Origin of the sequence: Dokdonia sp. Asnod3-C12 (assembly GCF_045063975.1) — a bacterium.
Classification (GTDB): Bacteria; Bacteroidota; Bacteroidia; order Flavobacteriales; family Flavobacteriaceae; genus Dokdonia.
In genome coordinates, this window is sequence record NZ_JBEFNY010000003.1 from 3304040 (window position 1) to 3361710 (window position 57671).

Here is a 57671-nt window from a genome sequence, read left to right on the forward strand (position 1 = left end):
ATTAATAAGTTCAAAATATACTCTACAGCATTAAGTAACCTTAATACCTATAAAAATAATCACCAAGCCTTTGAAGCCAAAACCAAGACATATGCTGCGCTTCGTGCCTTAAAGATACCAAAGGGATTAGACCAACAAAGTAAACAGTTTGATTTTACGAATAGTTCTCCTGATGCAGTAATAGAAAAAGTAAACCATCTTTTACCTTTACTTAAAACCTATAGTAGTGTCGATAAAATAGAACAGCAATATCAATCGCAAGTTGCTTCATTAAATACGCTCAAGCAAAAATTACAAGACGACAAGGTAAATACTGAAAAACTAATTGACATTTTGAGTTTAGATAATGACAAGTCGTTTGCTTCTAAAGTCTTAAAAGATAATAAGAGTATTTCTTTAGGGCAGGAAACGGTATTGAGAGAATTTCTTTTAGACACGCATTGGGAGTTTCCAGAAAATGTTTTGGACAGTGTGATGTACACCGAAAATATAAACATACTTGATAACAACAATATTAAAAAAGATGATGGCAATGGCGGATATTGGTTTACAATGGGCGGTATTCACAGATTTATCAAAGCATTATCTTCAGAAAGACTATTCGAAAACTCAGAGGAGCTATCAAAAGCACTTGCATTAAAAAAGGAAACACTTAACACTCAAGTAAATGTCATAAAAGAAACATTGAGGCAAATAACATCTTTAGAACAGGGTAAGACAGAAGCATTAGAGTATCTTGATTTTGACTTTAAATGGGATATGACTATTCCAGACCAGCGCCAAGTCAATGAATACAGAAAAACGTTGGAAATGATTCAAAGTTTAGACACTTTAAAGGAAAGTGTTAAGTCGGAATTGACTGCTGATAAGGATGCTTTAGAAGTCTTAAGCGAAACAATTCCCTTCAACTTTTCTACAAAGAATTTGGCAGATGAATTAGAAAAATGTAACGAAGAACAGGACACTTTAAATCAGGCACAGCTTAAAGCAAATAGCAAACATCAAGAAGCAAAAACGCTAATTAAAACATTGTCAGAGCAATTAGAAGCTATCAATTTTAAACCAGAAGAGGTCGAAGCGGAAAAACACAAACTACAAAGTAATTTAACAAAGGAGAAGAAATTTATCACAGATAAATATCCAGAACTAAAGAATGTTTTAGATAAGTGGAAGACAAATGAAGATAAGGGTTATCAAGAGGTGTACGCACTCGCTAAAATAGCCTATGAACAAAAGTATGATGCCGCTTTAACCATTTACAAAGAGCTTAATGATGATATCGAAATAAAAGATAAAAAACAGCATCAATACGAATTTAAGTTGTTGGAGAAAAAGCTTTTGGGCAATAACATTGGAACTACAAAAAATATAGAAAGTGCATTAAGCAGCTTTTATACCAACCGAAATAAGCTTGCAAAGACTATTATAGACTCGATGCTGAGTATTTTTAGTAAAACACAAGATGAGTACGACAACTATAAAAGAGTAGTTACAAACCTTAATACTTTCTTTAAGGGAGAGCTGATTAGTAAAAAATACTACTTTCAAATTGTGTTTGACCCTAGCAAAATGTTTAACGTAAATTGGATTAACGATTTATCTTCGAAAGCGCAAGCAGCTGGACTTTTTAATTCTGACAACGTAGAAGAATTTGTTGAAGAATCGTTTAAAGAAATCTCAGGCTATTCTGATACTATTAACTTCTCAGACCTGTTAGACCCTAAAACATATTTTACACTAAAAACAGAGTTTAAAGATGATGATGGCAAAGAATATCCTGGAAGCACGGGTGAAAGCTATACTGCAAGAGTCTTACTTGGTATCGGCAGATTGTCCATTACATCCAAAAACATAAGAGAAGGACTTAAATTTTTAATTCTTGAAGAAGTTTCTAATCTTGACGACGATAACTTCAATACATTTCCAGAAATCGCAAAAAAATATGGTTATCAAATTATAACGATGACACCTGAACCATTTGGCTCTAATAGCGATAACGGTTGGTATTTACACCAACTAATCGAAGGAAAAAAGGACAAGAACAGAAACTATCCAATCCCGAATAGCAGTTTTAAAACTAACTATAAAAACGAACAGTTACTGGGATACCTTAAAAGAATGAATCAAAAATGAATTGGATTGAAATAAAGGCATTACATAAACTGTACACCAATGGTGAAGTCAGAATAAATCAGACTTTGGCGAAAAGTCCCATATTAAAAAATCACCAAAACGCTTTAGAAATTGAGCGTGGGAGAAAATTTTACACGAGAAATGATGTATTCCTTGAGGTTTATGAAAGAAGATATTTAGAAGATTACGAAAATTATGTAACTTTCTTACAAGGTGAAGGACTCTTAAAACCACAGTTACGATTTAACAAGAAAGATATTGATTTACTGATACAGTTTAAACAAGGTATCACAAATGGTAGTCTTTTGCAGCGAAGAAATGATTTAGAAGAAGCACAAGAATCTGTTAGAGGTTTCTCACATATGTTTTTTAAAAATGATAAATATCTCGATGGTAAAACACTTTTAATAAATGCTATAAATACCATATTTGGTATTACGCTTGTAGACAATAAAAGTCAACAATATCTTTACGTTTTACAATGTGAAGAACCTAATCTTATCATTTTGTGTGAAAACGGTAATTTTCTCAACAGAGATAAAATACCCAGAGCTAATGGCTATGAGCTTTGGTATGCTGGTGGTCGAAATATTCCTAAATTAGAATACACACATCAAATAAGAAGAGGATTACCTATTTACTATTCCTGCGATTGGGATAAAGACGGACTAGAAATTTTCCAGTTAGCAAAGCAAAAAATCCCAGATTTAAAACTATTACATCCAGATGGTATATCAAGAGGTATTGCTACAACAGAACATAAAAGCCATTGGCTATACCCTGACCAACCAGAATTGTTGTCTGGCTTACAATCAGAGTTATACTTAGCAAAGGATAAAACTATAATAAAGGAATTAATAATTAAAAACCATTGGATAACAGAAGAAGGAAATAATTTAAAAGTGATGATTAACAATTATAGTTCTTAAAATAATGATTGTATTAGATTTTCTAAAATCAGAATTCAAAAGTCATAACTTAGAATTAACTCCAAAATCAAATGGGAGGGAAGGAGTTGATTTTATAATCGGAACTAAAGAAATATACCTGAAATACATTGATTTAGACACTACACAACGTAGCATTAAAGTAACAAAGCAAGATTTAGGAGAACTAAAAGATAACTTGTTTATCGCTTTAATTTTAATAATAGATAAAGAACCAAAGGTTGTTTATTTAATTCCATCAAAAGATTTATTACAAGCTGATAACAACATATTCGTTGAGAATAATGTGTCATTAATGCCCAGTTTGTCTAATTGGGAGATTAAAGTATTTAGCAATACAATTCCAGAATTAACTAAATACTCGTTAGAAAATATGGTTGACAAACTAAATTCTTAGTTTTATAATATTATGTAAAATAGAAGTTGTACGCTTTTACCCAGATGTTGCGTTGGCAAAACGGCCTCAGAAAACTTTGGTAGGACAGTAGGTGAAAGAGCGTTTATATTTTAGAGAGTTAGACTAAGTAATCTCAAGTATGACAAAGTTTAAAGGCTTTATTAAATCTATATTAATACTAACAAAACCTTTCTAAAATGTAGCGATAGAGCACCAACAACGCCACAGCCTCGCTACTCGCTAAAAATGTCTCCCAGACATTTTCTTAACGCTCGTCCGTGTTTCCAAAGTTTCACGCAGTTTTAATTTTTAAATTTCAAGAAAAAAAACCTCACGAGAATCGCTCAAACAAAATCATCCCGCACATTTTCCCATATAAGAGAATTATAACCAAAAGAAGAAACGTAGCATTTTACAGATGTAAGTGTTGATCAATCCAAAAAAGAGCTCAAACATAGTTACTCACAAGGTTTTAGTTATTGGATTTCGTCATAGGATTCCGTGAATCTCCTAAAGTCAACTATAGCAATATGTCCGTAAAAGGGCTGTTACATAAATGCTGACGATATAGACCTAAAGGCGCTATATCTGCATTTATGTAAAATAGAACCGAAAAGGTTCTATTCGCCATTTTACTCATATATCAATTTGTATCATAATTTATATTATGTCAAATAGAATATTTGATTAACTGTTAGTACTCTTTACAATTCCTAAAACAAATAACTAGCTGTACAGTCTCTCTTCGTACTACTTCTAGTTCACAAAGCCAAATTATAAAAGCATATACTCAAAGGTTCTTAAGTTTTTGGAGTAATGGCAATGCTACGTATGTAATCTCTGTGCGTTTATTTGAAATCAAACAGACTAAGTATCATCTGTTCAAATTTTGGCGAAAGCGTTATAAAAACATTATTCTGCATCTAAATCCATAAATCCATCATAGCGAATGCTTGTGCGCTGCACGCTGTTTACAGAAATCTGCACCTTCTTGGTATTAAAAAATTCTATGAACACCTCATAGGTTTCAGCGTCTTGAGATATAGAAAATGTCATTTCTGTGCGATCTGTTTTCTTGTCTTTGGTAATTTCAAAGGATTTAGGAATTCCAGAAAATTCTACACCATTTGAGGAGTTGTAACCACCGCCCATCCTACGCTCGCCATAATACGGTAAATAAGCGCTCACGCTATCATTATGTATTTTGAGAAAGTTACCGTTACCCAGTAAATTGATGCGGCTACCGCTATTACCAGCCCCTAGCCCATTGTTTACTGCTAGTTGGTTGAGCACATTACTTGCCAGCGGGTATGCCCAGGTTGCTGTAATATCAATCTTGCGATTGTCTATTAATTCTTGCACACGGCTTGCTGTTGCCAGCTCTTGCTGCGTCATGGGTTGCTTAGTTTTACACGCGATTGCGAGTATAAGAAACGGGATGATGATGATGTATTTCTTCATAAGATGCAGTTTTATTAAAAAGGTAGCAAAAACTATTCCTTTGTGGTGTGTTAACACGGTGTTAGATTTTACATAAAACGACCATCGCTCGTAAGGCATTCTTGTACTTTTGCCGAATGCAAAAAACGAAAGGATCGCAAATAGAATTTATCGCACTTATGGCGGCTTTAATGTCTGTCACCGCACTATCTATTGATGCCCTACTTCCAGCACTTGATATTATAGGTGTTGCGATACAAACCAAAACTCCCGCCGATAATCAGCTACTTATAAGCATGATTTTCTTAGGTCTAGGCCTGGGACCACTCGTCTTTGGACCACTAGCCGATGCTAAAGGTAGAAAATCTTCTGTTTACTTTGGGTTTACCGTCTTTATAATCGCTTCATTTATATGTATGTACACACGTAGTTTTGAAGTAATGATATTAGGCAGGATATTACAGGGCATCGGACTTTCGGCGCCGCGTACCATCTGTGTTGCTATTATAAGAGACCTTTATGAAGGCGATTATATGGCTCGTATCATGTCTTTTGTCACGGTAGTTTTTTTACTTGTTCCTATAATCGCTCCTGCTATGGGTAAAGTGATTCTGGACATCTGGAACTGGCAAGCGATTTTCTTAGTGCAGGTAATAATAAGCCTCTTTGTAATGCTATGGTTCTGGAGGCGCCAGGAAGAGACACTCAAACCAGCAAACAGAATTCCTTTTTCTCTAGAGCGCATAACGAGGGGTTTCCGCGAGACTATAAAATATAAGCGCACCATGGGATTCACGATTATACAAGGCTTTATTGTAGGTTCGTTTATTGTGTACATAAGTGCTAGTCAGCAAATTTTCCAAAATCAATACGGACTCGTAGATGAGTTTCCTTACATTTTTGCCGGTCTTGCCTCGGCTATAGGTGCTGCTATCTTGCTCAATGCCAACTTTGTCGTGCGTTTTGGGATGGAAAAAATAGTCACCGGTGCCCTCATAGGCTTCTTTATCGTGTCCATATTATATGTGATTTTATTTAATGATGTGCTGCATCCTTCGGTATATGTACTCATAGGGTTCTTTGCAATGCAGTTTTTCTGTATAGGTTTTATGTTTGGTAATCTTAGAGCGCTAGCGATGGAGCCTGTAGGTCACATTGCTGGTATAGGAGCGGCAATTACGGGACTTATTTCTACACTTATGGCAGTTCCCATCAGTACCTTTATAGGTCGTTTTATTGAGGAGACCACGCTCCCACTCTTCATTGGTTTTTCTTCGTGTGCCGCGATATCACTCTGTATTCTGTTCTGGATAAAGAAAAAGGCTCCAAGAACGGTTGTCTTGAAGCCTTAATATCATTGGAGTGGTTGTTAGTACGCTTTCGCGAAAGCGTAACTCCATAATTAATCGTTCCACACCGCAGCTGCCTCTTCTCCAAGAAACTGTTGCATGTTAAATTCTTGATCACGTGCCTCAATATCTCTAGCATAAAACATATCGCTATAGATAAAGCCAGCATCTTTTGCCATGGCAGCAGAAGCTCCATAATAAATATGCTGAAATCGAGCCCATCTCGCTGCGCCTAAACACATCATGCAAGGCACACAACTCGTATACAAATCGCAATCTGAAAGATCTTTTGTACCCAGCGCTTTACAAGCTAGCTGAATACAACGTAACTCTGCATGCAGCGTAGGGTCTTGCGAACCTCCCACGAGATTATGACAAGCTGCAATAACCTGCCCAGAACGAACAATGACGGCGCCAAAAGCGCCGCCACCGTCTGTATCTTTACCTTCTCGAGCTAGCGCAATGGCTTGCTTCATAAAAGATGACTGATAACTCATATTATTCAGTTTCTGCTAGTAAAATAGACTTAGCATTTACAAATTCTTTAATCCCGAATCCTCCGTGCTCTCTACCATATCCAGAGTCTTTTACTCCTCCAAAAGGCATCATAGGCTGTGCAAGTCCGTAAGAATTAATGAATATCATTCCTGTATCAAAGTGCTCTTGTGCTAGCTTTACTGCTGCTTTTTCATCCTTAGAGAAAATTCCTCCTCCTAGTCCAAAACGGCTATCATTTGCTATGCGCATTGCATCTTCATTATCTTTTGCTTTAATTAAAGAAGCTACTGGCCCGAAGAGTTCGTCATCATAAGCTGGTTGTCCAGGCTGTACGTTACTTAGTACTGTAGATGGGTAGTAATATCCGCTACCATCTGGTATTTCTCCTCCAGTTTCAATTTTTGCTCCTTTTTCTACACTTTCTTTTACTTGGTCGCTTAGCAACTCCTGTAAATCTTTACGAGCAATTGGTCCTAGTTGTGTTCCATCTTTATTAGGATCTCCCATGACCACATCTTTCATTCCTTGTACAAAGCCTTCCTTAAATGCATCATACACTTTATCTACTACGATAAAACGTTTTGCAGCAATACAAGTCTCACCATTATTTATGATTCTACCTTGTACACAAGCTTTTACAGCTTCTTCTACATCTGCATCATCAAGTACGATGTATGCATCGTTACTTCCCAGCTCTAACACTGTTTTCTTAATAGATGCTCCTGCAGTTTTTGCTATGATTTTTCCTCCAGCAGAACTTCCTGTAAATGTCACTCCGCGTACTTTATCATTGCTTATCACCTTATCAGACTGTGCGTGATCTATCACAAGTACTTTAAAAAGTCCTTCTGGTACGCCAGCTTTAAGTAAGAGCTCTTCTATTAATAATGCGCTTCCCGTTACATTCTGAGCGTGCTTTAATAAAATCCCGTTACCCGCTAGTAAGTTTGCAATGGCAACTCTAAGTGGTTGGTATGTTGGGAAATTCCACGGCTGGATACTGTAAATAACACCTTCTGGAGAAAAGTTGATAATTCCTTTTCCACCATCTAGTAGTGTTCTTTCTATAGGTTGTAATTCTTTTACTCCGTTTTCGGCAGTATATTGAGTGATGGCAATACAAAGATCAATCTCACTTTTCCCTTGTTCAATGGTTTTACCCATCTCATCGGTCATGAGTTGTACAAGTTGATCTTTATAATTTTTAAGTTGCTCTCCTATATTTTTAATTACAGTGGCTCTATCGTCAAGCGATTGCATTTTCCAGTCATTAAAAGCATCGTGACAGTTGTCTATCGCTTCTGTAACCTGATCATCTGTAAAATATGTATACTCCTTAATTGATTGTTCGGTATGAGGATTTATGGTTCTAAAACCTCCTTTTATTTCTCTTTCCATTGGTAATGTTTTTTTTGTTGTTGTAAAATTACGGGGAGACTACATGCTGAGAATGCACTTTAATAGTATTTAAGAGTTGTCTTTAGAGAAGTTTAACGAGTAAGGTATCATCTCTATAATAGGAAAAAGCCACTACCTTATATGTGGTAGTGGCTCTTTATCAAAGGGTTTATCTTAAAAAAACTTACAAGTATTATATAAGTCTTACTCATTATCTAAAGTAACGTCTCCGTTACCTTTAATCTCAAATTCTTCTTTTGGGATGGTACGATTAAAGTTTGAAGATCTTCTGTGTGCATCTTGAAAGTCTGCGTGCTTTTTGTTTTGTGTAGTATTCATAGCTTTATGTTTTTTTTGATAAAGGTATTTTAAAGCATCATAGCTAGTTGTTAATCAAAATGCTAATTCAGAGTTATTTAACGTTTTGAGCTACCGATGCTACAATGCCGTTCTCTGGTTCTGAAACATAAATAACTACTGTAATATCGTCATCCTTTGCTACCCACGAAGGAATACTTAGAACCACATCTTGCTGATTATAAGATGCTTGCTCCTTTTTAAAATTTGCAACGATGTGCGTATTTTTTAAGGTTTTGTTTTTGTTTTCTCCTCTATTTACAATGGTCGTTTTTTCCTTTACAGTGAGAGCATACATAATTATAGCATTATCTGGAAGCTCTTTAAAATTTGCTTGAATAGTAACACTTTCCGCCACACGCGCTACTGAAGCAATAGTAACTGCTGACTTATCAATACGACTAGTTTCACTAGCTACTGCTCCCCTTAGTTCTCTTTCATTAGATCCTACCACATGATTACGACCATTAATAACTGCTTGAGGAGTATAAACGCTCCTTATATTAAAAGTACGACCATAATCATATTGGTGATTTGTATTACTAGCAGATGCATAAGGATCTTTCCAGCCTATATAATCCCAATAGTCTACATGATAAGAAAGAATAATAACGTCCTCCTTAAGTTCTTCAGATAGACGAGCTATTAATTTATCTGCGGGTGGACAGCTACTACATCCTTGTGATGTAAATAATTCAATCACCGTAGGAGATTGACCGATTGCTGTAAATATTGTACTTAATAATAAGAACGAAGTGAGCAGTATTGATTTCATAGGAGCCATTTTATAATGGGTCGAGAGTAGATAGGTTCCATTACATGGCCATTATTAGAATTAAAACGAAACAATAGCAACGTCGTTGATGTAATCAGCTTTCGCCAATTTAAAAAACTGTTATTCATCAGATTAAGTGTTTTGTAGATTTAAAATTTTCGCGAAAGCGGTACTTCCCCCCTACCAAGCATAATGTACTTTTTAGACTTTGGCACGCTACTTGTAATTACCTAATCGTGAACATCAATCCACACAATTAATTAAAAACGAACATTATGAAACATCTTGCATTATTATTTATAGGACTACTTACCTTCTCGGCAAGTACCTATGCAGCAGAAGAAGATACATCAATACGACGCGGTACCGTATATGACGGTAGCAAGTATATTTTTGTAGAAAACGGTATCGAATTTTCAGTATTTCCAGATGGAGAGTTTGATTTTTACATACCACAGTATGTAGAAGGAGTAAGCCTTTCTGTAAACGCTGGTCCAGTAGGCATAAGCTTTAACACAGGTTTTGACTACGATCCATATGTACAGTATGATGAGTATGGAGCTGTGATTCAAGTAGAAGACACTCCGCTTTATTATGATAATTACGGACGCTTAGCACAAGCAGGTGACGTACGTATCAACTATAGAGACAACAGAATATCTCGTGTAGGAGGACTACAGATTTATTACAACAACCGCGGATTATTTTCTCACTATACAGGCTTCATCAACGTGTATAACAGAAACTATGTATTCCATCCATACCACAACTATTATTACAGACCAGTTTTTAACAGATGTCTAGTATTTAATACACCATATAGAAGATATTACACACCAGTACGTTATAACTATGCATTCCATAGAAACAATTATAGCAGAGGTTACAACCGTGGGTATGCAAATGCTCGCCGTGACTTTAGACGTCCAGATAGAGGTCGTGTAGCTCACAATAATGGTAGACGTGATAATGTAGACCGTAATAACGCTCGCTTTACAAGAGCAAACACAGGACGCGTTGCAAGTCGTGCTAACACTACTACTACAAGAAGAAATAATACTTCTGCACGTAGAACATCTAGCGCAAATACATCAAGTAGAAATGGTCGTGTAGCACAATCTACTAGCCGTAATGGTGCACAGAGAGGTACTGCTACTACAACGTCAAGAAGAAGTACAAATAAGCGTGCTGTAATCTCTAATCGTAATGAAACACAACGAGGAAGACCTACAGTAGCTACTACACCTAGACAACGCCCTACGGCATCTTCTAGATCTGGTAATAGCGTACGTAAAAGTACTCCTAGAACTACAAGACCTACAACGCGTACTACAAACAGAAGTACTAAGTCTGTAGCAACAAATAGAGGATCACGTACACAGTCTAAAGCTGCACCTCGTACCTCACAAAAAAGAGCGGTATCTACTAAGAGTAGAAGCTCAAGTAAAGTAAACACTCAGCGATCTTCATCTCGTAAAGCTGCACCGCAGCGCACGAGCAGAAGCTCAAATAGCAAGTCAAGTAGAAGCACATCTACGAGATCTAGAAGAGGATAAGAATTAGATTTTTGGTTGGTTAGTTTGGTAGACCCTAGTTGCTATAAGCGCTAGGGTCTTCTTTTTTTTATAACTTAGCTACTATTAACCATAAGTGTCTAAATATGAGAATTTTAAACGTATTACTTGTTCTGGTAGTGCTTACTGCCAGTTGTAAAAAGAAAAAGAAATCTAACACCACCACTAGTCCACCCATTACTTCTACGAGCAATAGACCCAGTGATAGCGCTAGAGAAGCTGCCATCTTACAGCTCGTAAATGACTACCGAGACTCTCTTGGCATAAGTACCCTGAGAAGCACTACCCTATCTCAAGCCCAAGCCCTTGATCACACTAATTATATGGTAGACAAGCGGCTTATGAGTCACGATAACTTCTTTAAGCGTAGTGATTACTTAAAGTACAAAGGCGCCACCGCTGTGAGTGAGAACGTAGGTAAAGGTTACCGCACTGCTCAAGGTGTTGTAAACGGCTGGCTCAATAGCCCCAAGCACAAAGCAGCTATAGAAAGTGATGCCACACATACCAGCATTGCGTCCATACAAGATGCAAACGGGATATGGTACGACACGCAGCTTTTTTTAGACTTTTGAGATAATTACGCTTTCGCGAAAATGTGACCACTCAATTTCAGTATCTTAGGAACTTCAAAAACCATAATAACCAATGATTAGATCCCTTACCATTACCGCTTGTATACTAGCGATGTTTTCTTGTCAAGAAACAAAGAAAAAAGAAGTAGCACCACCAAAAGAAATGACGGAGGCCGAAGTACTAGCAAAAGCGAAAGAAATACACAGCAACGTGATGACGCTAGACACGCATTGCGATATAAACGTAGATAACTTTACAGACACCGTAAACTATACACAAAACCTAGCATCACAGGTAAACTTACCTAAAATGCAAGAAGGTGGTCTAGACGTGCCGTGGTTTGTAGTATATACAGGTCAAGGAGAGCTTAACGAAGAAGGTTATAAAGCCGCCTATGAGAATGCAATGTCAAAGTTTGATGCCATTCATAAACTCTGTGAAGAGATTGCTCCAGAGCAAATCCAGCTGGCTACGACTTCTCAAGAAGCAAGAGATATCTGGAAATCTGGTAAAAAAGTAGCAATGATTGGTATAGAAAATGGATATCCAGTAGGAACAGATGTTTCTAATGTAGAGAAGTTCTATAATCTAGGAGGTCGTTATATGTCACTAGCACATAATGGGCATAGCCAGCTAAGTGATAGTAACACCGGTGAAGCCGATGATGTATGGCTGCACAATGGATTGAGTGACTTAGGAAAGGAAGTTATTGCAGAGATGAACCGTGTAGGGATGATGATAGATGTATCACACCCTAGCAAGGAAGCCATGCGCCAGATGATTGAGCTAAGTGAGACACCTATTATAGCTTCTCACTCTTCTGCTAGAGCATTATGTAACCATAGCCGTAATCTTGATGACGAGCAATTGCAATGGATGCAAGATAACGGTGGCGTAGTGCAAACAGTAGCTTTTAAAAGCTACTTAAACACAGAAAAAAATGACGCATACCAAGCTGAAGCAAATCAAGTCATAAAAAACATCGCAGATTCTCTAGGAGTTATATGGCTAGATCGTACTGCAGCAAGAGCATTACCAGAAGCCGAAAGAAAAGCGTATTACAAAACCTATACAGACGTGTTACTTCCTGCACAGCAGAAGAAACTGGCAGAACGCACAGACCTTCCTCCTGCCGTAGACGTGACAGACTTTATAGATCACATCGATTACCTCGTAGAAAAGATAGGAATTGACCACGTAGGTATCTCATCAGACTTTGATGGTGGTGGCGGTGTAGAAGGCTGGAGCGATGCGTCAGAAACTATGAATGTAACTATAGAGCTTGTGCGTCGTGGTTATACACAAGAAGAAATCGAGCAACTATGGAGTGGTAATTTACTACGTGTTCTTGATGAAGTGCAAGCATATGCCGCAGAGCAGAAAAGCTAATTTCTCATTATAGAAATTAATCATCCTCAAAAATAAAAGAGCCCAGAAGTTTATACTTCTGGGCTCTTTTTATAAATATACTATGGTAGTTTCCTGCAGAGATTACATATCTCGTTCTCTACAAATCTGATTAACTCTAAGCTTTAACTTACGCTCGTAATCTTCTTGTAACCAGTCTCTATAGTTTTTAGTATTATTCATAATACTATATGAATATAAACGCACACGGTAAGCGATATCATCCTTTAACTTACGTGCAAGGATTCTAGCATCAAAAACATCTTCACTATTTTCAATCACCATTTCTGCATGTTGCTCGATGGCATTTTCTAATGCTGTTTTTGCTTTAAGTCCTTCTTTAATTACACGTTTGTATTCCTTCTTGATATCAAAATAAACATTCTTAGTATTGGCAAATTCCTTGCGTAAATCAGGAGGCATCACATAGGTGAAGTTGCGCTCTATCTCCTCATCTGCAATTAGGTTTTCAAGATAGAAATCTGGGTATGCAAAAATCTCTTTCCAGTCTATTGGTGCTTCCCAAAGCCCAAAACGTGCTGCATTATTTCCTAAATCAAGCACCTTAAATGTAGTTTTACCTGGAGCAATACGTGATCCACGACCTATCATCTGGAAGTATAAGGTAAGTGACTTTGTTGCTCTGTTTAAGATAATAGTATCTACCGTAGGTTCATCAAAACCAGTAGTAAGAATACTTACAGAAGTAAGTATAGCATCTGGAGTATTTTTAAACCAGTCTAAGATTTCTGTTCGTTCTTTAGCACTATTAGTGTTATCTAGGTGGCGTATGTCATAGCCTGCCATTTTAAACGTCTCATAGACGTAGCGAGAGGTATTTATACCATTATTAAAGATAAGTGTCTTCTTCCCTTTAGATTGATCCTCATAAGCACTCAAAAGCTTTTGCTGCATGATGGTATCTGTGTACAGAATGTCTGAAGACTTTACTGTATAATCACCATTAATACCAAGCTTAAGGGAACTCAACCCTACATTATAGCTTATTGTTTTTGCTTTAGATAAGAACCCTCTTTTTATCAAAGCAGGTATACTCTCCCCTATTAACAATTCGCTATAGTTGTCTTTCATAGGCAACTTAATATTGGAACTTAGTGGAGTTGCAGTTACCCCTAAAATAAAAGCCTTATCAAAGTAGCTGAAGAGTTTTCTAAAGGAGTTATAATGCGCCTCATCAATAATGACAAGACCTACATCGTCCATATTCATTTGCTCCTCTTGCAGTCTGTTAGTAAGCGTTTCTACCATCGCTACATAACACATATAATCATCACCTTCTTCTAAGGTCTTAACGTCACTACTTATGATCATGTTAGGGACCATAAATTCTGTAAGCATTCTTGAGGTTTGATTAGAAAGCTCAATACGGTGCGTGAGGATTACTACTTTCTTATTTGCTCTTTTTATGTAGTTACGTACTATCTCAGAGAAAATAACTGTTTTTCCACCACCAGTAGGTAGTTGATACAACAAGTTATAGTCTTCCGATGTACGATCCATTACGCTAAAAACAGCCTCAAGATCCTTGAGTTGGTAATCGTATAATTCTTTTTCTGGAGTTTCTTTTTCTTGAATAGCGTCGCTCAAAAGTGTAGGTTTCTTCGGTTAAAAGTCAATCTTGCAAAACTAAGTGATTTTTATGCTTTCGCGAAAGCGTACTGCAAGAATTCTTGACACAATTTTAAAAATTATGCCTTATTTATTGAAAATGGACGAAAGAGGGTGTTTTTAAGATGGATCTGCTGCTTCGTCAAACAAATCTGCGTTAGGCCACTTACGTTCTTCTGCTAGTGAAACGATGTGTTCTATCCTCTCTCCTAGTTCTTCTAATAGATGATGATAAGTAACATACTGCACTAGCTCCTTAAAGGAATTGAGCATACTTTTATAAAATGCATCTGGAAGTCCTGGACTAGATTGCTCAAATGTTTGTGCAATCTCAATATTAAAAAGCATCACATCAGAAAGCAACAGCGGGTTCACTCCTAATGTCTTAAAGTGCTTGATGTACTTTTGAGCAATAGAACGTCTTTTTCTAGGACGTTTGCGTCGTGTGGGGAAATACTCGTTACTTATTTTAATTTTTGCTTCGTCTACGAGCTTATCTTCTTTAGGGTTAAAAACAAAGTCATAATAGGTCTTCACCTCAGGTATACGTTCATAAAGCTCCATAATTTGCTCTTGAAGCTCTGCATTGCTTAATGTAGAAATTTGCTTTTTTAACGCCCGTTTGCTCATTGCTAATTGATTACTTATTGCGAATTTATAATAAAAAATAGTCGTAAAAAGCGAATCAAAAACCTATTTTTGCAACTATACCAACTTCATATATAAACCATCATTTTACAATGAATACACTTCAAGATAGTAAAGCCGTAAACTTGATCAAAAAACTCATAGGAGATGTTGCTCAAAACGGAATTATAACAAATACAGTAGTTGAAGACCTTAAAACGCTTCGCCCTCATACTATTACAGAGCAACTACCTTTATTAGCCAAAGCTACACGCCTTGCTGCTGAACATATAGAGGAAACAGGAACTTTTGCAATTCCTATCCCTGCAGATGATGACATTGAAGATGAAAATGAAGAAGTGATTGCAGCTGCAGATCCTGCGGAAAGCACTCCTGAAGAAAGCTTACACTACTTCTTTTGCTTGATAAGAGATGTAGATAAAAAAACAAATGAAGACGAATTACGTGAATACGTAAAGGCGTTAAGAGAGTACTAGTATACAATTACTCTTTATAGATATCATAAAAAAGCCACTCGATTGAGTGGCTTTTTTTATAACATACTGTTGTAGTTCAAATTGTAATTGAGAAGTTTATTCAAATTTCTTCTCAATACTTTGTCCTATTGCTGAGCTTTTAAAAACGTATGTATATAACCACATTAGAGTAAAAGAAGGAATGATGTCTAAACCAGGTACAATCTCCTCTACAAAGGTGATAACACCTCCTACTTTTCCTGCAGCGCCTTTATACAATCTTGTCATGAGCCATGCAGATAATGGTGCCCATACTACGTCAGACATATCTCCTATTACCGGAAAAACCCAACTTGAGGTAACAATACCTAAGACGTCAATAAGAAGTCCAATTAATAAAAGCTTGTATTTATTTGTTTGATTATCCATAAGTATATTAAATATAATACTTTAAACTAATCAAATAACATTCCAAAATTATTAATCTAGACTAGATGAAATCAATTTGAGAAATTCATTACGAGTTTCTTGCTTTTCAAACTGTCCTCTAAAACCTGAAGTGGTCGTTGTGGAGTTTTGCTTTTGTACACCTCTCATCATCATACACATGTGAGACGCCTCAATGACCACAGCAACACCCTTAGGATTTAATGTCGAGTTGATGCATTCTAAAATATCATGTGTAAGCCTTTCTTGTACCTGAAGTCTTCTTGCAAACACATCTACAATACGTGGTAGTTTACTTAGCCCTACGATGTGACCATTAGGAATGTACGCAATATGAGCCTTACCGAAGAAAGGTAGCATATGATGTTCACACAATGAATACAACTCTATGTTCTTTACGATAACCATGTCATCATAATCTTCTTTAAACATCGCTCCTTTAAGTATAGCAGCTGGGTCCATGTCATATCCAGAAGTAAGGAATTGCATAGCTTTTGCCGCTCTCTCTGGAGTTTTTACAATACCTTCTCTAGTGGTGTCTTCTCCTAAGTTTTTAATAATTGAGGTGAAATTATCTTTTATTTCGTCTGTAACTTCAATGTTATACTCTTCAAAACTTCTATATGGCATGGGAGATATTTATTTTTGTTTAATCAAATATACTATTTATTAAACATTTTTATTTCTCTATTTAACTTTTTATTTAGAGTTTTCTTAGAATGACACGGTTAGATTTGTCAAGCCAATCAAACACATGCTATGCGCATTTTTCAATTTGGGATATTCTCCCTGTTTTTACTATTGCCCCATTTCCTTAAAGCTCAGCAAACTAAAACGCTTAATGCAGAGCGCATAAACACGCCACCTAAGATAGACGGTGTGCTCGATGATGCTGTATGGAAGTCTCTAGCTACTTATGATGGCTTTAACATGTTTGAACCTGGGAATGTAGGAACGATTGATGAAGACCAGCGCACAGAAATTAAAATGGCTTATGATGATAAGGCAGTTTACATAGCAGCCTACTTATTTGATCCAGACCCAGAAAATATACCCAGTCAGTTCAGTCAGCGAGATCAAGTATTCTCACAAGCAGATCATTTTGTCGTTGCGTTAAATACATATAATGACGGTATCAATGAAACTCGGTTTTATGTAACTAGCGCCGGAACGATAGGTGATCAACGTATTACACAGAACAACAGAGATTTTGGATTTAATGTAGTTTTTGAATGTAAAGTTTCTAGAGATGACAAAGGATGGTATGCAGAGTATCGCATTCCTTATAATGCCCTGCGATTTCCAGAGGTAGCAGTTCAAGATTGGAGTGTGAATTTCTATAGAAGATTAGTAAAAAAGAACGAAACACATACATGGAATTTTATAGAACGTGGTGTTGGTAGAGACACACAGTATAATGGTACAGTGACTGGTGTACGTGACATTGATCCACCAGTAAGGCTTACTTTTTTCCCTTTTGCACAAACCTCTACTAATTTCTTTGATGGAAATAATGAAACCAACTTTACTGGAGGTCTAGATATAAAATATGGTCTTACAGATAGTTTTACACTTGACGCCCAGCTAATTCCAGATTTTGGCCAAGTAGCTTTTGATAATGTAGAGCTCAACTTAGGTCCTTTTGAGCAAACTTTTGGAGAGAATAGAGCATTCTTTACAGAAGGAATAGATTTATTTAATAAAGGAAGAATTTTCTTCTCAAGACGTATAGGAGGAGCACCTTCTGCCAGCCCTGAACTATTAGAAACAGAAGAGGTAATATCTTCACCCTCTACCGTAAAGCTTGTAAACTCTGTAAAGATCTCTGGACGTACCAAAGGCGGTCTGGGTATAGGGTTTTTAAATTCAGTAGGTCAAGAAACCTTTGCTACCATAGAAAATACAATAACGACAGAGGTAAATGGCGTTGAAGTAATTGAAAAAAATAAACGCGACGAAGTAGTGGAACCACTCACAAATTACAATGTATTTGTACTAGACCAACAGTTTAATCAAAACTCTTCTGTATCGCTTATTAATACTAATGTAACAAGAAGTGGCAGTAAATTTAGAAATGCAAATGTTACTGGTGGTGTATTTGATATAGCAGATAAAGGGAATAACTTTAGAGCATCTGGACGTGCAATTTTTAGTAACGTAAGGGAAGCCGGAGAAACCACTAGCGGTTTTCTATCAGAATTTGACTTTAGAAAGATTAAAGGAAATTGGCGTTATCGTTTTGGTCATGATTTTGCAGATACTAAACTCAACATCAACGATTTAGGCGTAAACTTTAGAAATAACTTTAATAGCTTTGCTGTAGGTGGATCTTATGAGTTGATACAACCTAAGGGTAAATTTAATAGATATCGTTTTGATGTAACCGTAAGACATAGACGTCTATATGAGCCTAGTATCAAAACAAGAAACAGCATACGCTTTGATTCTTTTTTCTCAACCACAGAGCGCTTAGCTTTCGGACTTGACATGAGTCTCAACGGAAAGGATCAGGATTATTTTGAGCCAAGAGTAGAAGGAAGATTTGTAACCTTTGAGTCTAACCTAGGTAGTAGTGGCTTTATCTCAACCGATTTTAGAAAGAAATTTGCTTTTGATTTAAGAGGTTCTGTGCGTTCGTGGTTTGGAAATCAAGATCAATTTAATCACAGTATTAATTTCTCACCACGTTATAGATTTTCAGATAAATTGCTCGTTATTTTATCATCTAATTACTCTAGTAGAAAAGATAACTTTGGATGGGTTGATAACACAGATACAGAGGTGTTTTTGGGCCTTAGAGACGTAAAATCTTTAGAAAACAGAGTGAATGTAAATTATAATTTTGATCCCTATAAGGCGCTCAACTTAAGTCTACGTAACTTCTGGGCAGTATCAGATCACAGTAGCAACGTGTATTACCTATTAAATACTGACGGGTCGAGATCTCAAATAGATAACTACGATACCACCGTACAGCGTGATCCTAATGCAAACTTTAATATCTGGAATCTTGATGTGAGTTACCGCTGGCGTTTTGCTCCAGGAAGCGAAGCATCCCTACTCTATCGTCATCAGATTTCGAACTTTGATGAGCAATCCACTTTAGATTATGGACAGAGTCTTGGCAACTTATTTGATGAACCTCTTAACCACACGCTATCCCTTAGAGTTACTTATTTTATAGACTATAATAATGTCAAAGGCATCTTTAAAAAGACCGCCTAGTACGTTGGTAAAAAGCAGGTATTATAGTACTTTCACAGTCAATATTGTATTATGGTAAAGGCAGAACATATATCAAAAACTTTTGGAAACTTACAAGTCCTTAAAGACGTTGCATTAGACGTAAAAAAGGGAGAAGTAGTTTCTATTGTAGGGCAAAGTGGGGCTGGTAAAACTACACTACTACAGATTCTAGGCACTCTAGACATGCCCGACAACAATGCCCAAACACAACTTACCATTAACGGAAAATCTCTAACAGGACTTAAATCTAAGTTACTAAGCGCTTTCCGTAATGAGCATATTGGGTTTATATTTCAGTTTCACCAACTACTTCCAGAGTTTACAGCTATGGAAAATGTGTGTATTCCTGCATTTATTGCCAAAAAAGATAAAGCACCCACAGAGGCCCGAGCAAAAGAGCTTCTTGACTTTTTAGGACTGTCCCATCGCTATAATCATAAACCTAACGAACTTTCTGGAGGTGAGCAACAGCGAGTTGCAGTTGCTAGAGCGCTTATCAATAATCCTGCGCTCATACTAGCAGATGAGCCTTCTGGTAATCTCGATACAGAAAGCGCAGATCATCTTCATAAGTTGTTCTTTAGGCTACGAGATGAGTTTAATCAAACGCTTATTATCGTTACTCACAATGAAGAGCTAGCAGATATGGCAGACCGTAAGCTTGTAATGAAAGATGGCGAGTTTGTAAATAGTTAACCTTAGTACGCTTTCGCGAAAGCGCACCACACCCCTACTACATAAAACATAGTAATACATGAATAAAAAGGATCTTAAAATCTTCTTGGACGAAAAAGCAATTCAATATGAGAATGGCGATTTTATTCCACACGATCCTATTCAAATCCCTCATCAATTTGAACTAAAAGAAGATATTGAGATTGCCGCTTTCTTAACAGCTACTATTGCCTGGGGCAATCGCAAGAGTATTATAACGAATGCTACAAAGATGATGGAGATCATGGGGAATGCACCTTATGATTTTATCTTAAACTACGATCCAGATCAAGCACACCTTTTTGATGGGTTTGTACATCGTACTTTTAATAGCGGAGATTTAGAGACATTCATAAGAGCACTACAGCACATTTATCTCAATCATGGTGGTCTTGAAAATGCTTTTAAGATGGGAATCACAAGTGAAGGCCTACAACCCGCTATTTCAAATTTTAAGAAATTATTTTTTGAGGTCGAACATTTACAAAGAACGCAAAAACACGTGAGTGACCCGTTGCGCAATTCTGCTGCCAAACGTATCAACATGTTTTTGAGATGGATGGTACGTGATGCAAATGCGGGAGTAGATTTTGGAATCTGGAAAACAATTTCTCCTAGTTTACTTTCATGCCCCTTAGATGTACATACGAGTAATGTAGCAAGGAAACTCAAGCTGCTTACAAGAAAGCAAAACGATGCAAAAACCTTATTAGAGCTTGATAAAGCATTAAGAAAGATGGATCCTAAGGATCCTGTTAAATATGATTTTGCATTATTTGGTTTAGGAGCTTTTGAAAAGTTTTAGTTATTCTCTATGCACCATAAGTATTATTTATATAGAATATGATAAGCTATATTTAAGAAAGACTATTTTTGATTAAAATTATACTGTGATAGCACCTCAAAAGCCCACTAACGAAAGTAAACGTCTCGAAGTTTTAAAGTCGTATAATCTGCTTGATACGCTTCCAGAAGATGCTTACGATACTATTACGAAGCTAGCTTCATATATCTGTAATACGCCTATATCACTAGTTACTTTGCTAGATGCAGATCGTAATTTTTTAAAATCAAGACGTGGGATAGATATCGCTGAGTCACCTAGAGATATTTCTTTTTGTGGTCACGCTATACTTGCAAAAGAACCTGTATTTATCGTAGAAGATGCTCGCCTGGATGAACGTTTTAAAGACAACCCACTTGTAAAGGATTTTAAAGCGATTTTTTATGCAGGTGTTCCTTTACGCACAAGTGATGGTTATGCGCTAGGTACTTTGTGTGTGTATGATCATAAACCAAGAACGTTATCCCTAGAAGAACAAGATGCTTTAAGAGGACTTGCAAAGCAAACAGTATTACTCTTTGAGGCGCGTAAACGCAATATAGACCTTGCAGCCGCACAAAATGAAACAGCACAACGCAATGACCGTTTAGAAGATTTTGCACGATTAGTTGCGCATGATCTTAAGTCTCCACTAGCGAGTATAGAAGGTTTACTTAACCTTTTAAAAGAAGATTATCTCGGAGAGAATGATGAAGACTTTGCATTATATATAAAGCATTTAGATACTTCGGCTAAGTCTATGAGAGATTATATAGACGGGCTTCTCAAGTATTATAGGGCAGACACCCTACTTGCAACAAAAGAAGATACTACTCTTTTTACACTAGTTAAGGATGTAGCAGATTTACATAAATCTAGTAATGTTGCCATTAAGATTGAAGATGACTTGAAACTAGTCGCTGTTTCTGCAATTGCTATTGACCAGATATTATCAAATCTCGTTGATAACGCCACCAAATACAACGATAAAGAGGCACCAACAATCCAAATAAGCGGAAACGAATCAAAAGACTTCTACACTATCTCCGTAAAAGATAACGGCACTGGGATTCCAGAAGACAAACAAGAAATCATTTTTGACCTCTTTAAAACTACCGGCACTAAAGATCGTAATGGTAGACAAGGATCTGGGATGGGTCTTGCAACCGTGCGCAAACTGGTGGAAGGATTGGGTGGTGCTATTAGTGTTTCTTCTGTGGTAGGAGAAGGGAGTATTTTCACTTTTACCATTAGGCGATAAAGTCCGTTTTAAGTATTTTTGAACAAACTTAAAAACGCACATGCAGTTTAGACATCCAGAACTCCTTTACGCACTGTTCTTACTGCTCATCCCTATTCTCGTTCACTTATTCCAACTACGTAAGTTTAAAACAGAAGCGTTTACAAACGTTGCCTTTCTTCAGAAGCTCAACATTCAAACTCGTAAGAGTAATTCCATAAAAAAATGGCTTGTGTTATTGTCTCGTATGGCGGCAATTGCGGCAATTGTGCTGGCATTTGCTCAACCATTTATCACACAGTCAGATAGTGCAACGCGAGAAAAGGAAACTATCATTTACTTGGATAACTCATTCAGTATGCAAGCAAAAGGTCCTTCTGGACAATTGCTGCGCACGGCTACGCAAGATATTATTACGAATATTCCAGAGGATCAAACCTTCACTTTAATTACAAATACAGATACGTATAGAAACACCTCTATTAAAAATATGCGTAACGAGCTGCTACAACTTCCATATGCAGCGTCACAGTTATCTGAAACTGCCGTAACACTCAGAGCACAGAAAGAATTTTCTAGAGACCAATCAAAGGATAAGAGGCTCATTATGATTTCTGATTTTCAGGATAATGGCAAGACATATCAGCTACAAACAGATGGTATAGAAAAACATTACGTGCAGCTCCAGCCTGTCATAAAAAACAATGTAAGTATAGATTCCGTTTTTATATCACAAAGAAAATCAGGAAGCATAGCCCTTACTGTAGCGCTTTCAGCAGGTGAAAAGAAAGATATAAATACTGCCGTTTCTCTATACAACGGAGATCAATTACTGGCTAAGGGAACGGCGTCTTTTGATAGCGAACTAACGACTATCGTAGTTTTTGATATAGACACAAAAGAAGAAATCGCAGGGCGTATCGTAATTGAAGATCCCCTACTCGCTTTTGACAACACCATGTTTTTTAACATTAATAAAAGTCAGCCCATTAAAGTGCTCGCAATAAATGGTGCAAACTCAGATTATTTGTCACGTATTTTTACGGCTCCAGAGTTTGAGTATAAAAGCACAAACATTAAGAATCTAGATTATAGCAGCATACCAGAGTTTAATTACATTGTTGTAAATCAAGTTTCAGAAATAGGCATATCTCTTAGTGGTGCTTTGAACGCTTTCGCGAAAGCGGGAGGAATCACCACCATTATTTTAGATCCAAATGCAGATGCCGCTAGTTACAACAATGCGTTAAGAGATCTAGGAAACTTTGAAATCTCAAAAAGTGAAACCACTAAACGATTAGTAACCACCATCAACTATGATCATCCTGTGTATAAAGATGTGTTTGATGCAAGGATAAAGAACTTTCAATATCCGTCAGTTTCAAAATCCTTTGCTTTACAAGGTGGAGATGCGTTACTTCGTTTTGAAGATGGAAGTCCTTTCTTATCATATGCTTCAAATTTCTTTGTAATCTCTGGAGGTATAGACGTAGCAAATTCCAATCTCCAAAGTTCGCCGCTCATAGTCCCTACATTTTACAATATGTCGCGACAGAGCTTGCAGTTGCCACGATTATATATGCCTATTGGGAAGAACACAACATACGACATACCTGTCGCGCTTCAAGAAGATGATATTTTGAGTCTGGAAGACATGTCAGACCCCTCAAATACACTTATTCCTTTGCAACAATCTAAAGGAAATAAAGTGCAAATTACAACGAGCGACTCGCCATCTAAAGCAAGTATTTACAATATTAAGCTAGCAGATAATACGTTACAGCAAGTCAGTTATAATTACAGTCGTAGTGAAAGCACATTACGATATGCAGCATTAAACACGGGTGCTACAAATCATTACAACACCTCTGTAGAAGATCTTTTTGACGAATTCAAAACAGCAGATAGTGTCCAATCGCTTTGGAAATGGTTTGTTATTTTTGCCTTGTTATTCCTAGTACTAGAAATCTTGATTTTAAAATTCTATAAATGAAAGCACTCATAAAGAACGCCATAATTGTAGACAGTGATAGCCCACATCACGGTAGTACAAAAGATGTAAGAATTAAGGATGGCCTCATTATAGAAATAGGAGAACATCTAGAAAATACAAAAGGAGAGACGCTTATAGAGCGCGATAATCTCCATATATCACAAGGTTGGTTTGATAGTAGCGTGAGTATGGGGCAACCAGGATTTGAGGAGCGAGAAACTATAGATCACGGCTTACAAGTTGCGGCATTAAGTGGCTTTACAGCAGTAGCACTCAACCCAAACACCTACCCTATTATTGACACTAGCTCTGATGTTACTTTTGTAAAGAAAATGGCAGAAGGACATGCAACATCTCTTTTTCCTATAGGCGCGCTTACGCGAAATAGTGAAAGCGTAGATCTAGCAGAATTATACGATATGCAGCAATCCGGAGCTGTGGCTTTTGGTGATTATCAACAACCTATCGCAAATCCTAACTTGCTTAAAATTGCACTGCAATACACGCAAGGGTTCAACGGACTCGTTTTATCATTTCCTCAAGAGCAGAAAATTGCAGGAAAAGGAATGGTAAATGAAGGAGAAATAAGCACCCGAGTAGGTCTTAAAGGAATTCCCGCTATAGCCGAAAGTCTTCAAGTAGCAAGAGACTTACACATATTAGAATATGCTGGCGGAAGCCTGCACATTCCTACTATATCCACAAAGGCAAGTGTGGAACTTATAAAACAAGCTAAAACGAAAGGATTAGACGTTACTTGTAGTGTTGCAATACATAACTTGTACCTACTAGATACAGTTATAGATGATTTTGATACTCGTTATAAAGTATTACCACCACTAAGAAATCAAGAGCATGTAGATGCATTGATAGAAGGTGTAAAAGATGGCACTATCGATATGGTGACTAGTGATCATAATCCCCTAGATGTTGAGCGCAAGCATGTAGAGTTTGATAATGCTATGTATGGAGCTATATCTCAAGAAGCTACATTTAAAGCGCTACTTACCATAGTGAGCGAGAAACGAGCAGTTACCTTACTTACTGCCGGGAGACGTAGATTTATAGGTACAAGTAATCCAATACAAGAAAATAGCCCAGCAGATATTACCTTATTTACAACAAAGGGCACGGATACATTTACTCAAGAACACATCAAATCAACTTCAAATAATGCCATATTCCTTAATCAAAAAATGAAAGGAGAAGTTTATGGAATTATTGCAAATAACCAACTAGTACTTAACTAATGGATGAAAACACCGTTTTTGAAGGAAAAACAGCTGCAGTCTTAAGCTACATTACCTTCGTAGGATTAATTATAGCCTATTTTATGAATAGCGAGTCAAAAAATGAGTTTGCCGCTTTTCACCTTAGACAGTCATTAGGGTTAACCTTGAGCTACTTCTTAGTAATGATGCCGCTTAGCTATCTTGACATACCTATGGCATCTATAGGATTTCTAGTGCTGTTTTTTGCACTTTGGCTTTTTGGAATTATTTCGGCTTTTCAAGGAAAACGCCAACTTGTACCTTTAGTAGGTGCGTTTTATCAAAATGTTTTCGGCGGAAACAACTAGTACTGCTTCGAGTCAACAACAATTATACATCAGGACATTACTTGCCTTGTATTGTCTACTATTTCAATTATATGTTATTAGAATATATCACACGAAAACCATCAAAACCTTCTACGGGTAAAGCTCCATTAATTATTCTCCTTCATGGTTATGGAAGTAATGAAGAAGACCTCTTTAGCTTTGCAGAAGAAATTCCTGAGGAGTATTTCATAGTGTCCGCAAAGGCTCCTATCGCTATGCAACCTTATGGAAATGCATGGTATCATATCACTATAGATGGTGATGGTGTAAAATCTTCAGATAATGAAGGTGCTCGTGAGTCCAGAGATATCATCGCACGATTTATAGATGAGATTGTAGCAGAATACGATGTAGATAAGCACAATGTAACCTTACTAGGTTTTAGCCAAGGAACGATATTAAGCTATGCAGTAGCACTCACCTACCCAGAAAAAGTTAAGAATGTTATAGGCTTGAGTGGTTACATCAATGAAGAAATTATAGATTTAAAGAGTAATCCATCATATGCACATCTTAATATTTATAACTCACATGGTACAGTAGACCAAGTAATACCAATAGATGCTGCTCGCAAAACACCAGGCTATCTCAAAAATATTGGGATTGAATCCACACTAAGTGAATTTCCTGTAGGTCACGGAGTTCACCCTACTAACTTCTATGAGTTTAAAGAGTGGTTAAAAACCAAATAGAGACACAAAAAAACAGGCATAAAGCCTGTTTTTTTGTGTCTAATCGTGATGTAAAATCACCTAAATATAATTTCCTAATTAGGATACACTAAACTCTCCACGGTTTTATAATCTACCGTTCCGTCTTCATTTACAAAATACTCAACGAGCATTTCTCCCCATTTCTTACCATCAGAAAAGTCGGCGATGATCCAGCGATGGTTTAAAATCTGTACTTTATTAACTTGGAAAGGTCTTCCATCACCTACAAAAGTGATAAGCTCGTTACCTTGAGCTGTATTTTTTGCATATAATCCATCTTCTATAGCTGGTTTAATCACAGCTATGTCAAGATCATCATTATCAAAATACTCCTTTGCATTGTCATTACCTAACAGCGTGAAGTACTCCACATTTGCAAGACGTTCTTGATACATTCCTGCAATAGAATCTTTGTCTGCAAGTTTTACTTCTAATTTTTCAATCTGTCTTGCTTGATATTCTAACCCCTTGCTACTGTTGATATATTGAAAAATAATATACAATGCTGCAAAAAGGAATAAGTATAAAAAAATATTACGTCTCATAAATTATGTAGTTAAGGTAAGTCCGTCGTAAGCTAGAAAGACATTTTTGGGTAATTTTTGTTCGGCTTCTGCGTGAAAACCAAGATGATGGCTTATGTGCGTAAGATAAGTGCGTTTAGGTTTGATTTTTGCCACGAGATCAAGCGCTTCCTCTACATTAAGATGTGTATAATGCGCTTCTTCCCTCAAGCAATTTAACACGAGAATATCTAATCCTTGTAATTTTTCAATCTCCTCATCTGCAATAGTCTTAACATCTGTGAGATACGCAATATCTTGAAAACGATATCCAAAGACTTGCAATGATCCATGATATGCTTCAATAGGCTGCACTTCGATATTACCTAATTTGATAGGAACACCATTTACAACTTCTTTTGAAGCTACACTAGGTGCTCCTGGGTATCTATTTTCTGTCGTAAAAATGTAATCAAAACGTTCGGCAAGAGTTTTCAATACTCGTTTATGAGCATAAATAGGCATATCACCCTGTCTAAAAACAAAAGGTCTTATGTCATCCAGTCCAGCCACGTGATCTGCATGCTCGTGCGTTAATAATATACCATGTAAAGGTGCAGGATCACCTGCAGTAGTACGCTTTCGCGAAAGCGTATTAAGCATTTGTTGTCTAAAATCTGGACCACAATCTATTACATAATTATAATCTTCCCATTCTATTAGAACAGAAACACGTAATCTTTTATCCCTAGCATCTGTGCTTAAACACACGGGATGTGTGCTTCCTATTACGGGAATTCCTTGTGATGTGCCAGTACCGAGAAAGGTGATTTTCACTAATGTTTGAGAAAATAATGCGCTTATCACGCCGTTAATTGTGTAACAAAAATACAGTTATTTTTTTGGCTACTACAACCTTTTAGTATCTTTGAGTGACCATTAATTAATGGATAAAAACACACTATGGCTGTTAAAATTTTAGGAGACAAAGACTTTGAAAAAGTACCTCCTCTCAAGAATAAGGTACTTCGCGTAAATCTAAACGCAAACATATATGGAACTTTTGCCGAAATAGGTGCTGGACAAGAAACGGTTCGTCATTTTTTTAGAGCAGGTGGTGCAAGTGGTACCATAGCAAAGGCAATGAGTGCATATGATAAAGACTTCTCTGACGCTATTTATGGTGTGGAAGATGATGGTCGTTATGTAACAGAAAAGCGTCTTAAGAAAATGCTTTCTCATGAGATGAAACTCATTGAAGATCGTATCTCACGCTACAAGCAGCCAGATAAAATCTTCTTTACATACGCAAACACGGTGGCTACCATAGATTTTGCAAAAAAATATAAAGGTCACGGCTGGGTAGGAATTAGATTCCAAATCACTCCAGAAGGGGAATTTAATGAGATTATACTTCACGTTCGTTTTCATGAAAATGATGCTCGTTTACAACAGCTTACCCTAGGAACATTAGGTGTAAACCTAATTTATGGTGCTTTTTATAAGCATGATAACCCTAAAAACTTACTTCGCTATCTATACGATCATATTGATCAAGATCAGATAGAGATTGATACTATAAACTTCTCTGGACCTCAATTTGAGCACGTAGATAACCGCTTAATGAGTTTACAGCTTGTTAAAAACGGAATGACAGAGGCCGTAATGTTTGACGCAAAAGGAAATAACATCCTCCCAGCAGCATTACTATATAAGAAAAATGTACTTGCACTGCGCGGTAGTTTCCGTCCTGTAACTAAGGTAAACATGGATATGTTTGAAAAAGCATATAAAATGTTTGTAGAGGCAAATCGTGTGAACGAGAAAAAGACAGAAGCTATTTTTGAAATCACACTGTCTAACCTTCGCGCCGAAGGTGATATTGATGAAGAAGATTTCATGGCAAGAGCTCGATTATTAGGTTCTCTTGGACAGACAGTAATGATCTCAAACTTTAAAGAATATTACCGTGTTGTTGAGTACTTCTCAAACTATACTAAGGAGCGTATGGGGCTGGTAATGGGTGTGAATAACCTAATTGACATCTTTGACACTAGCTACTACCGTCACTTAAGTGGAGGTATTCTAGAAGCATTTGGCAAATTATTCTTTAAAGATCTTAAGGTGTTCTTATACCCTATGAAAGATCCAAAAACTGGAGAATATACTAATAGCGATAATCTAAAAGTACATCCACGTATGAAAGAACTGTATAAGTTCTTTAAACTCAATGGAAAAGTACTTGATATTGAAAATTACGACCCAGAAATTACAGATATCTTCTCTAGAGAAGTTTTAAGAATGATTTCTGATGGTGAAAAAGGTTGGGAAGGTATGCTTCCAGAAGGAGTTGCAGAGCTTATTAAGTCTCGTAATCTTTTTGGGTATCAATCTCAAGCACTTCTAGAAGCCAAAAAATAATGAATGTGATTAATTACATAGCTGGTATCTCTTTGCTATTTCTTGTATCCGCTTGCGGAGGTAAGATTACTACAAGCGACATAAAAGGAGAAACCTGGCAACTTGTTGAGATGACTGCCGGTATGGTATCCCCATCAGACCAAGAAGCTGAGCTTTCTATGAGCCAGACTTATGTTTTTACTCCAGAAATGACATTTACAAAGCAGCAAACTAAAGATGCGTCTACTATAGAAGCCTCTGGAACATACACTACAAAAGAAACTAGTGAAGGTATTTTTTATTCATTAAAATACACAGAAGCTTTGCAAATAGTAGGCAGTTGTACTGGAAATGATAATGAAGAGTTGCTACTACGTAAGGATGGTAAACTTCAGAATAGCTGGATGATGTGTGATGGTCCTTTACTGGTTTATGAAAAGCAATAATTACACAAATACTTATAAAACAAAGGGCGATACATTAAATGTATCGCCCTTTATACTTTTACTAAGTTCACAACACTACGCGTCAAGCAATTGTGCTGCGTGGTCTTTAGTTTTTACTTTTTGTATCACATCGCTCACGACACCTTCTTCATCAACTTTAAAAGTCATACGGTGAATACCGTCATATTCCTTACCCATGAATTTCTTAAGTCCCCAAACACCAAAGGCGTTGATGACTGTTTTGTCCTCATCTGCTAGTAGCTGGAAGGGAAACTCATATTTGGTTGCAAAATTCTTCTGGCGTTTTTGAGAATCTGCGCTCACTCCTAGTAAGTGATATCCTTGCGCCTGTAATTCCTTGTAGTTATCTCTTAAATTACAAGCCTCTGCGGTACAACCTGGTGTACTTGCTTTCGGGTAAAAGAAAACGATAAGTTTCTTGCCTTTGAAACTCGCAAGTGTTACTTCGTTTCCATCTTGATCTGTTGTTGTAAAATCTGGGACTTTATCGCCCACTTTTAATGTGTTCATCTGTGTTTCGTTTTGGCAATGCTGGAAATCTCATCCATCATTGGCACTAGTTAATTATCTTTACATAGCAATTCTATGCTTTCGCGAAAGCGTAAACTATCACATCTAGTGAAAGCATTGAATTATAAAGTTACGAGTTCTCGCTATTACAATAAAGGAATACGTTTAAGCTTTGTGGATTACACCATAAAGAATAATTATGCACATCATATGACTAAACAAGAAAAGGTAGACTTCACGATAAAAACATTACAAGAATTATATCCTCAGATACCTATTCCATTAGATCATAAAGATCCGTATACGCTTCTTATTGCCGTATTGATGAGTGCTCAGAGCACAGATGTTAGGGTTAATCAAATCACTCCCCTCCTATTTGAAGTGGCAGATAATCCTTATGACATGATTAAACTTACGGTTGAAGATATTAGAGATATCATAAAACCAGTAGGACTCTCACCTATGAAGGCAAAAGGAATTCATGGCTTATCACATATGCTTATAGATAAGTATAATGGTGTGGTGCCTGCGAGCATTGAGAAACTTACAGAGTTTCCTGCGGTGGGTCATAAGACGGCAAGTGTTGTGGTGTCTCAAGCATTTGGCATTCCTGCATTTCCTGTAGATACTCACATACATAGATTGATGTATCGCTGGGGCTTTACAAATGGTAAAAATGTGGTACAAACAGAAAAAGATGCAAAGCGTTTATTTCCAGAGCATGTATGGAATGATCTTCACTTACAAATTATATGGTATGGTCGCCAGTACTCACCAGCAAGAGGCTGGGATCTAGAAAAAGACATTATTACAAAAACCATAGGTCGTAAGACAGTGATAGCCGACTATGAGAAAATGATGGCAAAAAGGAAGAAAAAATAAAACCTCGATGACTGGTCGAGGTTTTATCAAAGTTTAGTTGATGAATGCTTCAAACTTCATCGATTTATAATGCATAACACTTAAAGCCTTAGAAAAATTCAAGAGAAAATCTACAGTCTCTTGTTTCGGTTCAAATTGGTTCGTCTTATTATGACCTGACGAGGGTGTAGTGTAAGTTTTTGCCATGCGGTTTTTGTTTGATTCTTATTAAGAACGCAAATATGTACCGCATATTATATTAATCTGTTAGAATTATATTATTGGTATCAATTACTTTTCTCATATTGATAAGTGCATAACGCATTCTACCTAAGGCAGTATTGATGCTCACACCTGTACGCTCAGAAATTTCTTTAAAGCTCATCTCTTGATAAATACGCATTTTGAGTACTTCTTTCTGATCTTCTGGAAGCTCTTCAATAATACGCTTAACATCTCTGTTTACTTGATCTCGCACCATTTGCTTTTCGGCATTGAGGCTATTATCGCTCAAAACAGAAAATATAGAAAACTCACCTGCGTTATCAAACTTAGGCATCCTATTATTACGACGGAAGTGGTCTATCACCAAGTTGTGCGCAATACGCATCGTCCATGGTAAAAATTTACCTTCCTCATTATACTTGCCCTTCTTGAGCGTCTTGATAACTTTAATAAAAGTGTCTTGAAAAATATCTTCAGAAATATCGCGATCGTACACCTTCGAGTATATAAAACTGTATATACGTTGCTTATGTCTCGCAATGAGCATAGCTAGTGATTGTTCGTCTCCTTTGATGTAATTGCTAACGAGCGTAGCATCGTCTATTAATACACTTTTCATAAGTACTACTTTGTAGGTTGAAATTGCAAGGGGAATTCCCTTAGTCCAAAATTTTATAAAGTAGTATTATGCTATACGCAGAGTATCTGTTAGTGAATATTTCGGTAAATATATAATAAATCTGTTAACATTTGCAAAAAAACATTCATTTTGCACAATAAATTAAAAATAACGTTCAAAATGCGACTAGCACTTGGTTTCAATAGCAATGCACTTTCGGTATCTTTGTAATAGAACTAAAGAATTGCGATGCTTATAGACGTTAAGGATGTAAATCCTAAGAAGAATATTATCATTAAGGGTGCCAAACTGCACAATCTTAAAAATATAAATGCAGTAATCCCTCGTAACAAGCTCGTTGTTATTACGGGACTTTCTGGATCTGGTAAATCTTCTCTGGCTTTTGACACCCTTTATGCAGAGGGACAGCGCAGGTATGTGGAGAGCCTCTCCTCCTACGCTCGCCAGTTCTTGGGCAGACTTGATAAACCTAAGGTAGATTATATAAAAGGAATTGCTCCTGCCATTGCCATTGAGCAAAAGGTAAATAGCACAAACCCACGATCTACAGTAGGTACATCTACAGAGATTTACGATTATTTAAAGCTACTTTTTGCCCGTATAGGTAAGACATATTCTCCTGTTTCTGGAAATGAAGTTAAAAAGGATACTGTATCAGATGTGGTTGCTCATGTTTCCGCTTTCGCGAAAAGAGAAAAACTCCTCCTACTCGCTCCTATTCATTTAGAAAAAGGAAGAAAAATAGAATCTAAACTGCAAGCATTATTACAACAAGGATATGCTCGTATACAAGTAAAAGGCGAAGTAAAACGCCTTGATGAAGTTGCCGAAATAGGAAGCAAACTTAAACCCAAAGATGTACTACTCGTCGTAGATAGGATTATTAATAACCCAGAAGATGAAGATTTTATAAACCGCCTTTCAGATGCTGTACAGACGGCATTTTTTGAAGGAAAGGGCGAACTTTTTATAGAAAAGTTAGCAGATAATTCTCGCCGCCAGTTTTCAAATAAGTTTGAGCTTGATGGAATCACTTTTTTAGAACCTAATGTTCACTTATTCTCCTTTAACAATCCTTACGGTGCATGCCCTACTTGCGAAGGTTATGGTGATGTAATAGGAATAGATGAAGATCTTGTAGTACCTAATACTGGACTATCAATCTACGAGAACGCCGTATTCCCATGGCGTGGTGATAGCATGAGCCACTATCGCGATCAGCTAGTAAATCGTGCTTATAAATTTGATTTTCCTATCCATAAGCCTTGGTTTGAGTTAACTCCAGAGCAACAACAGCTTGTTTGGGATGGTAATAAAGAATTTGATGGGCTCAATAAGTTCTTTAAATTCTTAGAATCTAAGGCATATAAAATTCAGAACAGAGTAATGTTATCGCGCTATCGCGGTAAAACAAAGTGTAATACCTGCAAAGGAAAACGCCTACGCCCTGAAGCAACTTATGTAAAAATAGGTGGTAAAAATATTGTAGATCTAGTAGAGCTACCACTAGACGAAGTCGCAGCTTTCTTTAAGAGCTTAACGCTTAATGAGTATGATACTACGGTTGCAAAAAGATTACTTACAGAGATCACAAGTAGACTGAGCTTTCTAGAAAAAGTAGGACTCAACTACCTTACGCTCAACAGAAAGTCAAATACACTCTCTGGTGGAGAATCACAACGTATCAATCTTGCTACTTCTTTAGGAAGTAGTCTTGTAGGTTCTATGTACATTCTTGATGAGCCAAGTATAGGCTTACACCCTAAAGACACAGAAAAACTCATTGAGGTGCTACAATCGCTACGCGATCTAGGTAATACCGTTATCGTTGTAGAACATGACGAGGATATCATGAAAAAAGCAGATTTTATAATTGATATTGGCCCAGAAGCAGGAACCTTTGGAGGAGATGTGGTTGCCGTAGGTGATTATGATGAGATTTTAAAAAGCGATTCTCTAACTGCAGGATACCTCAATGGAACCTTAGAAATTGAAGTTCCTAAGAAGCGTAGAACTACAAAATATTATGCCGAAGTTATTGGCGCTCGAGAAAACAACTTACAGAACGTAAACGTACGTTTTCCGCTTGGTGTATTTACCGCTGTAACCGGTGTTTCTGGAAGCGGAAAATCTACCTTAGTTAGAAAAATTTTATATCCCGCCATGCTTAAAGCAATAGGCGGCTATGGTGAAAAGGCAGGCCAATTTACGGAGCTTAAAGGAAACTATGACAATATAAAAACCATAGAATTTGTAGATCAAAACCCAATTGGGAGGTCTTCTAGATCTAATCCTGTGACTTATATTAAAGCTTACGATGACATTCGTAAATTATTTGAAAGTCAGAAGCTTAGCAAAATAAGAAGCTATAAAGCAAAACACTTTTCTTTTAACGTAGATGGCGGGAGATGTGAGACTTGTAAAGGTGAAGGTGAAGTAACCATTGAGATGCAATTCATGGCAGATGTGCACTTAGAATGTGAAACTTGTAAGGGCAAGCGTTTTAAGAAAGAGGTACTCGAAGTACAATTCAACGATAAGAATATTGATGATATTCTCACGATGACTATTGATGATGCCGTGGCATTTTTTACAGCACATAATGAGGCAAAAATCACTCGCAAGCTTAAACCATTACAAGATGTAGGTCTAGGATATGTAACGCTAGGTCAGAGCTCCTCTACCCTATCTGGAGGTGAAGCACAGCGTATAAAACTTGCAAGCTTCTTAGTAAAAGGAACCACTAAGGATAAAACACTGTTCATTTTTGATGAACCTACAACAGGCTTGCACTTTCATGATATTAAAAAGCTCTTAGCTTCCTTTGAGGCTCTTATTGCAAAAGGTCACTCTATTATTGTGGTAGAACACAACATGGATCTTGTAAAATGCGCAGACCATGTTATTGATATGGGGCCAGAAGGTGGAAAAAACGGAGGTATTCTAGTCGCTTCTGGAACTCCGGAAGAGGTAGCAAAAAACAAGAAGTCCTTTACTGGAAAATACTTGAAAGAAAAACTCTAGTCATTCCCAAACATATAATTCTCTCGAAAGTCCTATTTTAGTACAATGGGACTTTCTTCATTTTTAAAAAAACTTGTACAATCTACGACTACTCCGGCATTTGATCCATCGGTGTTTAACCATGAGCTTGCCTCAAAAACAAGCTGGTCTCCAAAGGCAGGTGGCGGTGCAAATTTTAAAACCAAAACACTAGAAGTAGTTTCAGATAATGAGTTGCGCTATAAGGCCTCATCCTTTGGTAAAATTTTTAGCGGGATATTTATTTTATTTCCACTCGTATTTGTTGTAGTAGGCATCACAACCACTATTAGTGACGGTTTTAGCATAGAATCTATACTTTTTGCGCTGTTTCCTTTAGTATTTATCGGTGTAGGCATCTTCCTTTTAAAAAAATTACACACTATAACTACGTTTAATAAGTCTACAGGATATTTTCATAAAGGCAAGAAGCAACAAATCAAAAGCCTAACTATCACAGAAGATGCAAATACCTTTAAACTAGACTCCATAAAGGCACTCCAAATCTTGCCTGAAAAAGTTCGTGGCGATAAAAGTTCGTACACTAGCTACGAGATTAATCTCGTTTTTGAAGATGGCTCGCGTTATAACGTGGTAGACCATGGCCATCGTAAGAGCATAGAAGAAGATGCCGTTGCTCTTGGTGATTTTCTAGGGGTTCCTGTTTGGAATAAAATGACTGCTACTACTTATTTTTCTAAAAACATTGCTACTACTGGTGCCTACGATAGCCTTGAACAAGATATTACTAATCAAAATGAAGTAAAGGGTAACTATGATTCCGCTTCATCAACGTACTCAAGTGAAGAGGAACTAATTGACGAACTTGATCAAGACTACGACTCATCAAAACCAAGAAAAATGTAAATTAAGTACGCTTTCGCGAAAGCGTAATAACTTCTACCTTCAATACTACAATTTATGAAACTACTTCACAGTTACCTTTTATGTTTTCTCGTAACCACACTAGCAGCACAAACAAATACGGAGATTCACCTTTTTGATATTGTTAGTGATGGTAAAACAACATCGCTTGTTAATGGAAAGAATATAAGTAATAGCGAAGGATATGATAATCAGCCGCAGTTTCTAGCAAAAGATATTCTTATATATGCCGGTTCACTGGAAGGGCAAACAGAAATCATGCAATACACTCGAGGGACAACTCGAGTATTTAACAAAACCACAAGCGGTGGCGAGTATTCTCCTCAATTTATTGTTGGTAAACGTGGTATTTCGGCAGTACGGTTGGACACTACCGGCTTACAGCGACTGTACGCTTATCTTCCAAGAAAAGAGGAAACTCCTCTACTTATAAAAGATGCAGTGGTTGCTTACTACACATGGGCAGATGAACAAACGATTGTCTCTGCCGATATTGTTGAAGATGATTTACACCTCGTTATTCATAATATTAAAACTGGTCGCAGCAATGATCTTGACATCGCTGTAGGCAGGTCTTTTCATAAAATACCTAATACAAATCTTGTAAGTTTTATAGATAAATCTGAAGATGCGTGGGTGGTAAAATCCATTGATCCATCTTCACTTAAGATTGAAGAAATCACAGCGCTCATTCCCGGAGTAGAAGATATCGCATGGTTGCCAGATGGGAGTCTTCTTGCTGCAAAAGAAAACACCCTATTTATAAAAAGGAAAGATGCGCAATGGACATCTTTCTACAGTTTTGATGATGAAGATTTAAAAAATATCTCACGCTTTGCAATTGCTGCAGATGGCTCTCAAATTGCTGTAGTTTCAGAGGTTTCCCCAGGTAAAACGGTAGATAAACATTTAAAGCCTTTTAATGAAAGGAACTTAAATGCATTTGCAGATTCTTTTACTGAAGATGTTGTAGTACGCAATTTCTTTAAGGATACACTTTATACAGGGAGAGATGCATTACGTGAACATTATGAAGCTTATTTCAAGAAAACGACAACATCAAAAGTTGCTGTACTTAACAGAATCATTAAGGGTAATATAGTTATTGATGAAGAGGAAGTAACAGTGAATGGTGTTACTAATAAGCAAGCGACTATTTACGAAGTACGCAATGGCAAGATAGCTTCTATGTCATTTATAAGAGATAATAGAGATGCAACAGATCCAGAGCCTACAGTAGACAAGCAGCTAAAGAGTTATAACGAGGGCGATATAGAAGGGTTTATGGATTTGTATACAGATAGCATCGCGTTATACCGCTATCCCACCGTTCCACAACTTACGGAAAGATCAGTTATTAGTAAGACCTATGGAGATATGTTTACACAGCTTCCTGACCTAAAGGCCATTATTAATAACAGAATCGTAATAGGAAATATAACCATAGATCATGAAAAGCTATTTGCAAATGGTAATACATGGTATGGTGTGGCAATCAATGAAGTTTTAAATGGAAAAATCAACAGAGTTACATTTCTTTAGATTACAACAATTAATAGCATTACTATGAAATTATTTTTGGCAATATGCATCACTACGCTCTCATTATCGAGTTGTAAGAACAACCCAAATACACAGAAAAAAAAATCAGACCTTGTTGAGGACACCTCAGAAATACCCAACTCAAAAACAGATCACCAATTACGCCAAGTGACAAAGGCGACCATCACACCAGAATTAGACGGACTAGCGACAGACCCGGCTTGGAAAGACGTACAATGGGAATCACTTGATCAAAAATGGTTAGGAGAAGACTATACAGTAGAGGACTTCTCAGGTAAATATAAGCTCACATGGACACCAGAAGCACTATACATCATAGCTGAGATTACAGATGATGTTATTTATGACAAGGAAGATGATCCGCTTACATTGTGGTGGGATGATGATTGTCTTGAGATATTTATAGATGCAGATAATTCTGGTGGTGGGCACCAGTTTACACACAATGCTTTTGCTTACCATGTAGCGCTAGATGGAAATGTAGTAGACGTAGCTCCTGGTCAAGTCCCTACGCTGTATAATAATCACGTGGAGTCTAAGATTGTAAAAACAGGAGAAAACACCATGATTTGGGAATGTAAGATGACCGTTTATAATGATACCTACAAAGATGGTGGTGTCAATGAACCAAAAATTCTGGATGTAAATCAGAAGCTAGGTTTTGCGCTTGCTTATTGTGATAACGATACCAGTGCAGAACGAGAGAACTTTATAGGTTCTGTAGCTGTGCCCGGTGAAGATAAAAATAGAGGCTGGATAGACGCTGGAATCTTTGGCACCATAGAGCTAGTAGAGTAATAAAATAAGACAGTGAAAATCCCAAACATAGGTTTGGGATTTTTTTTTGCTTTCGCGAAAGCGTACTTCTAGCACATACATTGTTTTAGTATCTTTAAAACATAACAATTTATTAAACACTTTATAATGTTAAACACGCATACTTCTACCCTATTTAGAGCTACTAAAAGACTACCCATAACCTTAGGTTTTATGGTGGTTACACTACTTTTTTCTGTAGTAACAGCAAATGCACAAACCGATAAGAGAATCTACGAAATTATAGATGCAGTATCTGAAGATCGCTTGAGAGCAGATGTAAAGAAACTAGCAGATTTTGGAACGAGACACACCTTAAGTGATACCGTATCAAACACAAGAGGAATAGGAGCTGCGAGAAGATGGATAAAAAGCGAATTTGAAAAGACTTCGCATAACTGTAATAACTGTCTAGATGTATTTTATCAAAGTAACCTTATAAAAAAAGGTGATAATGACCGTATCACAAAAGACGTGATGGTTGTAAATGTACTGGCAGTTCAAAAAGGAACTAAATATCCTAATCGCTATGTAATTATGAGTGGTGATATAGACAGCCGTATATCTGATCCTAATAATTATACAGATGACGCGCCAGGAGCAAATGATAACGCCAGCGGAATGGCTGGAACGATGGAAGCTGCAAGGGTACTTTCTAAATATTCTTTTGAGAACAGCATTATCTACGTAGGTCTTTCTGGTGAAGAACAAGGACTTTATGGTGGAAAAGGACTTGCTGCCCATGCTAAAGAAAAAGGATGGGAAATCATCGGGATTATGAATAATGACATGATAGGTAACATTGAAGGTGTAGATGGCGTTATTGACAATCGAACGTTTAGAATATTTTCTGAGCCTGTACCTCCTACAGAGACAGAGCAGCAACGCAGAGCTCGCCGTTTTTATGGTGGTGAGGTAGATGGAATCTCTCGCCAACTAGCAAGATTTATCTACAAAACTACAAAAGACTACATGCCAGAAATGAACCCTATGATGGTGTATCGTTTAGATCGTTTTGGTCGTGGTGGCCACCATAGACCTTTTAATGACGCTGGTTTTGCAGGTATCCGTATCATGGAAGCTCATGAAAACTACACACAACAACATCAAGATATACGTACAGAAAATGGCATTAATTACGGAGATACGTTTGAGCATGTAAACTTCCCATATAACGCAAAGCTTACCGCAGTAAATGCGATTAATCTTGCAAATATTGCTTGGGCACCTCCTACTCCTAAAAATGTAGGTATAGGTGGTATTGTTGAGGCAAACGCGAGATTACAATGGGATGAAGTTGAAGGTGCAGTTGCTTATAAGATATACTGGAGAGATACCACTTCTCCTACTTGGGACAATGCACGATTGATTACAGATGGAATTTCGGCGACATTAAAAGGAATTGTGATAGACAATTTCTTCTTTGGCGTTGCTGCTGTAGGTAAAGATGGTCATGAAAGTCCTGTTGCTTTCCCTAGTCAGATTATTAGATAACAATACAAATTGATTTTAAATCATCACAACATATACCTTATGAAAAAAGTATTAATACTAAGTGCCCTTATTGCTGGTACCGCTTTCGCGAAAGCGCAAACCTCATTCGATAAAGACATTGCCGCTGTAGAAAAAAAGGTCATAGAATGGCGCAGAGATTTTCATCAAAATCCTGAATTAGGAAATCGCGAATTCAAAACTGCCGAAAAAATAGCAAAACATCTTGAATCTTTAGGAATTGAAGTACAAACAGGAGTTGCCAAAACTGGAGTTGTAGGCTTACTTAAAGGAGATATGCCAGGAAAAGTGGTTGCTTTAAGAGCAGATATAGACGCCCTTCCCGTTACAGAACGAAATGACCTTCCTTTCAAATCTGAGGTAGTTACTTCATTTTTAGGAACAGAAACTGGTGTGATGCATGCTTGTGGTCATGATACACACACTGCTATTCTTATGGGTGTGGCAGAAGTGCTATCTAAAAATAAAGACAAAATCAAAGGTTCTGTAAAATTCATCTTTCAACCATCAGAAGAAGGACCACCTCCAGGTGAAGAAGGCGGTGCAAAACTTATGGTAAAAGAAGGTGTACTTGATAATCCTAAAGTGGATGCTATTTTTGGTTTACATATTAATAGTGCTACCCCTGTAAATACTATAAAATATAAACCAGGAGGCACCATGGCAGCTACAGAGCGTTTTGTAGTAAATGTAAAAGGAAAGCAATCTCATGGTAGTCAGCCTTGGTCTGGAGTGGACCCTATTTTAATATCTGCTCAGATTATCAATGGTTTCCAGAGTATTATCTCTCGTGAGAGTGAATTAACAGAAGAAGCTGCGGTAATTACCGTAGGAAAAATAACATCTGGAACACGATTTAACATCATCCCAGAAAGTGCCGAAATGATAGGAACAGTACGTACACTTGACCCAGATATGCGTACAAAAATCATACGTCGTATGGATGAAATGGCTGCTGGTATAGCAAAAGCTTATGGCGGTGAGGCTACGATAGACTGGCAGAATATGACTGTCGTAACTTACAATGATCTTGATCTTACTGCACAAATGCTACCTACCTTACAACAAGTAGGCGGTACAGAAAACGTGTCTTTACAGAAAGCGGTTACTGGCGGAGAAGACTTTTCTTTCTTTCAAGAGAAAGTACCTGGCTTCTATTTCTTTTTAGGAGGTATGACCGCTGGAAGTACTGAAGCTTTTCCTCATCACACACCAGATTTTGTGATTGATGAAGCTGGATTCCAACTAGGCGTTAAGGCATTAAGCCAGATGAGTATAGACTACTTAAACGGTAAATAAAAATTAGATCCCTATGAAGACATTTTTTAAAACATTAATGCCATTTGCCGTTGCTGCAATGGCGGCAACTACCTTACATTCTCAACAGAATGACCAACCAATTTTCAAGGACGGAGAAGCGCAAGTAGTTCCTGCATTTGATACGCCTAAAACTTGGATTCGCGAGGATTTATGGGTTGAAACAGAATTTGACACAGATGGTGATGGCGAGCTAGATCGCATGCACGTAGATGTAACAAGACCCCTACAAACCGAAAGCGGACTAAAACTGCCCGTTATTTATGAGACAAGCCCTTATTATGCAGGCGTTGCAGCAAATGATCCCAATTTATTTTATGATGTAAAACATGAAATAGGAGCTCAAGAAAAACCAATAGCAAACGGAGTTGTCGTACGAAGAGGAAAACGCCCTGTAATTTCAAATTCGCTCATTAAGACTTGGATTCCTAGGGGTTATATTGTGGTGCATTCCTCCTCTCCAGGAACTGGACTATCAGAAGGATCTCCTACAGTAGGTGGTGATAACGAGTCACTAGCGCCTAAGGCCGTTGTAGATTGGCTTAATGGTAGAGCAAAAGGTTATAAAGAAATTGACAGTAATGAAGAGGTAAAAGCATTCTGGTCTACAGGTAAAGTTGGGATGACCGGAACATCTTACAATGGCACCCTGCCACTGGCTGCTGCAACAACTGGAGTTGATGGTCTTGAGGCAATCATTCCTATAGCTCCTAATACTTCATATTATCATTATTACAGATCTAACGGACTAGTGCGTTCTCCTGGAGGGTATCTAGGTGAAGATATCGATGTATTGTACAACTTTATACATAGTGGAGACGAATCAAAAAGAGCGTATGCAGATAGTCTTGTGAGAGATATTGAGCTTAAAAACGGGATGGATCGTGCAACAGGAGATTACAACGATTTTTGGGCAGGTAGAGATTACCTTAATGATATGAAGCCTATGAAAGCAGCATTATTAATGTCTCATGGTTTTAATGACTGGAATGTAATGCCAGAACATAGCTACCGCATCTACAAGAGAGCCCAAGAAATGGGTATCTCTAGTCAGATTTTTTATCATCAGAATGGTCATGGAGGTCCGCCACCTATGAAGATGATGAATCGATGGTTTACAAAGTATTTACACGGAATAGATAATGGTGTTGAAAATGATCCCAAAGCGCAAATTGTTAGAGAAAACGATGCTAGAGATCAACCTACACCTTATGAAAACTATCCAAATCCACAAGCAAAGGATATTACATTATACTTAGGAAAAAGTACTAATGGAGCTGGAACGTTATCTATCCAAAAAGCAAAAAAACTACCTAAGGAAACACTTGTAGACGATGCTTCTGTGAGCGCTAAAGATATGATGAAAGCTTCTGCATCTCAAAACAGATTATTGTACCTCACTCCTACTCTTAAGGATGAATTACATATTTCTGGAACACCTAAAGTGACTATTAGTGTATCTAGCAGTAAGGAAGCAGCAAACCTGAGCGTCTATCTAGTTTCATTACCTTATGAAGAAGGAAAAGAAATTAAAATAACAGATAATCTCATCACTCGTGGATGGGCAGATCCTCAAAATCATGCCTCTATACGTAAGAGTGAGCCTCTTAAGAAAGGTGAATTTTATGAAGTGACATTTGACCTAATGCCAGACGATCAAATTATAAGAAAAGGACAGCAAATAGGCTTGATGATTTTCTCTAGTGATAGCGAGTTTACAGTACTTCCTAATCCTGGAACAGAGCTAACAGTAGATTTGTCAAAAACCAAACTTACACTACCAGTTGTAGGTGGAGAAACGGCCTTCAGCACAACGATTAATTAATAATATTATTACCATAAATGAAGTATACAAAAACTTTACTATTTTCTAGTGTATTACTGTTTACCGCTTTCGCGAAAGCGCAAACAAATCTAGATAAAGAAATTACAGCTATAGAATCAAAAGTCATCGAGTGGCGTAGAGATTTTCACCAAAACCCAGAATTAGGAAATCGTGAATTCAATACTGCCGATAAAATTGCAAAACATCTTAAGTCTTTAGGAATTAAAGTTCAGACAGGAGTTGCAAAAACAGGTGTTGTAGGAATTCTTGAAGGAAAACGCAAAGGAAAAGTAGTTGCTTTGCGAGCAGATATAGATGCACTACCTGTAAAGGAACGTGCAGATTTACCATTTAAATCTACAGTAATGGGTGAATATCAAGGTAACCCAGTTCCAGTAATGCACGCTTGTGGGCATGATACACATATTGCAATCCTTATGGGTGTTGCCGAAGTACTTGCAAAAAATAATGATTTTGCGGGAACGGTAAAATTCATTTTTCAACCAGCAGAGGAAGGTGCTCCTCCGGGAGAAGAAGGTGGTGCCGAGCTTATGGTAAAAGAAAATGTTCTTAAAAACCCAGATGTAGATGCCATCTTCGGACTGCATATAGGTTCTGGTCAAGATGTAAATACCATCGCCTATAAACCTGGAGGGATTATGGCAGCTTCCCAGAGTTTTGAAATCCATGTAAAAGGAAAGCAAAGTCATGGTTCTACACCATGGACGAGCCGTGATCCTATTATGGCAGCAGTAAAAATTATAGACGGATTGCAAACTATTATCTCTAGAGAAATACCACTTACAGAAGAAGCAGCTGTATTATCTATAGGACAGATTAATGCAGGTGTGCGAAGTAATATTATCCCAGAAGAAGTACATATAGTGGGTACATTACGTACGCTAGACTATGATATGCAAGCTTTTATAAACCAGCGTATGAAGGAGATGATTCCTACTATTGCTGCAGCCTATCGTACAGAAGCTACGCTAACTATTCCTGAGGGCTACCCTATCACATTTAATGACGTAGCACTTACCGCACAAATGCTTCCATCACTTGAGAAAGCTGCTGGTAAGGAAAATGTCTCTGTTATAAAAGCCATTACAGGTGCCGAAGATTTTTCATTCTTTCAAAAAGAAGTTCCAGGGCTTTATTTCTTTTTAGGAGGTAAAACACCTGGAAGCACAGAAGCTTTTCCTCACCACACTCCAGATTTTTACATTGATGAAAGCGGGATGCTGCTCGGAGTAAAAACATTTGTACAACTTACACATGACTATTTAGGGCAATAACCCCTACTCCATCATTACGGTAAAGATTATATTAACGACAGTTAACCAATGTGTTAACTGTCGTTTTTTTGTAAAAAAATGAATGAAAACTATAAATTTCGTTCAATAACTATAAAAATAGTTGTGTAACTATACTTTTCATTGTAAGTTTGAATTATCAATCATTAGATAATCAATTGTATACATGGAAAAACTAACAAATAAAGAAGAAGAAGTGATGCACGCACTATGGAAGTTAGAGCGCGCTTTTGTTAAAGAAGTGGTTGCTAGCTTGCCAGAAGGTAATCATTACAATACCATATCTACCATTGTGCGTAACCTCGCAGATAAAGGATATGTGGGCTACCAAGCGTTTGGAAAGACCCATCAATATTTTCCTGTGGTATCTCTTCAGACTTATAGAAAAGAGTTTATGGAAACTACGAGTCAAAAGTTTTTTGGGAACTCTTATAAAAATATGGTTTCCTTTTTTGCCAAAGAAGAAAAGATTTCTGCAGATGAGCTTAGGGAAATTTTAGCAATTATAGAAAAAAAGTAACTTATGGAAATCCTTATTTTAATAGCAAGAAGTATTGGAATTCTATCCTTGTTTTATGTGATATACATTTCCATCTTACACAAAAACACGCTCTTTACAGCAAACAGGCATTTTCTCATTGCTGGTATCATTGCAGCGCTCACGCTACCTTTTTTAGAATTTACTCAAGTTACAGAAATCGTATTGCCTTCACAGCCAGTTTTTGATACTGCTAATGTAGTTCCATTATCGCAAGTTGAATATCTTCCTACGGTAACCACAGCAGAGGTGCCAACAATTGATTGGTGGCAAATTGCTTTGCTTATATATATTGCAGGCGTTATTGTCATGTGTATTAAATTAGGTATGCAACTATTCTCACTTAGAAATCTCATTTCTTCCGGAACTGTGGTACAAAGGAATGCATACACATATGTAACTGTCACAAATAATATAGCACCCTTCTCCTTCTTCTCGTACATCGTATATAATCCCGAGCTTCATACATTAGAAGAGCTCGAAATGATTTTAGCTCACGAGCAAATTCATGCAGGACAACGCCATTCCATAGACATACTAATCACACAAATTATATTAGCACTTCATTGGTGCAATCCGCTGGCGTGGTTGTATAAGCAGAGTCTAGAACAAAATTTAGAATACATTGCAGACGCTCATGCTATCCAGCGCATTAATAATCCGCAGCAATATCAACGTACACTGGTTAAGGTTTCATCTCCCTCCATTAGACCAGCGCTTACTAATCAATTTTATCAATCATTTATCAAAAAACGAATCGTTATGCTCAACACACCACAATCAGGTAAACACCATCTTTGGAAACTGGGATTAATCATCCCGCTCGTCTCTTTCTTTCTGTATTCTTTTAATGTAAAAGAAGTAGTCACTTATGTTGAAGAGGACAATACCGCTTTCGCGAAAGCGGAAACACCTTCTATTAAGCCAGTACGCAACAATGAATTTATAATTACAAGAAATAGCACAGCCCGAGATTTAGATAATATTGAAAAAGAAGTTGCCGAAAGATTTCCGCAGAGCTTAATACGCTTTTCAAATCGAAGAATAGCCGAAAATGGAATTATAAAACGTTTTGACTTTCAAACTAAGTTTGCTGGAGACCGTGTTTTCCATACACGTTTTAAACGCGCCAAAGATATCTCTAAAACTTGGGAAGGGTATCAAATTAGTTTTAATGAAAAAGGTATTAATGTTATAGAAAATGGAGAAAAAGGAACTTCATTTCGCATTGATGTAGATAAACTTGAGTTCTTAAACTTGCTTGGCACCGTATATGACAGAGCACTTATTAAAAATGGGGACAGCTATGAGGAAGAAAATAAAGGAAATTATCCAAGAGCATCATATAACCCACCCGTTGTGGTTAAAGACACAACACTTTTAAGCCAAAGTCCTAAAATCCAGATAAGTGATACTCTAAAGGCACCTAAGGTTTTAAATTCTCAAGAAACTTATAGCTATATCATTACTAAAAACACAACGGATAATGAGATTGATGCACTTATTAAGGTAATGAGAGAAAAGCACAACGCTACTCTGAAGGTAAGTGGCATTAAGAGAAATAGGAATCAAGAAATAGAAAAAATTTCGGTCAATCTCAAAGATGATAATGGGAATAATAAGAATTACACCTTAAAGAGCTCTAATCCTATCAACGACATTTATATATATCGCAATGCTGACGGTAGTACAGGCATGGGGAATGTTGATATGGAGAATGATCAGAGAAAAGCTTATGACAACAGGAGAGTGAGCTTGGAAAAACGTCGCAAATCAATGATAAATAGCAGAGACAGTATGCGTACAAACATGGAAGCTCGCAAGCAGGATATGCGAGCTCGTATGGAAGAACGCAGAAGCCTACAAGGAAGAGCTCAGGTAGACTCTATGAGACAAGATATGCTATCACGACGTGACAGCATGAAAATGCAAATGAAGGAGCGACGTGAGAATTTGAAAGGCGATAGGGAAAACTATAAAAATAGCAGACAACAAAGAGACATGCGCTACGTAACACTCGACGAAAAAACGTACTACTTTGTGGTTAGCCCTGAAGGATCTAAGAGTTTCTATGATCGATGGGGAAAACAAATAAAAGAAGATACTCCTCTTTATCAAAAGCTATTGGATGAAGCTTCCTCGACTGTATCTAGTTTATCACAGGATAAGTTAATGGAACAATTACCTGAAGAAGATATTTTGAAATCTGACTCCTCCGATAAACCTATCTATTATGTTAACGATAAAAAGATGTCAGTTAGCCAACTAAAAGAAATGGATGTGGCTCCTAATAATATTTTGACTCTAACAGTCTATAAAGGGGAAAAAGCAATTGAACTCTACGGTAAAGAGGCTGTTAATGGTGTTGTCGTAATAGAAACAAAAGAGTAAAAGGTAATTAATCTTGAGTAAAAGTCCGCTTTCAATCAGAAAGCGGACTTTTTTTTATGCGCTGTTTTTTACAACTACCACTTGTAAAAATTCACTCCAAAATGATGGAATCAGGTGAATACGGTTGAAATGAGCCATATTTTCTCTACAAAAAATCTAAATGGCTCAAAAAGTCCCTACAGAACTAACACAATGAATGATTATTAGCATTGTGGCTAACATATATCAACCAACTTGAAGACATTGGTATTACACATTTTAATCTATGTCATTAATCTAGTTATAATATTCATGTTAATTTCATTAAAAACTTCTTTTCAATTTGTTTTACTGCGCTCAAGGTGACTTCTTTGCTTCATCAATAACAAACAACGTATCTAGTAACAATCAAAAACATCTATTATGAAAACGCAAGTAAACAACAAGCCGCAAGTAAAAACAAACAAAGTATTAGGAATCTATACCATCTTTATGGTGAGCCTCAGTATCTCTTATATAGTAACCACATTTTTACATTTAGGGAATTAATCACTCCGACATTCATCAATCAGCATTCATCAATCTTTACTAATCCATCAAAAACCATCCATTATGAAAACGCAAGCAAACAACAAGCCGCAAGTAAAAACAAATAAAGTATTAGGAATCTATACCGTATTTATGGTAAGCCTCAGTATTTCTTATATAGTCACAACCTTTTTACATTTAGGGAATTAATCACTCCGACATTCATCAATCATCATTCATCATTCATCTATCAGCAATCATCAATCAACATTCATCAATCTTTATCAATCAATTAAAAACAATCAAAAATGATCCAAATTATCATCACTGCACTAGAACTTATCTTCGGATAAATAATTGACCTCTTCACACCGACGAGTTAAGGCCTGCTCTGTGTGTGTTTTTAAAAACTTACTTTAGATATAGCACGTTTTCGCGAAAGCGTACTAATCACATCCCACCCATTCTTTCCGATAGTATATTTTCAGCTACATTTGGGCTTTTATAAATTTGGCACGCTCGTTGGAGTTGTCATCACCAATCAATACCCATTGTACGATGAAAAATTTATTTCTCGCAATCCTTACTACCGTATTTGTAGTAAGCTGCAATTCGGTAAAAAAGACTACTGCAACGCTTAATAGCGGTAATTATGATGACGCCATCGCAATTACTCTTAAAAAGTTGCAACGCAATCCAGATAAAAAGAATAAGCAAGATTTTGTGCTCCTTCTTGAAGATGCGTTTGCAAAAGCATCTGCGCGCGATGCGGATCGTATTTCATTTCTCGTAAAAGAAAATCAGGAAACAAATCTTGAAGAAATATATGAGACCTATGTATCGTTACAAAGACGTCAAGATCGTATAAAACCTATCTTACCTTTACAAGTAATTGACGAGAATAGATCTGCACGTTTTGACTTTGTAAACTACACCGATAAACTCATATCTTCTAAGGAAAAGCTAGCTGCTTCCTTATATAACAGTAGCCTTGACGCTATCACTACAGCATCTTCAAAAGAGGATTATCGTAATATCTATGATGATCTAGCCTACTTAAATACGCTTAAGCCAGGTTATAAGGACATCAAAAATATGATGGAATCTGTACATCTTAAAGGGACAGACTTTGTTGCCGTTACTTTATTTAATGATAGTAATATAGCGTTACCAGTGCGATTAGAAAACGAGCTGTTAGACTTCTCTACCTACGGCCTTAACGATTTCTGGACCGTGTATCATAGCAATCCGCTTAATGAGGTATCCTACGACTACAATATGGAAGTTGCTTTTACAGAGATTAATATTTCACCAGAACGCATCAAAGAAAGAGAGGTGCAACAAGAAAAACTCATTAAAGACGGTACCATCGTTCTAAAGGATGAAGATGGTAATGTGGTTTATGATGAGGACGGAGAGAAAGTTCTGGTAGATAATATGATTACGGTACATTGCACGTACTTTGAGTTTATCCAGAACAAAGCTGTAAATGTAGTAGGCCGCGTGCGCTACTCTGATAGTAATACAAATCAGGTTCTACAATCGCTTCCGCTAGCATCTGAGTTTATTTTTGACCACAGATATGCTACCTATAGAGGTGATAGAAGAGCACTAGAAGATGAGCTTTATGATCGTACTCGCAATAGAGCAGTTCCGTTTCCCACTAATGAGCAAATGGTGTACGACGCTGGTGAAGACCTTAAAAATCGCATTAAGGATATTATTTTAAGAAATAATAACTAGTCTTTATAAACAAATAAAAGCCGTAACGCTATGCGTTACGGCTTTGTTTTTTAGCTACTTTTGACGGTATGCAAACACTCTATAAATTTCTTGCCAAAGTTAACAAGGCAGTACTTCCCTCCTATTCAAAACGTGGTCTCGACCTTACACAAGCTAGTAAAATACAGCTTGCGATTATCGGGTATAGAATCTGGGTTACAAAAAGAGCGTTAGATTAAATCTTTTCGGCGAGTGCTTGTACACTTATCGCTCCATGACTATCTGCATAAACCGCTGTCCCATTTTTGATTAAAATCATTTGCGGACTCTGGTGTATTACTTGAAATTTATATCCCACTTCGTTAGACACTTCTCTGTACGCCTTAAGGTCTAAATAATAAATATCTAACTGATTAGGGTCTATATCGTATTGAGATTCTAATTGGCGTATTACCATACGGCTTATACCACAAGTTGTAGAATGCTTAAAAATTGCCTGTGGCTTCGTTTCAGAATCTTTTGCGATTTGATCGAGTTGCTCTAAAGTGGTTAATTGCTTCCAAGGCATAGGCGCTTTTTCCTCTTTTGGCTCCTTATCTCCTCCAAACATTGAATTGAATATTCCCATTGTAATTAAGTTCTTTTTACAAAGGTAGTCGTTGTGTCTGTGTTACGCTTTCGCGAAAGCGTGAAATAGTTCTTAAATAAGTCATAAAGTCAGCTGATATAAGAGTTTACAAGACACTTTGTCTATAAGCCGCTGTGGAATAATAATTGACTTTAGTCCATCAAACAAAGGACAAACCAAGACATTAAAGAGAGGTACTTATCTCTTTTAAAGTCTATTAAACATATACTATGAATATAAATAATTATACCATAAAATCACAGGAGGCCATCCAGAGAGCACAGCAAATTGCTCAGGAAATGGGCCACCAGCAGATAGAAAATGAGCACATTTTTAAAGCAATCTTTGAAATAGATGAGCACGTTACTCCATTCTTACTTCAAAAGCTTGATGTAAATATTCCGTTATTCCAGCAAGTACTTGATAGTACGTTACAGAGCTATCCAAAAGTATCAGGTGGAGATATTGTACTAGGTCGCGAGGCAAATAGAGCACTCACGGAGGCTAGTATTATTGCTAAAAAAATGAACGATGAGTATGTCTCTATAGAGCATTTGATACTCGCTATTTTTGGAACAAAAAGTAAAGTAGCTCAGATCTTAAAAGATCAAGGAGTGACAGAAAAGCATTTACGCGCAGCGATTGACGAAGTACGTAAAGGAAATCGTGTGACTTCTCAAAGTGCCGAAGAAACCTATAATTCTTTAAACAAATACGCAAAAAACTTAAATGAACTTGCGCGTAATGGCAAACTAGATCCTGTAATAGGACGTGATGAAGAGATACGACGCATATTACAAATCTTAACGCGTCGTACGAAGAACAATCCTATACTTGTAGGAGAGCCAGGTACTGGTAAAACAGCCATTGCCGAGGGTCTAGCGCATAGAATTGTAGATGGCGACATCCCAGAAAACTTGCAGAATAAGCAAATATTTGCCCTCGATATGGGTGCACTTATTGCTGGAGCAAAATTTAAAGGAGAATTTGAAGAACGTCTTAAAGCGGTTATTAAAGAAGTAACAGAAAGTGATGGCGATATCGTACTCTTTATAGATGAGATACACACACTTGTAGGTGCTGGTGGCGGACAAGGAGCAATGGATGCCGCAAACATCCTAAAACCTGCACTAGCTCGAGGTGAACTGCGTGCAATAGGCGCTACTACGCTTGATGAGTATCAAAAATACTTTGAAGCAGATAAGGCACTTGAACGTAGATTTCAAAAAGTGGTGGTAGATGAGCCAGATACGGAGAGTGCAATTTCTATCTTACGTGGTATCAAAGACAAGTACGAGACACACCACAAGGTGCGTATCAAAGATGATGCAATCATCGCAGCGGTAAAATTATCACAACGCTATATTACGAGTAGATTTTTACCAGACAAGGCAATTGACTTGATGGATGAAGCTGCCGCAAAAATGCGTATGGAAATCAACTCTAAGCCAGAAGAGCTGGATGTATTAGACCGTCGTGTGATGCAACTAGAGATTGAGATTGAGGCAATCAAGCGTGAGAAAGATGAAGATAAGCTCAAAAGCCTACGTGCAGATCTTGCAAACCTTAAGGAGGAGCGTAACGATCTCAATGCACAATGGCAATCAGAAAAAGACATTGTAGAGAGTGTACAGACGGCAAAGCAAGACATAGAAAACTATAAAATAGAAGCAGAAATCGCAGAGCGTGAAGGAAACTATGGCCTTGTAGCAGAGTTGCGTTATGGGAAAATCAAGGATGCTCAAGAACATCTAGAAGAACTTCAAAAAGATCTCGCAAGTCATGCAGATACCTCGCTTATTAAAGAGGAAGTAACAAGCGAAGACATTGCAGAAGTTGTAGCAAAATGGACAGGTATTCCTGTTCAAAAGATGTTGCAGGGTGAGCGTGAGAAGTTACTTCAGCTAGAAGACGAGCTGCACAAACGTGTAGTGGGACAACGAGAAGCTATTGTAGCAGTAAGTGATGCTGTACGACGTAGTCGTGCAGGATTGCAAGATCAAAAAAAGCCAATTGGTTCCTTCTTATTTTTAGGAACGACCGGTGTAGGTAAAACAGAACTTGCAAAGGCACTTGCAGAGTATCTCTTTGATGATGAAAATGCAATGACGCGTATTGATATGAGTGAGTATCAAGAGCGTCACAGTGTGAGTCGTCTTGTAGGAGCGCCTCCAGGATACGTAGGTTATGATGAAGGTGGACAGCTTACGGAGGCCGTGCGACGTCGTCCTTACTCGGTGGTATTACTCGATGAGATTGAAAAAGCACACCCAGATACTTTTAACGTGTTATTACAAGTGCTTGATGAAGGTAGACTTACAGATAACAAAGGCCGCACTGCCGACTTTAGAAACTCGATTATTATCATGACCTCAAACATGGGAAGTGAGATTATCAAAGAACGTTTTGAGGCGATTCCAGATGTAGATGCTGCGATGGAGTCTGCAAAAGTTGACGTACTAGGTTTGCTTAAACAAAACATAAGACCAGAATTCTTAAATAGAATAGATGACATTGTGATGTTTAGTCCGCTTACGCGAAAAGATATTAGAGATATTGTGATGTTGCAGTTTAAAGGGATTCAAAAAATGCTCTCTCAACAGAACATTACCCTAGATGCTACAAAACAAGCAATAGATTTTATCTCTGAAGCCGGATTCCAACCAGAATATGGTGCAAGACCTGTTAAGCGAGCAATGCAACGTGAAGTGCTTAACCAGTTATCAAAAGAAATTTTGAGCGGTAAAGTAGCATCTGATAGTGTGATACTCGTAGATTCCTTTGACGATAAATTAGTCTTTAGAAATGAAGCAGAAATTACAGGAGAAGAAGAATAAGGATTAATTGACGATGATGAAAAGTGGATATCTAGCGATAGGTATCCACTTTTTTTTGTGGCCTGATTGCTAAACTTTTAGGGCTGTTTGTGCGGTGACGAATACACTAATAAGTGTATATTTAAGCAATCAATTAAAAGATAATAAAATAGGCACTACCGCAAAAAATCGCACTTGCTTTGTGTAGTGGCTATTGACTACAATTTGACTAAACTATGACCATAACTGAAAAAATTGAACATATTTCCAAGTGGACTGCAGAAAATTTTGAGAAAGAAGTCAATGAAATTAATATAGGAAGTGGTGAGAATGATTTTGCTCAGATAGAAAAAATGGTATCTGAAAAACTACCAAAAGAATTTGTTGAGGTTTATTCTAAATTCAATGGTGAAGGAGGTAATCAATATGGAATTTTATTCGGACTTGAATTCATATCAACTAAAAAAGTAATATCAAATCTTGATTTTGCATTAAGTCTTATTAAACCAACTGAACGAAAAATAATTAACCAAAAAAAGGCAGAAGAAATACTCAATGGAATTTCGGAATTGTTTTTAAAATCTATTCCAAATAAAAAAAAGTTTGGGCTTTTCTCTAAAAAATGGGAGAAAGCATCATTTAATTGTTCACACGAATTATATAGTGGAGTTATGGTCAAGTATAAAAATGGGCAAACCGAAAACTTTAAGGTGAAAGAAAAGTATTCAGACAAAATTTTTGCTCTTGGAAGAGAACTTCATCAATTGGAACAGAAAAACTACAATTGGGATAGCTTAGAATTTGATATGACACCAGATGGTAAATTTACAGTAGAAAGGAAAGATTATGTTTGGGAAGATGAAATTGATTTTTCTTCTTATCCAAAAGATAAAATCAAAAAGAAATATTTCCATTATAAGTGGTTACCTATTTTTCACGATTTTGGAGGGAATTTTATTGGAATTGATCTCGACCCTGACATAAATGGAGTAAAAGGTCAAATCATTATTTTCGGACGTGATGAGGAAAAAATGATTGTTTTAGCTGACAGCTTTGACGAATTCTTGGATTTGTCAATTAAAGAAATGAATGAGAATCCAAAACAATTTATTTCTGAAAATCATATTCACGAAGTATATAAACAAATAAAAAACTGCACCTAACTAAGAACTGAGTAAAAAAATAATAAACTAAGCTCACTATAATCTCCCATAATCACTGGAGATGCAATTGGTTTATGTAGCTGTCTGTTGTATGACATTTTCCAAATTATATGTTGAATGAGAAAAATAGTAAATCTAACCAAACCAAAAGGCTCGATTGTCCGACTTATGATTTTTAATGACGATTATGGTACTTACCTATTCGGATATAAAAAAAATGAGGATTGTGCCGCTGAATGGGATGAGTGGTATGAAACGGAAAATGATGCAATGACATCAGTTTCGAAAAATTATGGAGTTAAGAAATTGGAATGGAAAGAAATCCCAAATCCCGAACCGAATTGTCAACACGATAGGATAAATCCTGTTCGAATTAAAGGACGTGAGAAAGAGAAGCCAGAACATGGGAAATTGGAAAGACTTGTTAATGGAAAATGGATAAAATTTGAGAAGAATTAATAAAAAGTATTGATTGATATGAAATGTAGAAAATAAAGTTTTTTTAAAGCCCTTCTTAACTAGAATTCACACCCCAGAGCCTTCCTCAATTAACCCTTCCGCGAAAGCATCATCCTTCTTAAATACTTGTATATAAACGATCAATTAAAAAATAATAAAACAGGAATATTAGAAGCGTCGATAGCTAACGGGAGATGCGCTTGCTTTATGTAGTATCATGCTGGGATGCATAAGACTCATCAAAACTGATAAAAACTCTTTTTGTATATTTGATGAGTTAACTCAATTAATATGGATATTCAATCAACAAAAATAGAATTAGTAAAAACTATCTTAGCGATAGAAAATAGTGATTTTATTCAAAAAGTAGCTGACTTTGTAAATGCTGAAAAAGTTGATTTTTGGAATGAATTAACTACTTCTGAACAAAGTGAAATTAAAGAAGGAATTAATCAGCTTGATCGCGGAAAAAGAGTTTCTTTTGATTCATTCTTGAAAAAGATTTCTTAATGAAGGTATTCTTATCTGAATTAGCAGAAAGAAAACTCCTGAAACTATCCGAATATCTTTTAGAAAATTGGAATTCAAAAACACGTGATACATTTATTGAAAAGCTAACTGAAAAAATTAAACAGATTTCTTTTCAACCAGAAAGCTGCCCTCAATCTTCAGAACTCAAAGGCTTGTATAAGTGTGTTGTAACAAAACAAACTACCTTTTACTATAGAATTTCGACAGGACTAGACGAAATTGAAATCATTACAATTTTTGATACAAGACAAAATCCTGACAAACTAAGAAAGGATATTTAAAAAAACTCACCATACATAAAACCACTGCGGCTGTTTGCCAAAGAGTATACGTCTCATTTATAGAAAGCTTAATTGAGATTGTGACCGAGACACAACAATATATAGAGTGTCGCGATATTTACAGAAAATTTCAAACTCTTTCTGCGATGCAGAAACACGCAAATAAGTGTAATATTTAAATAATGAAAATTTAAACAGGCACATCGGAAACCTTAATAACTATCGGGAGTCGAGTTCGCTTTTATACTGACTCGTTAACTATAATTTAAGAAATGACAAATATCCAAGCCATAAATAAAATTGAAGAGATAATAAATCGCGGTAATCATTTTACTGATTATGACTTTGGAGGAATAAATGACTTTACTGGAGAAAAGTGTCCCCGTCCTGAAAAAATTGAATGGCTAGTTGAGACATTTAAAGGTTTGATGAATAAGCTTAAAATAGAATTAATGAAGGATCCCAAAGATCCTGAACTAAATTCTTTCGTTTTAGATGAACTCAAGCAATTGGATTCAAGGTTGTTTCTAAAAAGTGAGTTTGAACTATTAATATTGAAATATGGAGAAATACTAATGTTCGGATTAGGTAATAAAACAGCGTATGATTACTTAGGTAAAAATAAAAACTCACTTATATACATAACCTAATGTTAACTCAATTTTATCCGAACTGTAAATGAATAATTTATTTAGAAAGTGGACGAAGAAGAATTCCCTCTGTCAATTTGTGATTACGGAAAGTGTCCTCGTAGAGCATTCTACAATCAATTTGACGAGCGCAATTGCTCAAATTGCAGAATGATTCGTAATTAAAAAACATTGGTATTGTTCGAATTGTAAAACTGCTGAAATTGTCAACAGGGGTCGTAAAACAAAAAACTAATCTAACAACATACTACTCTCCTAATGCTTTAAACATTGATTACTAAAATCAAAACCAACATCTACTAAGGCACGATAAATGTATATAGATGAACGTTAGTTACCATTAACTATCTTTGTAACTGATACATATACCATGAAAAATATTCCATTCCTATTTATACTATTTGTTGCGTTCTCTTTAAGTGCTCAACAAAACTACTATACCTTTCAAGGTGATACCTATGACGAGGAAAGTTTTCAAGCCAAACTAAGATCTATAGAAGAGGTTTACGGTGCGCAAGGAAGTTGGAAATACACTAAAGCCAACTTTAAAGTTCGCCATTCTCGTGTGCGACAAGACTCAATTATACAAGAGGTCGAGGTGATGCTTTCGCAATCTAATAGCGCTCCTTTAGACATTAATGTGGGTGTGAATGGTTTAATTAATAAACCCCTACCCGATTTTCAGTTACAAGATCTTGCAAATGGATTAAAATCTAAGGAGAGTTATAATGATAAAATTACACTCATCAACTTATGGTTTACAAGCTGCCCTCCTTGTATTGCTGAGATTCCATACCTTAATGATCTTAAAAAGCAATATGAAGATCGCGTAAATTTTGTTGCTATCACTTTTGAACCAAAAAGCAAAATCGATGACTTTTTAACCAAGAAACCTTTTGATTTTGAGCACCTAGTAGATGGTGCCAGCTATTTAAAGCAAGATTTAAAAACAAATACCTATCCTAAACTCGTATTTATGGATCGCAATGGTACTGTGCGCTTTGTAGAAAATGCGGTAATGGCTCAAGGAAGAGGTCCAGCAGCAGAATTTACAGAAATTCTTAAGGAACACCTAGATTACTTACTTGCAGATAACTAATGGAAAACACCGTAGAACCAACTCCAGATTACTCCCCACTTGAGGAAAAACTCAACATTTGGACGCATGGTTTTGGTTTTGTTGCAAGTGTAGTTGCATTGGGTTTTTTATGTTTTCGCGAAAGCGTATCAACCACAGCAACCATTAGTCTTATTATTTTTGGAGTAAGTATGTCTGTGCTATATTTTGCATCTACGGCTTACCACAGCGCTGTAAAACCTATACGTAGAGCTAGATTAAAGATATTTGATCATGCGGCTATCTATGTGCTCATTGCAGGTACTTACACACCTTTTACACTTGTAACTCTGGAAGGAAGTACTGGATGGTGGATTTTTGGGATTGCATGGTCTATCGCGTTATTCGGTATTGTTTTAAAACTCTTTTTTACAGGAAGGTTTGATATTCTTTCTACCATACTTTATGTGGCGATGGGATGGCTTATCGTTTTTGCATACAAACCATTACTAGCAAACCTTGACCCAGCTGGTGTGCAATGGCTTTTTACTGGAGGTATTTTATATACGATAGGTGCTGTTCTTTACAGCATTTCTCGCATTCCTTATAATCATGCTATTTTTCATGTGTTTGTTTTGGGAGGCACAGCCTCTCACTTTATTGCAGTTTACAACTACGTAGGAGTTTAAA

55 protein-coding genes (1 of these 55 cut by a window edge) are annotated in these 57671 nt (G+C 36.9%); 41 read left to right on the forward strand and 14 right to left on the reverse strand.

What is annotated here, in order from left to right; all coding sequences use genetic code 11:
- The 3 genes in view from ACJJVW_RS14845 to ACJJVW_RS14855 are tightly spaced (at most 4 nt apart) and all read left to right on the forward strand, a layout consistent with a single transcriptional unit that may run on beyond the window.
- On the forward strand, window positions 1-2133 hold the 3' portion of the coding sequence (locus ACJJVW_RS14845) for a hypothetical protein (protein WP_405252881.1). Its footprint begins 771 nt before the window's first position; 2133 of the gene's 2904 nt are visible here — the last part of the coding sequence; the start codon falls outside the window, past its left edge; its stop codon occupies window positions 2131-2133.
- Window positions 2130-3062 (forward strand): hypothetical protein, encoded by a 933-nt coding sequence (locus ACJJVW_RS14850; protein ID WP_405252883.1) that lies wholly within the window; start codon window positions 2130-2132, stop codon window positions 3060-3062. The genes ACJJVW_RS14845 and ACJJVW_RS14850 overlap by 4 nt, the downstream gene beginning before the upstream one ends.
- 4 nt (window positions 3063-3066) lie before the next feature.
- Window positions 3067-3477 (forward strand): hypothetical protein, encoded by a 411-nt coding sequence (locus tag ACJJVW_RS14855; RefSeq protein ID WP_405252885.1) that lies wholly within the window; start codon window positions 3067-3069, stop codon window positions 3475-3477.
- Between the two features lie 912 nt (window positions 3478-4389).
- On the opposite strand, the gene ACJJVW_RS14860 is transcribed toward ACJJVW_RS14855, so the two are convergent.
- The gene (locus ACJJVW_RS14860) at window positions 4390-4938 is read right to left on the reverse strand and encodes a DUF4251 domain-containing protein (protein WP_405252887.1); all 549 of its coding nucleotides are present in this window, start codon (window positions 4936-4938) and stop codon (window positions 4390-4392) included.
- A 101-nt stretch (window positions 4939-5039) separates the two neighbouring features.
- Here ACJJVW_RS14860 and ACJJVW_RS14865 point away from each other — a divergent pair, with 101 nt between their 5' ends.
- On the forward strand, window positions 5040-6269 hold the full coding sequence (locus ACJJVW_RS14865) for a multidrug effflux MFS transporter (protein ID WP_405252889.1): 1230 nt from the start codon (window positions 5040-5042) through the stop codon (window positions 6267-6269).
- Between the two features lie 50 nt (window positions 6270-6319).
- Here ACJJVW_RS14865 and ACJJVW_RS14870 read toward each other — a convergent pair whose 3' ends face one another.
- The 4 genes from ACJJVW_RS14870 to ACJJVW_RS14885 all read right to left on the reverse strand — a co-directional run bounded on the left by ACJJVW_RS14870 (window position 6320) and on the right by ACJJVW_RS14885 (window position 9294).
- Window positions 6320-6763 (reverse strand): nucleoside deaminase, encoded by a 444-nt coding sequence (locus tag ACJJVW_RS14870; RefSeq protein ID WP_405252891.1) that lies wholly within the window; start codon window positions 6761-6763, stop codon window positions 6320-6322.
- A 1-nt stretch (window position 6764) separates the two neighbouring features.
- Complete coding sequence (locus ACJJVW_RS14875; RefSeq protein ID WP_405252893.1) at window positions 6765-8162, reverse strand: NAD-dependent succinate-semialdehyde dehydrogenase; 1398 nt, start codon at window positions 8160-8162, stop codon at window positions 6765-6767.
- A gap of 204 nt (window positions 8163-8366) precedes the next feature.
- A complete protein-coding gene (locus tag ACJJVW_RS14880; protein WP_013752148.1) occupies window positions 8367-8501 on the reverse strand; it encodes a hypothetical protein in 135 nt (44 codons plus the stop codon).
- Window positions 8502-8574: 73 nt separating this feature from the next.
- Complete coding sequence (locus ACJJVW_RS14885) at window positions 8575-9294, reverse strand: DUF1223 domain-containing protein (protein ID WP_405252895.1); 720 nt, start codon at window positions 9292-9294, stop codon at window positions 8575-8577.
- Window positions 9295-9569: 275 nt separating this feature from the next.
- Here ACJJVW_RS14885 and ACJJVW_RS14890 point away from each other — a divergent pair, with 275 nt between their 5' ends.
- The 3 genes from ACJJVW_RS14890 to ACJJVW_RS14900 all read left to right on the forward strand — a co-directional run bounded on the left by ACJJVW_RS14890 (window position 9570) and on the right by ACJJVW_RS14900 (window position 12833).
- Window positions 9570-10850, forward strand: a complete 1281-nt coding sequence (locus tag ACJJVW_RS14890; protein WP_298325148.1) for a hypothetical protein — start codon at window positions 9570-9572, stop codon at window positions 10848-10850.
- A gap of 104 nt (window positions 10851-10954) precedes the next feature.
- Entirely contained in the window at window positions 10955-11443 is a 489-nt protein-coding gene (locus tag ACJJVW_RS14895; RefSeq protein ID WP_405252898.1) for a CAP domain-containing protein, read from the forward strand.
- 73 nt (window positions 11444-11516) lie between these two features.
- Window positions 11517-12833 (forward strand): dipeptidase, encoded by a 1317-nt coding sequence (locus tag ACJJVW_RS14900; protein WP_405252900.1) that lies wholly within the window; start codon window positions 11517-11519, stop codon window positions 12831-12833.
- A gap of 102 nt (window positions 12834-12935) precedes the next feature.
- Here the strand turns inward: ACJJVW_RS14900 and ACJJVW_RS14905 are convergent, their stop codons facing one another.
- Entirely contained in the window at window positions 12936-14459 is a 1524-nt protein-coding gene (locus tag ACJJVW_RS14905; RefSeq protein ID WP_298325156.1) for a DEAD/DEAH box helicase, read from the reverse strand.
- A gap of 141 nt (window positions 14460-14600) precedes the next feature.
- Window positions 14601-15110, reverse strand: coding sequence for a DUF6155 family protein (locus ACJJVW_RS14910; RefSeq protein WP_405252902.1), 510 nt, complete (start codon window positions 15108-15110; stop codon window positions 14601-14603).
- A 110-nt stretch (window positions 15111-15220) separates the two neighbouring features.
- Here ACJJVW_RS14910 and ACJJVW_RS14915 point away from each other — a divergent pair, with 110 nt between their 5' ends.
- Window positions 15221-15604: a hypothetical protein gene (locus ACJJVW_RS14915; RefSeq protein ID WP_298325162.1), complete on the forward strand. Its 384-nt coding sequence runs from the start codon at window positions 15221-15223 to the stop codon at window positions 15602-15604.
- A 96-nt stretch (window positions 15605-15700) separates the two neighbouring features.
- Here ACJJVW_RS14915 and ACJJVW_RS14920 read toward each other — a convergent pair whose 3' ends face one another.
- Window positions 15701-16012 (reverse strand): hypothetical protein, encoded by a 312-nt coding sequence (locus ACJJVW_RS14920; protein WP_298325164.1) that lies wholly within the window; start codon window positions 16010-16012, stop codon window positions 15701-15703.
- Between the two features lie 51 nt (window positions 16013-16063).
- Window positions 16064-16660, reverse strand: coding sequence for a GTP cyclohydrolase I FolE (folE, locus tag ACJJVW_RS14925; RefSeq protein WP_298325168.1), 597 nt, complete (start codon window positions 16658-16660; stop codon window positions 16064-16066).
- Window positions 16661-16789: 129 nt separating this feature from the next.
- Here folE and ACJJVW_RS14930 point away from each other — a divergent pair, with 129 nt between their 5' ends.
- The 8 genes from ACJJVW_RS14930 (at window position 16790) to ACJJVW_RS14965 (ending at window position 26338) form a co-directional block, all read left to right on the forward strand.
- Window positions 16790-19255, forward strand: coding sequence for a DUF5916 domain-containing protein (locus ACJJVW_RS14930; protein ID WP_405252904.1), 2466 nt, complete (start codon window positions 16790-16792; stop codon window positions 19253-19255).
- A gap of 51 nt (window positions 19256-19306) precedes the next feature.
- A complete protein-coding gene (locus ACJJVW_RS14935) occupies window positions 19307-19972 on the forward strand; it encodes an ABC transporter ATP-binding protein (protein ID WP_405252906.1) in 666 nt (221 codons plus the stop codon).
- Between the two features lie 58 nt (window positions 19973-20030).
- A complete protein-coding gene (locus ACJJVW_RS14940) occupies window positions 20031-20795 on the forward strand; it encodes a TIGR02757 family protein (protein ID WP_405252908.1) in 765 nt (254 codons plus the stop codon).
- An 85-nt stretch (window positions 20796-20880) separates the two neighbouring features.
- Window positions 20881-22074 (forward strand): ATP-binding protein, encoded by a 1194-nt coding sequence (locus ACJJVW_RS14945; protein WP_405252910.1) that lies wholly within the window; start codon window positions 20881-20883, stop codon window positions 22072-22074.
- Between the two features lie 40 nt (window positions 22075-22114).
- Complete coding sequence (locus ACJJVW_RS14950) at window positions 22115-24046, forward strand: BatA domain-containing protein (RefSeq protein ID WP_405252912.1); 1932 nt, start codon at window positions 22115-22117, stop codon at window positions 24044-24046.
- The gene (locus tag ACJJVW_RS14955) at window positions 24043-25296 is read left to right on the forward strand and encodes a dihydroorotase (RefSeq protein WP_405252914.1); all 1254 of its coding nucleotides are present in this window, start codon (window positions 24043-24045) and stop codon (window positions 25294-25296) included. The genes ACJJVW_RS14950 and ACJJVW_RS14955 overlap by 4 nt, the downstream gene beginning before the upstream one ends.
- Entirely contained in the window at window positions 25296-25625 is a 330-nt protein-coding gene (locus ACJJVW_RS14960) for a DUF4870 domain-containing protein (protein WP_013752163.1), read from the forward strand. The genes ACJJVW_RS14955 and ACJJVW_RS14960 overlap by 1 nt, the downstream gene beginning before the upstream one ends.
- 71 nt (window positions 25626-25696) lie before the next feature.
- Window positions 25697-26338, forward strand: coding sequence for an alpha/beta hydrolase (locus tag ACJJVW_RS14965; protein ID WP_405252916.1), 642 nt, complete (start codon window positions 25697-25699; stop codon window positions 26336-26338).
- Between the two features lie 74 nt (window positions 26339-26412).
- On the opposite strand, the gene ACJJVW_RS14970 is transcribed toward ACJJVW_RS14965, so the two are convergent.
- Entirely contained in the window at window positions 26413-26904 is a 492-nt protein-coding gene (locus ACJJVW_RS14970) for a hydrolase (protein ID WP_405252918.1), read from the reverse strand.
- 3 nt (window positions 26905-26907) lie between these two features.
- Entirely contained in the window at window positions 26908-27699 is a 792-nt protein-coding gene (locus ACJJVW_RS14975; protein ID WP_298325191.1) for an MBL fold metallo-hydrolase, read from the reverse strand.
- Between the two features lie 126 nt (window positions 27700-27825).
- Between ACJJVW_RS14975 and ACJJVW_RS14980 the strand changes: the two genes are divergently transcribed.
- Together ACJJVW_RS14980 and ACJJVW_RS14985 are read left to right on the forward strand one after the other, a co-directional pair.
- On the forward strand, window positions 27826-29283 hold the full coding sequence (locus ACJJVW_RS14980; protein WP_144784037.1) for a TonB-dependent receptor: 1458 nt from the start codon (window positions 27826-27828) through the stop codon (window positions 29281-29283).
- A gap of 5 nt (window positions 29284-29288) precedes the next feature.
- Window positions 29289-29708: a hypothetical protein gene (locus ACJJVW_RS14985; RefSeq protein ID WP_405252920.1), complete on the forward strand. Its 420-nt coding sequence runs from the start codon at window positions 29289-29291 to the stop codon at window positions 29706-29708.
- A gap of 75 nt (window positions 29709-29783) precedes the next feature.
- Here the strand turns inward: ACJJVW_RS14985 and bcp are convergent, their stop codons facing one another.
- Window positions 29784-30239, reverse strand: a complete 456-nt coding sequence (gene bcp, locus ACJJVW_RS14990) for a thioredoxin-dependent thiol peroxidase (protein ID WP_013752169.1) — start codon at window positions 30237-30239, stop codon at window positions 29784-29786.
- A 210-nt stretch (window positions 30240-30449) separates the two neighbouring features.
- On the opposite strand from bcp, the gene nth reads away from it, so the two are divergent.
- The gene (gene nth, locus ACJJVW_RS14995) at window positions 30450-31121 is read left to right on the forward strand and encodes an endonuclease III (protein ID WP_339845315.1); all 672 of its coding nucleotides are present in this window, start codon (window positions 30450-30452) and stop codon (window positions 31119-31121) included.
- Window positions 31122-31359: 238 nt separating this feature from the next.
- On the opposite strand, the gene ACJJVW_RS15000 is transcribed toward nth, so the two are convergent.
- Window positions 31360-31944, reverse strand: coding sequence for an RNA polymerase sigma factor (locus tag ACJJVW_RS15000; protein WP_298325200.1), 585 nt, complete (start codon window positions 31942-31944; stop codon window positions 31360-31362).
- A gap of 249 nt (window positions 31945-32193) precedes the next feature.
- Here ACJJVW_RS15000 and uvrA point away from each other — a divergent pair, with 249 nt between their 5' ends.
- From uvrA to ACJJVW_RS15070, 14 genes are all read left to right on the forward strand, one after another.
- Window positions 32194-34989, forward strand: coding sequence for an excinuclease ABC subunit UvrA (gene uvrA, locus ACJJVW_RS15005; RefSeq protein WP_405252922.1), 2796 nt, complete (start codon window positions 32194-32196; stop codon window positions 34987-34989).
- Between the two features lie 45 nt (window positions 34990-35034).
- Complete coding sequence (locus ACJJVW_RS15010; RefSeq protein ID WP_405252924.1) at window positions 35035-35874, forward strand: hypothetical protein; 840 nt, start codon at window positions 35035-35037, stop codon at window positions 35872-35874.
- A gap of 54 nt (window positions 35875-35928) precedes the next feature.
- A complete protein-coding gene (locus ACJJVW_RS15015; RefSeq protein ID WP_405252926.1) occupies window positions 35929-37434 on the forward strand; it encodes a nuclear transport factor 2 family protein in 1506 nt (501 codons plus the stop codon).
- 24 nt (window positions 37435-37458) lie between these two features.
- Window positions 37459-38253 carry a sugar-binding protein gene (locus tag ACJJVW_RS15020; protein ID WP_405252928.1) on the forward strand — a complete coding sequence of 265 codons (795 nt, stop codon included), beginning with the start codon at window positions 37459-37461 and terminating at the stop codon, window positions 38251-38253.
- 192 nt (window positions 38254-38445) lie between these two features.
- A complete protein-coding gene (locus ACJJVW_RS15025) occupies window positions 38446-39765 on the forward strand; it encodes a M28 family peptidase (RefSeq protein ID WP_405253119.1) in 1320 nt (439 codons plus the stop codon).
- Window positions 39766-39804: 39 nt separating this feature from the next.
- Window positions 39805-41082, forward strand: a complete 1278-nt coding sequence (locus ACJJVW_RS15030; protein WP_405252930.1) for an amidohydrolase — start codon at window positions 39805-39807, stop codon at window positions 41080-41082.
- A 13-nt stretch (window positions 41083-41095) separates the two neighbouring features.
- Window positions 41096-42925 (forward strand): Xaa-Pro dipeptidyl-peptidase, encoded by a 1830-nt coding sequence (locus tag ACJJVW_RS15035; protein ID WP_405252932.1) that lies wholly within the window; start codon window positions 41096-41098, stop codon window positions 42923-42925.
- 17 nt (window positions 42926-42942) lie between these two features.
- Window positions 42943-44220, forward strand: coding sequence for an amidohydrolase (locus ACJJVW_RS15040; RefSeq protein ID WP_405252933.1), 1278 nt, complete (start codon window positions 42943-42945; stop codon window positions 44218-44220).
- Window positions 44221-44404: 184 nt separating this feature from the next.
- A complete protein-coding gene (locus ACJJVW_RS15045) occupies window positions 44405-44758 on the forward strand; it encodes a BlaI/MecI/CopY family transcriptional regulator (RefSeq protein ID WP_405252935.1) in 354 nt (117 codons plus the stop codon).
- 3 nt (window positions 44759-44761) lie between these two features.
- On the forward strand, window positions 44762-47167 hold the full coding sequence (locus ACJJVW_RS15050) for a M56 family metallopeptidase (RefSeq protein WP_405252937.1): 2406 nt from the start codon (window positions 44762-44764) through the stop codon (window positions 47165-47167).
- Window positions 47168-47569: 402 nt separating this feature from the next.
- Window positions 47570-47695: a hypothetical protein gene (locus tag ACJJVW_RS15055; protein WP_298325228.1), complete on the forward strand. Its 126-nt coding sequence runs from the start codon at window positions 47570-47572 to the stop codon at window positions 47693-47695.
- A gap of 63 nt (window positions 47696-47758) precedes the next feature.
- A complete protein-coding gene (locus tag ACJJVW_RS15060; RefSeq protein ID WP_379953211.1) occupies window positions 47759-47884 on the forward strand; it encodes a hypothetical protein in 126 nt (41 codons plus the stop codon).
- A 348-nt stretch (window positions 47885-48232) separates the two neighbouring features.
- On the forward strand, window positions 48233-49417 hold the full coding sequence (locus ACJJVW_RS15065) for a hypothetical protein (protein WP_405252939.1): 1185 nt from the start codon (window positions 48233-48235) through the stop codon (window positions 49415-49417).
- A 68-nt stretch (window positions 49418-49485) separates the two neighbouring features.
- Window positions 49486-49635 carry an SsrA-binding protein gene (locus tag ACJJVW_RS15070; RefSeq protein ID WP_405252941.1) on the forward strand — a complete coding sequence of 50 codons (150 nt, stop codon included), beginning with the start codon at window positions 49486-49488 and terminating at the stop codon, window positions 49633-49635.
- Here the strand turns inward: ACJJVW_RS15070 and ytxJ are convergent.
- The gene (gene ytxJ / locus ACJJVW_RS15075) at window positions 49632-50024 is read right to left on the reverse strand and encodes a bacillithiol system redox-active protein YtxJ (protein ID WP_405252943.1); all 393 of its coding nucleotides are present in this window, start codon (window positions 50022-50024) and stop codon (window positions 49632-49634) included. The two genes, ACJJVW_RS15070 and ytxJ, sit on opposite strands and share 4 nt — an antisense overlap.
- 230 nt (window positions 50025-50254) lie before the next feature.
- Between ytxJ and clpB the strand changes: the two genes are divergently transcribed.
- From clpB to ACJJVW_RS15115, 8 genes are all read left to right on the forward strand, one after another.
- On the forward strand, window positions 50255-52861 hold the full coding sequence (gene clpB / locus ACJJVW_RS15080) for an ATP-dependent chaperone ClpB (RefSeq protein WP_405252945.1): 2607 nt from the start codon (window positions 50255-50257) through the stop codon (window positions 52859-52861).
- 215 nt (window positions 52862-53076) lie between these two features.
- Window positions 53077-54003, forward strand: a complete 927-nt coding sequence (locus ACJJVW_RS15085; RefSeq protein WP_405252947.1) for an SMI1/KNR4 family protein — start codon at window positions 53077-53079, stop codon at window positions 54001-54003.
- A 117-nt stretch (window positions 54004-54120) separates the two neighbouring features.
- The gene (locus ACJJVW_RS15090; protein ID WP_405252949.1) at window positions 54121-54462 is read left to right on the forward strand and encodes a hypothetical protein; all 342 of its coding nucleotides are present in this window, start codon (window positions 54121-54123) and stop codon (window positions 54460-54462) included.
- A 291-nt stretch (window positions 54463-54753) separates the two neighbouring features.
- Window positions 54754-54972, forward strand: coding sequence for a hypothetical protein (locus ACJJVW_RS15095; protein WP_405252951.1), 219 nt, complete (start codon window positions 54754-54756; stop codon window positions 54970-54972).
- On the forward strand, window positions 54972-55274 hold the full coding sequence (locus tag ACJJVW_RS15100; RefSeq protein ID WP_405252953.1) for a type II toxin-antitoxin system RelE/ParE family toxin: 303 nt from the start codon (window positions 54972-54974) through the stop codon (window positions 55272-55274). The genes ACJJVW_RS15095 and ACJJVW_RS15100 overlap by 1 nt, the downstream gene beginning before the upstream one ends.
- A gap of 272 nt (window positions 55275-55546) precedes the next feature.
- Complete coding sequence (locus ACJJVW_RS15105; protein WP_339844318.1) at window positions 55547-55924, forward strand: hypothetical protein; 378 nt, start codon at window positions 55547-55549, stop codon at window positions 55922-55924.
- 370 nt (window positions 55925-56294) lie between these two features.
- Complete coding sequence (locus tag ACJJVW_RS15110; protein WP_339844315.1) at window positions 56295-57023, forward strand: TlpA disulfide reductase family protein; 729 nt, start codon at window positions 56295-56297, stop codon at window positions 57021-57023.
- Window positions 57023-57670 (forward strand): hemolysin III family protein, encoded by a 648-nt coding sequence (locus tag ACJJVW_RS15115; protein WP_405252956.1) that lies wholly within the window; start codon window positions 57023-57025, stop codon window positions 57668-57670. Before ACJJVW_RS15110 ends, ACJJVW_RS15115 begins: the two co-directional genes overlap by 1 nt.
- Window position 57671: the final 1 nt, after the last annotated feature.

What these genes read in the sequence shown, in the direction of transcription:
- nth (WP_339845315.1), top strand. Translation starts at nt 30,450, where the DNA reads ATGACTAAACAAGAAAAGGTAGACTTCACGATAAAAACATTACAAGAA.
- ACJJVW_RS15020 (WP_405252928.1), top strand. Translation starts at nt 37,459, where the DNA reads ATGAAATTATTTTTGGCAATATGCATCACTACGCTCTCATTATCGAGT.
- ACJJVW_RS14880 (WP_013752148.1), bottom strand. Translation starts at nt 8,501, where the DNA reads ATGAATACTACACAAAACAAAAAGCACGCAGACTTTCAAGATGCACAC.
- ACJJVW_RS15010 (WP_405252924.1), top strand. Translation starts at nt 35,035, where the DNA reads ATGGGACTTTCTTCATTTTTAAAAAAACTTGTACAATCTACGACTACT.
- ACJJVW_RS15055 (WP_298325228.1), top strand. Translation starts at nt 47,570, where the DNA reads ATGAAAACGCAAGTAAACAACAAGCCGCAAGTAAAAACAAACAAAGTA.
- ACJJVW_RS14930 (WP_405252904.1), top strand. Translation starts at nt 16,790, where the DNA reads ATGCGCATTTTTCAATTTGGGATATTCTCCCTGTTTTTACTATTGCCC.
- ACJJVW_RS15110 (WP_339844315.1), top strand. Translation starts at nt 56,295, where the DNA reads ATGAAAAATATTCCATTCCTATTTATACTATTTGTTGCGTTCTCTTTA.
- uvrA (WP_405252922.1), top strand. Translation starts at nt 32,194, where the DNA reads ATGCTTATAGACGTTAAGGATGTAAATCCTAAGAAGAATATTATCATT.
- ACJJVW_RS14955 (WP_405252914.1), top strand. Translation starts at nt 24,043, where the DNA reads ATGAAAGCACTCATAAAGAACGCCATAATTGTAGACAGTGATAGCCCA.
- ACJJVW_RS14855 (WP_405252885.1), top strand. Translation starts at nt 3,067, where the DNA reads ATGATTGTATTAGATTTTCTAAAATCAGAATTCAAAAGTCATAACTTA.
- ACJJVW_RS14950 (WP_405252912.1), top strand. Translation starts at nt 22,115, where the DNA reads ATGCAGTTTAGACATCCAGAACTCCTTTACGCACTGTTCTTACTGCTC.
- ytxJ (WP_405252943.1), bottom strand. Translation starts at nt 50,024, where the DNA reads ATGGGAATATTCAATTCAATGTTTGGAGGAGATAAGGAGCCAAAAGAG.
- ACJJVW_RS14890 (WP_298325148.1), top strand. Translation starts at nt 9,570, where the DNA reads ATGAAACATCTTGCATTATTATTTATAGGACTACTTACCTTCTCGGCA.
- folE (WP_298325168.1), bottom strand. Translation starts at nt 16,660, where the DNA reads ATGCCATATAGAAGTTTTGAAGAGTATAACATTGAAGTTACAGACGAA.
- ACJJVW_RS15045 (WP_405252935.1), top strand. Translation starts at nt 44,405, where the DNA reads ATGGAAAAACTAACAAATAAAGAAGAAGAAGTGATGCACGCACTATGG.
- ACJJVW_RS15095 (WP_405252951.1), top strand. Translation starts at nt 54,754, where the DNA reads ATGGATATTCAATCAACAAAAATAGAATTAGTAAAAACTATCTTAGCG.
- ACJJVW_RS14860 (WP_405252887.1), bottom strand. Translation starts at nt 4,938, where the DNA reads ATGAAGAAATACATCATCATCATCCCGTTTCTTATACTCGCAATCGCG.
- ACJJVW_RS14910 (WP_405252902.1), bottom strand. Translation starts at nt 15,110, where the DNA reads ATGAGCAAACGGGCGTTAAAAAAGCAAATTTCTACATTAAGCAATGCA.
- ACJJVW_RS14920 (WP_298325164.1), bottom strand. Translation starts at nt 16,012, where the DNA reads ATGGATAATCAAACAAATAAATACAAGCTTTTATTAATTGGACTTCTT.
- ACJJVW_RS15090 (WP_405252949.1), top strand. Translation starts at nt 54,121, where the DNA reads ATGAGAAAAATAGTAAATCTAACCAAACCAAAAGGCTCGATTGTCCGA.
- ACJJVW_RS15015 (WP_405252926.1), top strand. Translation starts at nt 35,929, where the DNA reads ATGAAACTACTTCACAGTTACCTTTTATGTTTTCTCGTAACCACACTA.
- ACJJVW_RS15060 (WP_379953211.1), top strand. Translation starts at nt 47,759, where the DNA reads ATGAAAACGCAAGCAAACAACAAGCCGCAAGTAAAAACAAATAAAGTA.
- ACJJVW_RS15065 (WP_405252939.1), top strand. Translation starts at nt 48,233, where the DNA reads ATGAAAAATTTATTTCTCGCAATCCTTACTACCGTATTTGTAGTAAGC.
- ACJJVW_RS15030 (WP_405252930.1), top strand. Translation starts at nt 39,805, where the DNA reads ATGAAAAAAGTATTAATACTAAGTGCCCTTATTGCTGGTACCGCTTTC.
- ACJJVW_RS15050 (WP_405252937.1), top strand. Translation starts at nt 44,762, where the DNA reads ATGGAAATCCTTATTTTAATAGCAAGAAGTATTGGAATTCTATCCTTG.
- ACJJVW_RS14885 (WP_405252895.1), bottom strand. Translation starts at nt 9,294, where the DNA reads ATGAAATCAATACTGCTCACTTCGTTCTTATTATTAAGTACAATATTT.
- ACJJVW_RS14900 (WP_405252900.1), top strand. Translation starts at nt 11,517, where the DNA reads ATGATTAGATCCCTTACCATTACCGCTTGTATACTAGCGATGTTTTCT.
- bcp (WP_013752169.1), bottom strand. Translation starts at nt 30,239, where the DNA reads ATGAACACATTAAAAGTGGGCGATAAAGTCCCAGATTTTACAACAACA.
- ACJJVW_RS15085 (WP_405252947.1), top strand. Translation starts at nt 53,077, where the DNA reads ATGACCATAACTGAAAAAATTGAACATATTTCCAAGTGGACTGCAGAA.
- ACJJVW_RS14870 (WP_405252891.1), bottom strand. Translation starts at nt 6,763, where the DNA reads ATGAGTTATCAGTCATCTTTTATGAAGCAAGCCATTGCGCTAGCTCGA.
- ACJJVW_RS14895 (WP_405252898.1), top strand. Translation starts at nt 10,955, where the DNA reads ATGAGAATTTTAAACGTATTACTTGTTCTGGTAGTGCTTACTGCCAGT.
- ACJJVW_RS14965 (WP_405252916.1), top strand. Translation starts at nt 25,697, where the DNA reads ATGTTATTAGAATATATCACACGAAAACCATCAAAACCTTCTACGGGT.
- ACJJVW_RS14850 (WP_405252883.1), top strand. Translation starts at nt 2,130, where the DNA reads ATGAATTGGATTGAAATAAAGGCATTACATAAACTGTACACCAATGGT.
- ACJJVW_RS15040 (WP_405252933.1), top strand. Translation starts at nt 42,943, where the DNA reads ATGAAGTATACAAAAACTTTACTATTTTCTAGTGTATTACTGTTTACC.
- ACJJVW_RS15070 (WP_405252941.1), top strand. Translation starts at nt 49,486, where the DNA reads ATGCAAACACTCTATAAATTTCTTGCCAAAGTTAACAAGGCAGTACTT.
- ACJJVW_RS14980 (WP_144784037.1), top strand. Translation starts at nt 27,826, where the DNA reads ATGGCTGTTAAAATTTTAGGAGACAAAGACTTTGAAAAAGTACCTCCT.
- ACJJVW_RS15115 (WP_405252956.1), top strand. Translation starts at nt 57,023, where the DNA reads ATGGAAAACACCGTAGAACCAACTCCAGATTACTCCCCACTTGAGGAA.
- clpB (WP_405252945.1), top strand. Translation starts at nt 50,255, where the DNA reads ATGAATATAAATAATTATACCATAAAATCACAGGAGGCCATCCAGAGA.
- ACJJVW_RS14970 (WP_405252918.1), bottom strand. Translation starts at nt 26,904, where the DNA reads ATGAGACGTAATATTTTTTTATACTTATTCCTTTTTGCAGCATTGTAT.
- ACJJVW_RS14875 (WP_405252893.1), bottom strand. Translation starts at nt 8,162, where the DNA reads ATGGAAAGAGAAATAAAAGGAGGTTTTAGAACCATAAATCCTCATACC.
- ACJJVW_RS15000 (WP_298325200.1), bottom strand. Translation starts at nt 31,944, where the DNA reads ATGAAAAGTGTATTAATAGACGATGCTACGCTCGTTAGCAATTACATC.
- ACJJVW_RS14935 (WP_405252906.1), top strand. Translation starts at nt 19,307, where the DNA reads ATGGTAAAGGCAGAACATATATCAAAAACTTTTGGAAACTTACAAGTC.
- ACJJVW_RS14940 (WP_405252908.1), top strand. Translation starts at nt 20,031, where the DNA reads ATGAATAAAAAGGATCTTAAAATCTTCTTGGACGAAAAAGCAATTCAA.
- ACJJVW_RS14960 (WP_013752163.1), top strand. Translation starts at nt 25,296, where the DNA reads ATGGATGAAAACACCGTTTTTGAAGGAAAAACAGCTGCAGTCTTAAGC.
- ACJJVW_RS15100 (WP_405252953.1), top strand. Translation starts at nt 54,972, where the DNA reads ATGAAGGTATTCTTATCTGAATTAGCAGAAAGAAAACTCCTGAAACTA.
- ACJJVW_RS15035 (WP_405252932.1), top strand. Translation starts at nt 41,096, where the DNA reads ATGAAGACATTTTTTAAAACATTAATGCCATTTGCCGTTGCTGCAATG.
- ACJJVW_RS15105 (WP_339844318.1), top strand. Translation starts at nt 55,547, where the DNA reads ATGACAAATATCCAAGCCATAAATAAAATTGAAGAGATAATAAATCGC.
- ACJJVW_RS14915 (WP_298325162.1), top strand. Translation starts at nt 15,221, where the DNA reads ATGAATACACTTCAAGATAGTAAAGCCGTAAACTTGATCAAAAAACTC.
- ACJJVW_RS15025 (WP_405253119.1), top strand. Translation starts at nt 38,446, where the DNA reads ATGGTGGTTACACTACTTTTTTCTGTAGTAACAGCAAATGCACAAACC.